This is a genomic window from Streptomyces sp. H39-C1 (assembly GCF_027158125.1).
Classification (GTDB): domain Bacteria; phylum Actinomycetota; class Actinomycetes; order Streptomycetales; family Streptomycetaceae; genus Actinacidiphila; species Actinacidiphila fildesensis.
This window is the reverse complement of sequence record NZ_JAPVLS010000070.1, coordinates 1-55,072: the sequence shown is the minus strand read 5'-3', so window position 1 is coordinate 55,072 and position 55,072 is coordinate 1. Positions and strand designations below refer to the sequence as shown.

The window sequence follows — 55,072 nt, the reverse complement described above, 5'->3', positions numbered from 1 at the left end:
GGCTCGTTCATGCCCAGGCTGGTGAGCATCTTGAGCACCTCGACGGGCATGTCCAGCGCGCCGAAGGTGGTGACGGCGGGAAGCGCCGGGGTGATGGTGACGGGCAGGGCGAACTCGCCCTGCAGCGCGGCCGGCCGGCGGCCGGAACCGCCGGAGCGGTTGGGGGACTGCGAGCGGGAACGGCCGGTGAAACCGGCGGTGTTGTTGCCCGAGCCGGCGGAGCGGCTGCTGTAGCTGCCGCCACTGCCCGAGCCGCCGGTGCGGCTGCTGCGGGAGTAGGGGCTGTTCGAGCGCGTGGTGCGGTTCATGCGGAACCTTCCTCGAGGCGGCGCGTGTCGAGGAAGTCCCGGCGGCCGGCAGCCGCGCAAGGAATCGCAAGAAACGAACCGAAGCAAATGACGAATGCGGAGTCCGGCGGAAATATCCGCGCGGTGAACTCCGATGAAAACGGCGCCTACTGAGAAGTGGCGGCCGGAATACCGGACCGATGAGGTCCGTGTGGTGAATGGTGCCCGGGAGGTCCTACGGAGTCCGGGCAACGGCCAGGGCCCGCACCGTGAGGTGCGGGCCCTGGCTCAGCTCTTGTCAGCGTCAGGCGGGAACGATGTTCTCGGCCTGCGGGCCCTTCTGGCCCTGCGTGACGTCGAAGGAGACCTTCTGGCCTTCCTGGAGCTCACGGAAGCCCTGGGCGGCGATGTTCGAGTAGTGGGCGAAGACGTCAGCGCCGCCGCCGTCCTGCTCGATGAAGCCGAAGCCCTTTTCCGCGTTGAACCACTTCACGGTGCCAGTAGCCATGTCAAATCTCCTCTGATAGGGGGCACAGCCGGAACACGCACTTCACGTGTTCCGCGTCGCCGCAATGAGCCCATCCGGAGATGACCGGAAAAACAAAATGCACCTGAGGGATGTAACCGTCAGGTGCACACAAAGTTTCATGGGTACCACAACTGCAACTGAGATCTACGATAGCACGTGGCCCGCATCCATGGCGGATGCGGGCCTTCCGGCGGCGACCCGGGTGCGCGGCGCCCTTGTGGCACACCGCCGGAATGGGGTGTGAGACCCGCGTCACGTCCGCCGTGTGCCGCTCAGGAACAGGGCCGCGAGGACCGCTCCGGCCAGCGCGAGGGCCGCGTTCACCAGGACCGCGTTCCCGATGCCGTCCAGCACCGCGCCCGTGCCGGACGAGACGGTGATCCCGGCGGTGGCGATGGCGCTCATGACCGGGGCGCCCATGGTGATGCCGACCTGCTGGGTCATGGTGGCCAGCCCGGTCGCCATGCCCTGCTCGGCGTCGGGGTTGCCGGAGGTGGCGGTGACCATGAAGCCGACGATCACCAGCATGTTGCCGATCCCGCCGAGGAAGGTGCCCGCCAGCAGCAGCGCCATCCAGCCGCGGTCGTCGCCCAGCGCGACCAGCGCCACCGTCGCCACGGCCTGGACGACACCACCGGTCACGAGGGTGGCCCTGGTGCCGATCCGGCCGATCACCCGGGCCGCGACCAGACCGCCGGCGACGGTGCCCAGGCCCAGCACACCGAAGGAGAGACCCGCCGCCAGCGGGGAGAAGCCGAGCACTTTCTGCAGATAGAGGGTCATGAGGAAGACCAGCGAGGTCTCGGTGACGAAGGCGATGAGGCCCGCGACGTTGCCCCAGATCACGGTGCGGCGCCGCAGCATCGCCACCGGCACCAGAGGAGCGGACGCGCCCTTCTCGACGAGGTAGAACACGCCGAGCAGTACGGCGCCGGTCGCCAGGGAGACCAGAGCCACCGGGTCACCCCACCCCTTCTCCCCCGCGGTGGTCAGCCCGAGGACCAGGGCGAGCAGGCCGAGGGTGACCGCGATCGCGCCGGGTACGTCCAGCCGCGGGCGGACCGCCGGGCGGGTCTCCTTGATCACCAGCGGGGCCACGATCAGCACCGCGACGGCGACCGGCACGTTGACGAAGAACGCCCAGCGCCAGGAGAGCAGGTCGGTCAGTACACCGCCGAGGACCGCGCCGGCGGTGAAGCCGGCCGACATCAGGGCGCCGTTGAGACCGAGCGCCTTGTCGCGGAGCGGGCCCTCGGGAAAGGAAGAGGTCAGCAGCGACAGCCCGGCCGGGGTGACGGCCGCGGTCGCCAGCCCCTGGGCGACCCGGGCGGCCAGCAGCATGCCAGGGCTGACCGCCAGCCCGCCGACCAGCGAGGAGACCCCCAGCACCGCCAGCCCGGCGAGGAACAGCCGGCGGCGGCCGACGATGTCGGCGATCCGGCCGAACAACAGCGTGAACCCCGCGGCGGCCAGCGCGAACGACGTACCGATCCACTGCAGGTCCGTCAGCGGGAACCCGAGCCCCTGGCCGACCACCGGCAGCGCCACATTGAGAATCGAGAAGTCCACGGCCAGCATGAACTGCGCGACCAGCAGCACCACCAGGACCAGCCGCAGCCGGCCCGTCATCCGGTCGGGCACGGACTCCCGTACGGACCCGCCGGCCGGCGCCTCCACGCCGGCCGGCACCCCTTCGACAATCGCCATCGTCCCGTTCCCTCCGGATACCGGGCCCGCCGCACCGATCGTGCCGCGGGCTCCCGGAAGGAATACTTCGCCGCCCGGCGCGGCCGACCCAGCCCCCTGTACCGCGTACGCACGCGGCACGTACCAGCGCGGTTCCTACCACTGGCAGGGTCTGGACCGGCCGCCCCGGAGGCACGGCGAAGGGCCGGAACGGATCAGGAGACGGGCACCAGCTGCCACTGCTGGTTGCTGCCGCCGTTGGCCGGCCACTGGACGACCGGCGCCTGGTCGGCGGTGGACGCACCGCTGACGTCGGCGAGCTGGCCGCTGTCGCGGCCCTCCAGCGTGTAGTAGCCGCCACCGCTGGGGACGATCAGCCATTGCTGGTGGGCGCCCCCGTTGGACGTCCACAGGTCGAGTTGCGTCCCGGCGACCTTGGCGGCGCCCGGTACGTCGAGCGCTTTGCCGCTGGCCACTCCGGTGACGGTGTAGTAGCCGCCCGCGGCCGGAGTGATCTTCCACTGCTGGTTGCCGCCGCCGTTGCGGGTCCACTGGATGATGGGCGTGCCGTCGGCAGTGCCCTGCTCGGCCGCGTCGAGCGCCTTGCCACTGTTGCGGTTGACCAGCGTGTACGTACCCGACACGGCGGCCGGGGAGCCGGGCGTCACGCTGAGGTTGTCGAACTGGGCGGCCACGTACCCGGCGGTGCCGATACCGACCTGACCCGCCCCGTAGGAGTCGTCGGTGACGGAGCCGGCCTTCGTGCCGTCGATGGTCGCGGCGATGGTGCGGCCGGCGAAGGTGAGCGCGAGCCGGTGCCAGCTGCCGGTGCCGGGCGCGGCGACGGTGCCGGAGGCGAGGGTGGTGACCGCTCCGGTGGCGCTGTTGCGCAGGATGGACCAGGCCCCGGTGTTGGTGAGTTTGAGGTAGTAGGCGTTGATGCTGCCCGGGGAGAAGCCCTTCTGGGTGCCGACCCGGCCCATCAGCTGGACCGCGCCCGCCTGTTCGAGCATCGCGTCGGCCGACACGGTGTAGTCGGACCAGCTCAGGTCGCCGAGGGTCGCGTACGGGTCACTGCCGCTGTCCCAGGTGATGGGGGTCGTCGTGGCCATCTGCCGTACGCAGGTGCCCGTGCGGCCCGCGCCGCAGGCCGCGCCCTCGAAGGAGCCGTTCATGTCGGCCAGGTACCGGGCCTCGCCGCCGTGCCGGGTGGACTGGAAGTCGTCGGAGTAGGGCAGTGCGAGCAGCCCGCGGGTGGGTGAGGCGGCTGTTCCGGCGCCCTGTCCTGCAGTGGTGGTCACCGAGTACACCCGGCCCGGCTGCAGGGTCAGCTGGTAGGCGCCGTTGACGGGTGTGAGGTCGGCGGTGTGCACGAGGTAGTCGCTCTGCCGGCCGGAGGCGAAGTCGCTGGACCAGACGTGCACCGTGCCGCCGGGCAGTCCTCCGGCGGTCTTGAGGCTGACGGTCTGCGCGGCCGTGGCGTCGAGGGTCTCTATGACGGTGCTCCAGGCGGTCTTTCCCGGTGACTTGTAGCTGACATAGCTGCCGTTGGCCCGGTCGCCGCCCAGGTAGCCACTGCCGGAATCCAGGTACTGCCACCCCGGCTGGGTGAACTGGGTGGTGTGCGCGGTGGCCCAGGTGCTCTTTCCGACGCTGTACGTACCCGACCAGGGCTGGGTGGCGGTCAGCATGCCGTCGGTGTTGTACGGGAGGTTCTGGTAGAGCGCGGCGGCCAGCGGCCAGTTGATGAACGCGGAGAACTTGGCGTCCAGATAACCCCTGTTGATGGCACGGGCGATGGGCGCGCCACCGGTGTTGTAGTCCTCCGAACCGTTCTCGCTCGCCCACAGCTGCTTTCCGGTCGCCAGGGCGTCTGAGGTGGTGGAGCAGGACGTCATGGCGGACATGTAGCCGCAGGGGTAGTGCGCGCCGACGATGTCCACGGAGGCGGCGAAGGCCGCGTCGCCGCGGATGTCCCCGGCGACCGACCAGTCGGAGTCCGCGCCGACGATCTTCGTCGATCCGTATCCCTTCGCGGCGAGGGTCGCGTGCAGATTCTCGTACCAGGCCTTGTTGTAGCCGCGCTCGTTCCAGCCGCCCAGGTAGTCGATCCGGAGTCCGTGCTGGGTGGCGCAGCCCATCCAGGCGATCAGGTAGTCGATCATGTCCTGGGACCAGAAGTTGCCGTTGCCGATCCAGCCGGGCGCGCCCCAGGCGAGGCCGTACAGCTTCACCGCGGGGTTGCGGGCCTTGGCCTGTTCCATCAGCCACCACTCGTACCCGGTACCGCAGTCGACGGTGCCGCGGGTGTGCTCATGGCTGGGCTCGGCGCCGTCGGTGGAGTTGGTGTCGCCGCCGATCTCGACCTTGAAGATCTGCAGCGCCGCGCCGTAGCCGGGCTTGAACAGGTAGTCCAGGATCTGGCCGCGCTGCGGCTCCGGATAGTCCGCCAGCAGCCGCGAGTTGCCTCCGCCGCCGCTGATCGCTCCGACTCCGTCGAAGATCCGGCCGGCGGAGTTCCCGTCGACGGCGATCGCGGTGTTCACCGCCGCGTGGGCGGGCGGGGCCTGCAGGACGGCGAAGGCCGCCATGACGAGCACGAGCAGTACGGTCAGGGGCGTTCGCAGGGTTTGTAAGGTGCGCGGGTGCGCTACGGCGCGCTGTTGCGGTACGGCGTGCGGGCTTCGCATACGCGGGGCTCCTTCTTCGCGGCCGGACAGAGACGGCCGTTGGGGTTTGTGGAGAAGGGTTGCGAAAAGCGAACAGAAGACAACTCAGTCCACCGCCATCGGACGGTAAGACCGTGACCGTGTCCCGTCAACAGTTCGGACAACAGCGGATGCGTCCCCCGAACGGGGGTATACGGCCCGGAGAGACGCCAGTACCGCACACCCGGCGGTTAACCTGGCGCCTTCCTGATGTACAGCGCCACCGACACCGACAGGGAGGACGAAGATCATGCCCGGCACCACCAGCGGCCCGAGCCAGTCCACCGACAGTCCGCAGCAGAAGCCCTCGCCCGTGCCCGTCCAGCGCTCCGACTCCGCCCAGTCGGCGCACCGCCGCTTCATGCAGCGCTCGAAGTGGTAGGACGCGGCGCTCCGCGCTGACCCGCGCCCCGCACCCTCGGCCGCGCCCCTGGCCGCGCCCCGGCGAACGGTCAGATGTGATCAGGCAATGACCAATCGCGACCCTTCCTGAAAACGGAAGGGCAACTTCCTTACGCCATCGTTCACTTCCGCCGGCGCATGTCGCGTCCGGAAGCAGACTCGCTAGCTTTGCCACGACTCCGGTCCGCGGAAACAGCGGTACGGGTCGCAGAAAGCGAGGGGCGATGCCTGTCTGGGATGAGGTCCATCCCGCCACGATCTCCGTGCAACGCATGCGAGCCGGCGACCACTGCTTCGTCAGCTACGGCGACGACGAGTCGAACTGGGATGTGCTGACCACCTTCGCCTGGACGGGGCTGGCCCGCGGCGAGAAGGTGATGGTCTTCGCCGCTCCCCAGGTGAGCGATGACGAGGTGTGGTCCCGGCTGGAGGCCGACAGCCCTTCGATGGCCCGGGTCAGAGCCCGCGGCCAGCTGGTGCTCACCAGCATGCGGTCGCTGATCCGCCCCGACGTCGGCTTCACCCCCGAGCGGCAATGGCAGCGGATCCGCGAGGAGACCGCCCTCTCGGGCCGGCAGGGGTACACCGGGCTGCGCACCTTCATCGACATGCACTGGGTGCCGGACCTGGACGCCGACATCGACGTGATGATGCATCGCGAGTCCCACGCCGGGCACCTGTTCACCGACGGCTCCTACAGCGAGATCTGCGCGTACGACCGCCGCTGGTTCGACGAGGACGTCCTGGCGCGGATGTGCCGGGCACACCCCGTCAATCTGCTCACCCGGCTCGGCGAACTGCGAGCGGTGCACGGGGACGGCTCGCTGCGGCTGATCGGCGAGGCGGACCTCGCCACCGGCGAGCAGTTCGGTGCCGCCGTCGGCGAGGCGCTCACGCGCACCGCGGACGCCCGCAAACTCGTCGTGGATCTGACGCAGTTGAGCTTCCTCAGCGTCCGGTGCGCCGACGACCTCCTCCGGCTGGTTCGCGCCGCCGACGGCCACGACCGCGTCGAGGTCCGCTGCGAGAGCGGCCAGCTCCGCGTACTGCGCGCGCTGGGCGAGCACGGCTCGGCCCGGCTGGTGCTGACCGGGATGGGGCGCCGATGCTGACCGACCCGGCCGGCGGCCGTGCCGGCGAACCGGCGGAGTGCCTGCTGAAGGTGGCGTTCACCGGGGAGGACCTGCCACGGCTGCGGGTCCTCATCGAGCAGCGCGCGTCCCTGGCGGGGCTGTCGGAACCGCGCCGCGGCGAGTTCGTCCTCGCCATGGACGCGCTCGCCTCGAACGTGGTGGAGCACGCCGGCGGGGACGGCGCCCTGGCGCTGACCAGGGTCGGCGACGAACTGGAGTGCCGCATCAGCGATTCCGGTCCCGGCTTCTCCGAGGACGTCATCCCCGAGCTGGCGCCCGGGATCAACGGCGGCCCGGCCGGCCGCGGGCTGTGGCTCACCCGCCTGCTCGCCGACCGGCTGGTGATCGCCGCGGCCTCCCCCGGCGCTGTCGTGACCTTCGCGATGCGACTGGCCTGAGCAAGAACCGGCTGTCGCATCGCGGCACGGCCGGCGGTGGCTACAGGGCCGCTGCGGCCGGCTCCAGCGCCAGCTCGCGGACCACGCCCATGTCGCTGAACGGAAGCAGCTCGTCACCGATGATCTGGAACGGCTCGCTGCCCTTGCCCGCGACGAGCACGACGTCGTCGGGACCGGCGACGGACAGCGCGTAGCGGATCGCGTCCCGGCGGTCGGTGATCCGCTGGAACGGGATCCCGGTGTGGACCAGGCCGGGGGCGATCTGGTCAAGGATCCCCTCGGGGTCCTCGTAGCGCGGGTTGTCCGAGGTGAGGACGCACAGGTCGGAGAGCTCGCCGGCGATGGTGCCCATGGCGACGCGCTTGGTGATGTCCCGGTCGCCGCCGCAGCCGAAGACGGTGATGACCCGGCCGGCCGCGAAGCTGCGGATGGTGGTGAGGACCTTCTCCAGCGAGTCCGGGGAGTGCGCGTAGTCCACGATCACGCAGGAGCCCTGCGGGGTGGTGTAGCGCTCGAAGCGGCCGGGGGTGGGCGGCATCCGGTCGAGAGCGCTGACGAGGCCCTGCAGGTCGTGGCCGAGCAGATGGCACGCCGCCAGGGTGGCCAGCGCGTTCGCCACCGAGAAGCGGCCGGGGACCGGGATCGCGGCCGGGTACTTGCGGCCGGCGTGGTGCAGCGTGAAGCGGCTGCCCGCCGCGTCCACGACCAGGTCGGTGGCACGGTAGTCCGCCGGGGCGTCCAGGGCGTACGTGGTCACCGTGTCCGGCATCAGCGCGATGATCTCGGCGCTGACCGGGTCGTCGGCGTTGACCACCGCACGCCGGCACAGCCCCTGGAACAGCCGCATCTTGGCGTTCTTGTAGTGCTCCATCGTGCCGTGGTCGTCCAGGTGGTCCTGGGTCAGGTTGGTGAAGACGCCGACGTCGATGAACACGCCCTCGACCCGGCGCTGCAGCAGCCCCATCGAGGTCGCCTCCAGCACCACGCTGGGCGTCCGGCGGTCACGCATGTGGCCGAGCAGGTACTGCAGGTCCGGTGCCTCCGGGGTGGTCAGCACCGACCTCGGCATCGGGATCGACTCGTCGCCGATCCGGCTGCCCGAGGTGCCGATGACGCCGACCTTCACGCCCTCGGCGATCCGCAGGACCGCCTCGACCATGTACGAGACCGAGGTCTTGCCGTTGGTGCCGGTGATCGCCACGACGTCCATCGCGCGGCCGGGCTCACCGTAGTAGCGCGACGCGACGACCGCGGCCAGCGCGCGGATGTCGGTCACCCGGACCACGCAGACCGCCGCGGGCAGGCCCGCGAGGTGCGGGGCGTCGCCCTCGGCCAGTACCGCGACCGCGCCCAGCTCCAGCGCCCGCCCGATCAGCTCGGGGCCGCCGTCCTCGTGGCCCGGTACGGCGATGTACAGCGAGCCGGCCGTCACCCGGTGGGCGTCGAAGCTCATTCCCGCGGTGATCGGCGTCGCCGGGTCGCCCTGGAGTACGTGGTGGTCGTGACCGTCGAGCAGTGCACTGAGTTTCACAACTATCCCCTCGGAAGCGGCCGGTGGTGCACTGCGGGTGGCCCGGCCTGTCGGCAGGGGTGAGGGCAAACCGGATACCGCGATGATGACCATGACCCGGCGTCCCGGCACCGGTCGTCCGGTACCCGGCTGCCGGGGATCGTGCTGTCGGCCGGGTGCGGACCCGCTCCGGCGCAGTGCGGTGCACATGCGACGCGGAAGCCGGGGCACCGGCGGTGGTACGCGTGAAGGCGAGCGGTCCCCACAGGGGGCGATCTGCGTGCGGACCGAAGGGCCGGATCGGCCGAGGACCGCTACCTGTCACTGCGCAACAACTGCGGCGTGCGTCCGGACCGGCTCAGGACCCGTTCCGGGGTCGGCCGAGTTCCGGGCGGCAGCACTCTCTGGTCTGGCCGCAGACGGTTGGATACAGGTGGTGCATACAGGTGGCCGGGCGGAGCAGGGGCCTGCCCGACACCTCTTCAGTGTACGTCCGACCCTGCCACCTGCGGCCATGGTGCCAAATGCTGACATTTCGCCATGTCGAAACTCCCTGGCCGCGTTGCGGCGGGACCGTCCTCCACCGGCCCTCAGCGGCCGACCGCGGTCAGGTCCACACACCAGTCGTTGCACCGGATCGGGTTCCCGGGCGGGTACTCGAAGTCGCAGACGGAGACCAGGGTGAAACCGGCCTTGCGGCAGATCGCGTTCGAGGCGGGGTGGTCGACGGACGGGTACGCGTGCAGGGACCCGTGCGTGTGCCGGGCCGCGGCGTCGGCGATGGCCGCGGTCGCGGCCGCCACCGCGATCCCCCGGCCCTGGTACCCCGGCAGCACACCCCAGCCGGTCTCGTACACCGTCTCGCCCTGCCAGACCCGGTCCCAGTACCCGATGGTGCCGACCGTCACGCCCTCCGGGAGCAGGACGACGCTGAACATCCGTCCCGTTCTGGCGCCTTCGATGTCCAGGTAGCGCTGATGGCGTACGAGCAGCTTCTCCTCAGGTTCCGGGCCGCCCAGGTGCTCCGTCATCTCCGGGGAGTTCGTCAGCCGCAGCAGCTCCAGATCCCGCTCCGCCCAGGTCTCGAGCCGCACCTGCGCCGTGCCGGCCGCGTCGCGCCGTTCGGACATCGCGCCGTTTCCTCTCCTCGGATCCTGGGCCGTCACACGCCCGCCCGGTGCTCCTGCGGCCGGATGCCGCGGACCCGCTTGAAGGCGGTGCTCAGGGCGAACGCGCTTCCGTAGCCTACTTTTCTGGCCACCGAGCCGACCGTGGCATCGGGCTCCCGCAGCAGGTCGGCGGCGAGCGACAGCCGCCATGCGGTGAGGTACGCCATCGGCGGCTCGCCGACGAGTTCGGTGAACCGCCGGGCGAGCGCGGCACGCGACACCCCGGTCTTCGCCGCGAGCGTGGCCACCGACCAAGGGTGCGCCGGGTGGTCGTGGAGCAGCCGCAGCGCCTGGCCCACCACCGGATCGGCCAACGCCACGTACCAGGTGGGCGCTTCGGCCTCCGGCCGGGCGAACCACGCTCTGACGAGGGCGATCAGCAACAGGTCCAGCAGCCGGTCGAGGAAGACCTCCTGGCCCGGCTCGTCGCGGACGATCTCCTCGCCGAGCAGCGCGACGAGCGGGCAGTCCCAGGAGTCGGCGGGCATCACGAGGAGCGTGGGCAGCGCTTCCAGCAGCCGCCGGCTGATCTCGCCGTCCATCGCATAGGTGCCGGTGAACATCATCGTCGCGCCGTCCGGGCGGTTGCCCCAGGTACGAACCCCCAAGTCCATGGTCTCGCACAGCTCGTCGCCCTCCGTGGAGGTGGAGAGCTGCCCGGGGTGGATCACGATCCGCGGCGGTGTGTCCGGAGTATCGGCGACGGTGTACGGGGCAGGGCCGCGGACAACGGCGATGTCGCCGGGGCGCAGACACACCGCGGCACCGTGCTCGGGCAGCACCCACGCCTCGCCGCGCACCAGGGAGATCAGGGTCAGCGGAGCGCGGTCCTCGATCCGCAGCGACCACGGCGGGTCGAGGACCGACCGCATCAGGAATGCGCCACGGGCCCGGGGCCCGTCCAGGAGACCGGCGAGTGCGTCCATGTCTTTCAGCCTAGACGTCCGGGTGGACGCACGCGTATGGAGTTGAGGCTCTGCATCATGGCCGGTCCTGGCTGTTACGGCTTGACTGTCCTCATGACCGATCAGCCGCACGGCGGCCCGGCGGTCCGCTGAGGGAGGTTTCGACGATGGACGAGTTCCGCACGGTCGCACTGGTGGGCGCCACGATCACCACCGGGTTGATCGCGGGCCTGTACTACGGCTTCGCCTGCGCCGTCATGCCCGGTCTGCGCAGGGCCGACGACCGGACGTTCGTCGACGCCATGCAGTGGATCAACGTCCGTATCCTCAACGGCTGGTTCGCCCTCGGCTTCGGCGGGTCACTGGTGCTCACCCTGCTGGCCGGGGCGCTGCACCTGCCCGGGGACGCCCCGGACGGTCCGCTGCCCTGGATCGGCGCCGCTGCCGTCCTGTACGTGCTGACGCTGGTCTCCACGTTCGCGGTCAACATCCCGCTCAACGACGAGCTCGCCGCGGCCGGCGACCCGGGGTCGGCAGGCACCTCCGCTCTCGCCGCGGTCCGTGAGCGCTTCGAGACGCGGTGGGTCCGCTGGAACCTCTTCCGCGCGGTGGCCGCCACGGGCGCGCTCGGCTGTCTGATCTGGGCGCTGGTGCTCTACGGGCGGGCCACGCCGTAGGTCCTGTCGCACCGACGGGCCCGGCGGAAGGCTCTCCACCGGGCCCTCCCCCAGCTACCGCTGGGAGGTGCCCCAGTCGTTCCCGTCAGGGAATCCAGTAGTTGCCGGAGACGACGATCATCGACTGGAGCTGCACACTGCCGCCGTAGTAGAGCGAGGCGTCAATGGGCGTGCCGGCCAGCTTGTTCCACAGGGCGTCGAGCCAGGCCTGGGAACCGGGGTCGGTCAGGGCGGCGACCGCGAACGGTGCGGTGAAGGCCATGTCGTGGCCGCTGTCGAACGTCGATCCGTTCAGGTGGTAGCCGGTCACGATGCTGGCGGGGTTGCCGCCGGTCCTGGTCTTGATCCAGGCGTTGAGCTTGCGGGCCGAGGCGAGGGACGCCGGGTCACCGCTGGTGACGGCGTCGGTCGCCACCCGCCAGGGGTCACGGCAGGCGTTCCATCCGAAGTCCCCGTCGTTGGGGCTTTCGAGCACCTCTCCCGCGGCGGGCTTGGGGGTGGTGTTGGTGTTGACGACGAAGTCGGCGAGCAGTCCGGTACTGGGCGCGTAGCTCGCCTGCTGCTGGGTGATCAGGTTCTGGTGGGCGGTGCGGATGGTGTCCCAGGCGCTGTCGCCGGTCGCGGTCCTGAAGGCGCGGAAGTGGTCGATCAGCCAGTCGGAGGACCGGGTGATCCAGTGGTGGGACTCCCCGGAGCCGCTCCAGTCGCCGAGCAGCATCAGGTGAGTGGTGGAGTTGACCTCACTGGCCTTGATGGCGTTGATGTGCTGGACCGCGAGGTTCTTGTAGTTGTAGGTGCCGGTGCTTCCCCACTGCCGGTCGGCGAGCAGCAGGCCGTACGCGACGTCGAGATCGCCGTCGGTCGCGGAGTCCGAGCCGTCGACGCTCTTGCAGGAGCTGTCCTGTTCGGCGGCGAGCAGGTTGGGGTTGTTCACCGACGGGTGCGCGAGCATGAACTTCACCAGGCCGTCGAAGACGGTCTTGGCATTGGTGTCGGCGCCCGCCATCAGCGCGGTGACGACCATGCCGTAGCCCTGGCCCTCGGCGACGTACGGGTGGTCAGCGTCGGGCGAGATGACCTCGTACCAGCCGTTGCCGCAGTTGTGCTTGACGAAGGCGGCCTTCCACTGGTTGTAGGTGGTGACGACCGCCTGGTCGATGGTGCTCTGCGCGCCCGAGGGCTTGAGGGTGCCCGCGGTGTACGGGAACTGGTGGCTGCCGAACGGCACGGTGGGTCCACCGCCGCCGCCTCCGCCCTGGGGGTTCGCGTCGAGGTAGTCGAGGTTGGGCCCGCCGTTGGCGGTGGTCGCGGTGGCGCGGATCTTGTTGCTGCCGGCCAGCAGCGTCGCTGTGAGGGTCTTGGTCTGCCAGGTGTCCCAGGAGCCGGTGCCCGCGAAGGAGACCCCGGACGCGACGGTCGTGCCGTTCACCGCGATGTCCATGGGGCGGTTGACCGTGGTGCCGTTGGCGAAGCCGAGGACGAGGGTGCCGCTGCCCGCGGCGGCCGCGGTCACGGTGAACTCCACGGAGGAGCCGGCGATGTTGGTGTAGTCGACGAAGCCGGTGCCGGAGAACCCGGTGTGGTTGGTGGCGACGGAGGACTGCGACAGTGTCGCGTTCTCGGCCTCGTAGCGGGTGGTGGCCGCCTGGGCTTGCGGTACCTCGGCGGCCAGCGGCAACAGCAGGCCGAGCGATGCGGTCAGGGTCAGACCGAGGAGTCTTCGGGGGATGGGGATGCGCACGTGGGGACCTTCCCTCAGGACAGCGGGACGGGACGCGGGACACGGTTAGGAAAGTTTCCTAACCAAGAATGCATGGGAGCGCCACGCGGGCCTTCTGTCAAGGGGCCCCGGGAGAACCGTTAGCCGATCGCGGCGAACGGCCCTCCCGGGGCGATCCCGCTACCCCACGTCCAGATGGTCGAGATTGGGCGCGCCGGTCGCCGTGGTCGCGGTCACCCGGACGGTGTTGGCCCCGGCGTGCAGCGCCGCCGTCAGCGTCGAGTCGGCCCAGGTGTTCCAGTCGCCGGTGCCGTTGAACGCCCTTGCGGACATCACGGTCGTGCCGTTGACCGCGATGTCCATCGGACGGTTGACCGTGGTGCCGTTGGCGTACCGGACGGCCAGCGGTACGTTTCCGGCGGCCGCCGCGTCGACCGTCCATTCCACGTACGCGCCGGACGCGTTGCCGGTGTTGACGAAGCCGGTCCCGGTGTACCCGGTGTGGTCGGAGTCGACGGAGCTGCCCGCGGAGAAGGCGGCGGCCTCCGCCTCGTAGCGGGCCGGGGACGGACCGGTGCTCCCGGTCGCGTACCCGGACCCGATCCAGGTCTCGTCGATGCGCAGCCGCTTGTAGCGCGCGGTGTCGGTGGAGGCGGCGTAGGTGCTGGTCACTTGGAGGCGGACATGACGGGTGGTGACCGCCGGGATGTCGATGGTCGCGACCCCGCGGGCGCTGGGCAGGGTGCCGGACTTCACCGGGCTCCCCCACGTGCTGCCGTCGCTGCTGACGTACACGTTGTAGCCCTTGATGCGTGCCGACTGCTCGGTGGCGGAGCGGGCGTAACTGACCGAGTCCTCCCGCTGGTTGATGCCGACGTACCGCACCGGCTTCGACGATCCGAGGTCGAAGTCGAGCCGCACGGGCAGCGTCTGATTGCTGTCCCAGTACGTCAGATAACTGCCGTCGGCCGCCGCCGGGGCGCCGTGGCCGCTCGCCGAGGCACTGGCGCTCATCGTGTACGAGGAGGCCGGATAGATCCCCGTACGGCCGTCGGCGGTCACCTTGAAGACCGTGTCGTACGGATCCCAGCCGCCCAGCCCGGTCAGGGTGAGACTGCCGCCGGACTGGCTGAAGGCGATGGGCGCGCCGGTGCGCAGATCGGTGACGGCGGAGATCCGGTACCCGTTGTCGCGCAGGCGCAGCGTGCTCGTCGACGGCGGGGTGACGACATGGATGTACTGCCGGTCGGGGTCGGACGTGCTGATGGTCGTGACGCCGCGGGCGCCGTCGTTCCAGGCTCCGGGTTGCAGGCCGCCGTACAGATAGCCGCCGCCCTCGGTGCCGTGCAGCGATTCCCAGATCGGGTTCAGATAGCTGTTGGCGAAGGTGTTGAAGGCCTCCTGGTTCGACGGGAACCTGCCGTTGACCTGGGCGGTCTCGGCCATCAGCGCCTTCACGGACGATCCGGCGTTGGTGATGAGCCGGCCGAGGGTGAGGGCCCGGTCGACGGCGGGGTTGGAGCCGTCGTACCACCAGGCCCCGGTGGAAGGCAGTTTGAAGTCGGCCTCGGTCAGCCGGGGGCCGGCGGTGTAGAGCGCCTGCGGGTAGTCGTACGCCGGGGACATGCCGGTCTTCTGCTCGTTGCTGATCATGTCCATGATGGGGGTGTCTTCGTTGTTGTTGCTGATCGTGTAGTTGGGGCGCTTCTGGTAGATCTGGGCGTAGAGGTTGTGGCTCTCCCAGTACGCGTTGTCGTTGTCGATCCAGAACCCGCCCAGGGTGGGATAGCGGTTCATGACCTCGAAGAAGTTGTCGTAGGAGAACTCCCCGAAGCCATCACGGGTGGTGAGGTCGACGGTCTTGCCCTTGTACGACGAGTAGGCACCCGAGTTGAGCCACTCATGGCCGCCCTCGGCATGCCACTGCGGGTCGTCGGTCATATAGAGGATGACCTTCAGGCCCTTCGCGCTCGCGGCGGTGATCAGTTCGCCGAGGAAGTCGCGGTGGGTACTGCAGCTGCCGGGGATCGCCGACGGCCACGGCCGTGCGTAGCCGAGCCGGCTGTGGAACGTGGCGAGCACCAGGTACTGCGCATGCAGCTTCTGGGCCTCGTTGACCCAGTACGCCGGGGTCCAGCCGCCGTTGGTGACATCGGACTCCCACTGGGCGCAGTCGGTGTGCGCCGGGGCGGTGCGTTCGCCCCAGTGCAGGAACAACCCGCTGGTGGAGCCGCGCAGGAAGTCCTGCCGCGGGTTCTGCAGATCGGCGCGCGCCGCGGTGCCGGGCAGCAGCAGGGCACCGAGGATCAGCGCGACCACGGCCAGCAGCCGCACGAACGTCCTCCGGTCCGCCCTCCTGTCCATCGCGTTCATACCGGACCGTCCAGGTAGTCGAGGTTGGGGCAGCCCGCCGCGGTCGTCGCGGTGGCGCGGATGGTGTTGGCTCCCGCGCGGAGCGGGACGTTGACGACGGCGGTGTGCCAGGTGTTCCAGCTGCCGGTGCCGCCGAAGGCCGTGCCGGCCGGGACCGCGGCGCCGTTGACGGTGATGTCCATCGGGCGGTCGGCCGTGGTGCCGTTGGCGTAGCCGAGGGTGATGTCCGCGGTGCCGGCCTGCGCGGCGTTCACCGTCCACTGGACGTAGGCGCCGGCCGCGTTCGCGGAGTTCACGAACACGGTCCCGCTGTAGCCGGTGTGATCGGTGTCGACCGTGCCACCCGCGGAGTACGAGCCGTCCTCCGCCTCGTACCGCGCGGCGGACGGCGGCGCGCAACCGGCGGTCGAGCCGGTGGCGTTGACGCGCAGCGCCCCGCCGGTGGTGTTGGCACTGTTGGCGACGCAGTAGCCGGTGACGCCCTGGAAGCCGAGGTCGTACGGGCTGTTGGTGCCGCGCTGGGCGGTGAAGTGGTCGAACTTCACCGTGCTGCCGGTGTTGGCCAGGACGGCGGGCCGGCCGTCGTTGGCGGCGAAGCGCACCGAGCTGTCGGTGAAGGTGATGTTGTTGGCGTTGTGCAGGTACCAGCCGTAGGCGGGGCGGGTGCCGATGCTGTTCGGGTTGTAGTCGGTGGGGTTGTTGGACGGGACGGTGACCGCCGTGGTGCCGCTGCCGCCCGGGACGGTGATGTTGACGTTCCGGAACGTCACACCGTCGATGTGGTTGCCGCCGGACTCGCCCCACAGGGTCGGGCTGAACGCGGGCGAGGCGCCGGTCGCGGTGATGTTGTCGTAGGTGATGTCACTGATGTGACCGACGCCCGGGCTGTTGCCGCAGCGTTTTCTCGTGCCGATCTTCTGCATGATGGGTGAGCGCACACCGGTCATGGTGATGTCGCGGTAGTGGACGTCGGAGATGTCGGCGCCGTCCATGGAGACCATGCCGAGGCCCGACTTGTCGGCGCCGGTGATCGTGATCGCCTGGAACTGGTAGTCGGTGAAGTCCCCGCAGGTCTCGGAGCCGAACATCAGGGCGTTGCAGCAGCGCGCCGACAGATGTGAGTCATGCACGACGACATGGCCGTTGGGGAGTTTCGCGCCGAGCGCGTAGTCGCTCTTGAAGACGAGCGCGTCGTCGTTGGCGGCGATGTCGGCATGCGTGATGACGGCGTTGGTGGTGCTGATGATGTTCCAGCCGTCCCGGTCGCTCGCGGTGTCGATCGTCAGACGGTCCGAGGTCACGTTGGAACAGCCGTTGATGAGCGCGGCGAAGTGGCCGCCGCGCCGCAGGGTGATCCCGCTGAGCGTCAGGCCGTTGCAGCGCGTCAGCGAGATGATCTTGTCCGCCTCGCCGGCCTTCGGGTTGCCGGTGATGAGGTTGCCGCCGCCGTCGATCGTCCCGGATCCGGTGAACCCGATGTTGGTGAGCCGGTCGCCCCAGATCATGGCGTCGTGGAAATGGCTGTGCCCGTAGTCCTGGTACGCGTCGTACGGGTTGGACTCCGCCGCGTCGTAGGTGTCGGCGCTGGAACCGGTGAGCGTGGCGCCCGAGTCCAGCTGGAGGGTCACATTGCTCTTCAGGCGGATCGAGTTGGCGGACTTGTAACTGCCGGACGGGAAGCGGACGGTGCCTCCGCCGGCGGCATTGGCGGCGGTGATCGCCTTGTTGACGGCGGCCGTGTCGTTCGTCGAGCCGTTGCCCGTCGCACCGTAGTCCCGGACGTTGAACTCGGCGGCCGCCGGGGCCGCCGCGCCGGGTGCGGAACCGGGTGCGGAGCCGGCCGTGCTTCCCATGGCGGGTGCCTGCGCCAGTCCGAGAAAGACGAACAGGGCGAGACCCACGAGAACTGCGATTCGCTTCATCACGTCACTCCCCGGCCTTCGGCGAGCTGCTGCCGGTGGTCCCCCGGAGCTGCTCGTTCATGATCAGGAAGGCGCCGAGGCCGTGGAAGTCGTTCGTGGCCCGGGTGCGCCCGATGTAGTAGGCGTAGGTGCCGACGTTGGTCCCGATGGAGATGTCGGAGAGGTTGGTCCGGCCGTCGGTGCCGAGCGCGACCTTGGCCAGCACACCCTGGTAGCCGCGCCGCGCCACCGCCGCGTAGTGCGGGTCGATGTAGCCCTGCTCCGCCGCGCGCGACAGGGTGAAGGTGAACATGCTGGAGCAGGACGTCTCGGTCCAGTCGTCCGAGTGGGTGCCCTTGTCGGCGACCTGGAACCAGCGCCCGGTGGCCGGGTCCTGGTAGTGCTCGATACCGGCCGCCAGGTTGCGCAGGATGGCCAGCAGCCGGTCCCGGCGCGGCTGGTTCGCCGGGATGTTGTCGAGGACGTCGATGGCCGCCATGCCGTACCAGCCGACCGCCCGGCACCAGTACTCCGGGGCCAGCCCGGTGGACGGGTTCGCCCAGCTCGCGGTCCTCGACTCGTCGTAGGCGTGCTTGAGCAGGCCGTTCGGCTGCTGGAGATGGGTGCCGTAGACCACCAGCTGCTTGGTCGTCTCGTCGTCGGCGTACGCGGTGTCGTTGAACTCCCGCCCGTACTCGACGAGGAACGGGTTGACCATGAACGTGCCGTCGGCCCAGAGCTGGTGGGCGCGGCTGTCCGAGGTGGAGTGCCAGAATCCGCCGTCGGAGGTCCTGGGGTACGTGGCCAGCCGATTGCGGATCTTGGTGGCGGCCGTCCCGTACTTCGCCTGGCCGGTCTCGTGGCGCATGATCACCAGCAGCCGGCCGGCGAGCATGCTGTCCAGGTTGTTGAAGCTCTGGCCGATGGCGCCCTTGCTGTCGACGAACCGGTCCACCCAGCTCTTGATGTACGCCAGGTCCTTGGGGTTGTGGGTGCGCTGGTAGACGAGGTACTGGCCGTAGAGGTAGAGGCCTACGGGGTACGACCAGCCGCCGATCTGGCTGGGAGTGAAGCGCGCCATCGTCGAGTCGGTCATCGCGACCGACCAGTCGGTACCGGCGGCGGCGACGCCGGGAGCGGACACCGGAACCGGGGCTGGAACCGTGACCGAGGCTTTCTCGGGTACAGCCGCCGCCGGTGGACCGTTCAGCGCGACAAGCGCGGCGCAGGCCGCGAGCGCGGCCGTCAGAGCACGTAATCCGTTCATGATCCCCTCACCCTGAATCCCCTGCATCGGGGGCTGATCGGGTAGCAAAGGTTGGACCTTTAAACGGAATCTAGCAGCGCTGAAACATCTGTCAATAACCCTAACAATTATCGTCGAACCAACAACTGGCTGGATCTATGGCTCCCAGAGTGACCCCTGGGACGAACCAGAGCCTCGATGATTCGGACATGCCAGACATCAGATATCGGATGTATTACCAAGAACCATAAGTCGCCAGAAATGCGGCGTGCAGGGACGATGAGTTCTGCGGCGGCGGATCGTCTACCTCACAGACAGCCGCGCCCGAACCCCGCGCCGGGCAGGCACCGCGAGAACAGCTGGAAGGAACCCCTCATGCTCTCCACCGACTACGTCCCGGGCGCGCCGAACTGGCTCGACCTCGCGAGCCGCGACATTCCGGCGTCCGCCGCGTTCTACAACGCGGTCTTCGGCTGGGACTTCCAGTCCGCCGGCCCCGACGCGGGCGGCTACGGAATGTTCGTCCTCGACGGGAAGACCGTCGCCGGTGTCGGACCGATCATGGTCGAGGGCGTGGAACCGCGCTGGACGCCGTACTTCATGACGCCCGACGCGGACGCCACCGCCAAGACCGTGGAGCAGGCGGGCGGCACCGTGCCGTTCCCGGCGATGGACGTCTTCACGATGGGCCGTATGGCCGTCTTCACCGACCCGGCCGGCGCCGGGTTCAACGTCTGGCAGCCCGCCGACAACAAGGGTCTGGACCTGGTGACCGCCGACAACGCGCTGTGTTGGGTCGAACTCCACACCACCGACGCGGCCGCCGCGAAGGCCTTCTACCACCAGGTCCTCGGCTGGGACTTCAACGACGCCCCGATGCCCGGCATGACCTACACGCTCATCCGCCCGGCGGGCACCGACGCCGAGGCGGAGCACGGCGGCCTCATGGAACTGCCCCCGGGCGGCACCGGGCCCGGCAGCACCCCGAACTGGCACCCGTACTTCGGGACGGCCGACTGCGACGCCACCTTCGCCACGGCCGTCGCGCACGGAGCCACCGCCATCATGCCGCCGGACGACGCGCCCGGGGTCGGCCGGCTGGCCATGCTCCTGGACCCGGCGGGCGCCCAGTTCGCCCTGCTCACCGGGGCGGCGCCGGACGCCGGCTGACCGCACGCACCGACGGCCGTCCCACGGCTCGAACGCTCACCGGCACCCGCTCCCACGGGGGGAGGGGGTTCCGGTGAGCGCGTTCACGGGCCACGCCGACCCCGTCGGCCGTAGGTCCCGTCAGCCGATCGGCAGGCCGGTGTAGTTCTCGGCGAAGTCGGTGGCGGCGGCCGTGGACCCGGTGATCCGGCCGAGCTGGGCGGTCTGCAGCCGGGTGGCGAACGGCGACTGCCCGGGCTCGTTGTGCAGCGTGGTCGTCAAGAAGTACGAGAAGTGCTCCGCGCGCCACACCCGGCGCAGACACGTCCGGGAGTAGGCGTCGAGCAGCTCCGCCGATCCGGTGTCCCGCAGCTCCGCCAGCGCCCGCGCCAGGACGATGACATCGGCGGCGGCCAGGTTCAGGCCCTTCGCACCCGCCGGGGGCACGATGTGCGCGGCGTCCCCGGCCAGCAGCACCCGCCCGTACCGCATCGGCTCGGTGACCGAACTGCGCATCGGCAGCACGGACTTGGCGGTGATCGGCCCCCGGTCCAGCTTCCAGTCGCCGTCGATCGCGAAACGGGCGTCGAGCTCGTCCCAGATCCGCCCGTCCGGCCAGTCGGCGGGATCCTCGCCGTTGGGCACCTGCAGATACAGCCGGCTCACCAAAGGCGAACGCATGCTGTGCAGCGCGAACCCGCGCGGGGAGTGCGCGTAGATCAGCTCGTCGCACGACGGCGCCACATCGGCCAGGATCCCCAGCCACGAGTACGGGTACACCCGCTCGAAGGTCTGCCGCACGCCTTCGGGGATCGCGTCGCGGGCGACGCCGTGGAAGCCGTCGCAGCCCACCACGTAGTCGCACTCCAGGGTCCGCTCGCGGCCCTCGTGCGTGAACCGTATGACGGGCGTGTCGGTGTCCGCGCCCTCGACGGCAGTGGCCCGCGCCTCGAACAACAGCGGCCCGCCACCGTCCAGTTGCAGGGCTATGAGGTCCTTGACCACCTCGGTCTGGGCGTAGACCATCACCCGGCGCCCGCCGGTGAGGGACGGAAAGTCGATACGGTGCGCCCGTCGGTCGAACCGCAGCTCGACACCGTCATGGACCAGCCCCTGCCGGTCCATCCGCTCCCCCGCCCCGCACGCGCGCAGCGCGTCCACGGTGGCCTGCTCCAGGATTCCCGCGCGCTGCCGCTGCTCGACGTAGGCACGGTCGCGGGACTCCAGGACGACGCTGTCGACGCCCGCCAGATGCAGCAGCCGCGCCAGCAGCAGTCCGGCGGGACCGCCGCCGATGATCCCGACCGTGGTGCGCATCAGCGCTCCAGGACCAGGGCGAGCCCTTGCCCCACCCCGATGCACAGCGCGGCGAGCCCGGTACCGCTGCCCGCGGCCTTCAGCTGGTGCGCGACGGCACCGGCGATACGGGCGCCGGACGCGCCGAGCGGGTGGCCGATGGCGATGGCGCCACCGCGCGGGTTGACGACCGCCGGATCGAGGCCGGGCCACTCCGCGAAACAGCCGAGGGCCTGGGCGGCGAACGCCTCGTTGAGTTCGAAGGTGCGCAGGTCGCCGAAGCCCCGGCCGGCCCGCGTCAGCGCGCGGTTGACGGCTTCCACCGGGCCGAGCCCGAAGTACTGCGGTTCGATGCCGGACACGGCGCTCGCCCGGATGCGGGCCAGCGGTTCACGGCCGGTGGCCGCCAGACCCTCCTCGTCGGTGATCAGCAGGGCGGCGGCGCCGTCGTTGAGCGGCGAGGCGTTGCCCGCGGTGACGGTGCCGCCCTCACGGAAGACCGTCTTGAGCTTGGCCAGCGACTCCACCGAGGTGTTGTCGCGGATCGTCTCGTCGCGTACGAGGGTGGTGCCCTCGACGGCGACGACCTCGTCGTCGTAGAGACCGTCCTTCCAGGCGCGCGCCGCCTTCTCATGGCTCGCGACGGCGAAGGCGTCCTGCTGCTCACGGGTGATGCCGTGCTTGTCGGCGATCAGTTCCGCGCCCTCGCCGAGCGGAATCGTCCACGCCGGTTCATGGCGCCGGTTGACCATGCGCCAGCCGATGGTCGTGGAGTACATCTCCTGATGGCCGGCCGGGAAGGCGCGGTCGGGCTTGGGCAGCACCCAGGGGGCGCGGCTCATCGACTCGACGCCGCCGGCGACGGCGATCGACACGTCCCCGAGGGCGACCGCCCGGTACGCCTGGACCACCGCCTCCAGCCCGGACGCGCACAGCCGGTTGACGGTCACGCCCGGCACCGAGACCGGCAGGCCCGCGAGCAGCACGGCCATCCGCGCGACATCGCGGTTCTCCTCGCCCGCGCCGTTGGCGTTGCCGAAGAAGACATCGCCGATCCTGGCCGGGTCCAGTTCCGGTGTGCGGTCCACCAGGGCCCTGAGGACGTGTGCGGCCAGGTCGTCGGGGCGGACGCCGGACAGCGCGCCACCGTACTTCCCGACGGGGGTGCGGACGGCGTCGACGATGTAGACGTCACGGGTGTTCGGCACGTTCGGCACGCTGGCCATATGGGTCACCGGTCCCTTCCTGCGGCCTTCGGGGCGCGGCGCGGAGAGTTCTTCGCCGGCGTCGGGTGCAGGATACCGAGCCGGGTGATCACCGTGACCGGGGGCCGGGGTGGCACCGGTCGCCCGCGGTGGCACTGATGCCACCGCGGGAGTGGTACCAGCGGGATCGATCTTCGTCCCGGTACGCCGGAACATCGGGAGTGCGACCGCAACACCCTCCAGGAGGAACGCTGTTCAGGTTCGGCATGTCACGGTGGAGGATCTCCGCGGTGTCCGGCGCGGTGGTGGCGGCCATGGCGGCCATGGCGGCCGCGGCGCTGCCCACGGCGGCGGTGACCACGGCCAGTATCTGAACGGCAACGCGTGCGTCGACGGCATCGTCACCGGCTACCTGCTCACCGGAGCCGCTCCGGCCCACGACACCAGCTGCGCGGCGAACCCGCTGCCGGTGCCGGACCCGGCGAGAACGGGCCCCTACGCACTCAGCTGAGTGGCCGCAGCACCTCGGCGACCTGCTGGATCCCGGTCCTGTGGGTTTTGACGCGGTCCACCAGATCGCCGAGGGCGACCGTGTCCGGCAGCGTCTTCCAGCCCGCCGCGGCGCAGTACGAACGGGTCATGGCCATGGCGTAGAACTCGTTCATCGGCGATTCGAGCGGCGGGCACACGGTCAGGGTGTGCAGCAGCGCGGCGGCCCGCCAGGCCGTGTCGTGGCCGGGGCTGTCGGGCGCCATGACGAGGTCGGACGCATGACGCGCTATGGCGGCCTCGATACCCGAAGGGTCCCAGACCGTGGGGTCGGACGGCAGGTGATGGGCCAGGACGTTCCAGGCCCAGGTCAGGTCGATCTTCACGACTTGGGGCCGAACCTCTCCTGGACGTACGCCCAGTTCTCCTCGTTGTTGAAGTCCGCCGCCGCGGCCAGGAACCGGTCACGGTTCTCGTCCAGCTCGCGCCTGGCGGCCTCGGTGATCAGAGCGGTGACCGTGGTGCCCTGCTCAGCGGCGCGGACCTTGAGTCGCTCGAGGAATTCCTCGTCAAGGCGGATCGTCACATGCTTCGACATTGCACCAGCGTACAGCGATAGCGCTGTACGCGGCGAGAGGATCGTCACGCGCGACGCGGCGAGGCCAGCAGGAAGCGCCCGCCCGCGCCGTCCGGATGCTCGGTGACCTGCCAGCCGGCGCGCTCCAGCGCGGCCGCGCAGGCGGCCGTTCCGACCGCGGCGGGCTCGGCGCCGCCGCCGGTCCACTCCACGCTCACGGCCTCGGGCTGTTGCGCGGGGCCGACCCGATATCCGCCCTCGCCTGCCACCGCCGGGGAGCAGCCGGCCGCCTCCAGCGCCAGGGCGGCGCCCGAGACGAGGTGGGCGCGTTCCCACGGGCAGGGCTGGTCGGTGATCCCTCGGTTGGTGACGCGGCGCAGCTCCAGGAGCCCTTCCCAGGCGACGGCGACCTCCCGGGCCCGGCGCGGATCGTCGGCCGTCGCCGGCTCGTCGCCGGTGCGCGCGGCGAAGGTCTCCACCTCGGGCGGCGGGTCGGCGGTGGGCTCGGGCGGGGGCGTGAGCAGTTCGGTGCGCAATGCGAGTCCGGCCGGGGTCAGATAGCAGCGGTGGGGCGCGCGTGGGTGCTTCACGGCGAGCCCTTGGCCGCAGAGCGCGTCGAGCAGCGCCTGCGAGCCGCGGAGCAGCCCGGTGTTCGGGTCGGCGGCGGTGATCAGGCGGCGCTGGGCCACGGTCGGCTGCTTGGTCATGTCCACCCCCGTCCGGTGTCGGTCGTGCGGCGGGGCGTGGTCTGCCGCCCCCTGTGGGACGACAGTACCGACCGGTCGGCCGGGAGCCAGTCCCGGCCGACAGTCCGAGGGGCGGAGCACACTGGAGTCATGTGCCGAAGCATCAAGACTCTCCGACCCCCGATGACCCCCGACGTCGATGACGACGACATCAGGGCGGCGGCGTTGCAGTACGTCCGTAAGGTCTCCGGATTCCGCGCCCCGGCCGCTCACAACCGCGAGGTCTTCGACCACGCGGTGGACGCGGTGGCCGAGGCCACCCGGCAGCTCCTCGCCGAGCTGACCGTGCGCGGCGCCCCGACGACGTAAACCCGCCCGCCGCCGCGGCCGCATTGCGGACAGCACCTGACCGCGATGACTCCTAACGTCAGACCCACAGGTTCCGACGAAGGGTCGTGCGATGAGCTACGTCACCAGCAATCCACCGGACGGTACGCCGACGTGGATCGATCTCGTCGTCCCCGACCGCGAGCGCGCGATGGAGTTCTACCGCGCGCTGTTCGGCTGGGAGTACGCCGTGGGGTCGGCGGAGAGCGGTCATTGCACGATGTGTCTGCTGCGCGGAAAGCCGGTCGCGGCGCTCGTGCAGGACCCGGAGCGGGAACCGGCCGGGGCGTCCCCGCGCTGGACCATGTACATCGCCACCGACGACTGCGACGCGACGGCCAAGCGCGTGACCGAGGCCGGCGGCACCCTGATCACGGCCCCTGGCGATGTCATGGACCAGGGCCGCATGGCTCTTGCCGAGGACCCGGTCGGCTCGCGGTTCGGTCTCTGGCAGGGCCGGGCGCACGTCGGCTGCGAGATCGTGAACGAGCCCGGGTCCCTGGTCCGCAACGACCTGGTCACCCCGGATCCCGGCCCGGCCCGTGCCTTCTACACAGCGGTGTTCGGCTACACGCTCGACTCCAACAAGGATCTCCCGGACGTCGACTTCACCTTCCTGCGCCGTCCGGACGGCTACGAGATCGGCGGCATCTTCGGCCTGCCGGACGCTCCGTCGTCCGCCTGGGCCACCACCTTCGAGGTCGACGGCACCGACGCCGCGGTGGAGCGGGCCACGGCGGCCGGCGGCACGGCCGGTGTCCCCGAGGACATGACCTACGGCAGGATCGCGACCGTCACCGATCCGTTCGGCACGGAGTTCTCCGTCATCACCAGAGCGTGAATCCGCCGTCCGCCCGCGGTACGGGCGGACGGACGGCGGACAGCGGAGCACCGGCGGGCAGGACGTCAGCCGATGGTGAGCCCGTGCCCGAAGGGGAAGAGCGGGTCGCCGGAGTCGTTGGGCATGTCCTCGTGGCCCGCTTCGACCTGGGCCATGGACCGGGGCAGTTCGAAGGGCAGCCGCCCCTCGGGCGCGGCCCTGCCGAAGAGCACGTCCAGCACCGCGGCGTCGGAGGCCCCGAAGGTGCCCACCAGGGCCGCCGCCTGCTCGGCAATGCCCGGGATCACCGCCGGCCGGTCGAGGAAGATGTCGACGACCGTGGGCACCGCTGAGACGACATCGAGGATCGGACGGAGTTCGTCCTCGGTGAAGTCCAGCCGGCCGGCGCGGAAGAAGGATTCGAAGCCTTCGGTGCGCCGGTCGAACGGGGTGGCGATCCGCAGCACCGCGACGTCCGCCTCCTGCGGCGTGGCGACCACGGTGCCGTAGCGCGCGGCGACCTCGGGGTCGACGCCCTCGGTGTACAGCCGCAGTCCGGCGGCGAGGGGCAGCAGCGGCGCGGCGGATGCGGCCGGGCGGTCGGTGAGGACGGTGACCGAGCGGCTCTGCGCCGCGGTGCCCGCGTCGCTGAACTCCTGGCTGCCGCAGATCCGGGCGGCCTCGTCGGGATCCACGAACGGATCGTCGAACAGGCCCAGGACGAACTTCTCCCGCAGCAGCCGGCCCACCGACTCGTCGATGCGCTCCTCACTGATCCTGCCGCCGCGCACCAGCTCGACCACGAGTTCGGGGCAGGCCTCGCCGCCGAGCTGGTCGGCGCCGGCGTCCAGGATGCGCTCGACGCGGGTCAGCCGGTCCAGGTGCTCCGCGCCCCAGGCCCGGGCGGGGAAGGGCGCGCCGAAGATCTCGGAGTCGGTGACCAGCCCCCAGTCGGTGCAGACGATGCCGTCGAAGCCGTAGGTGCCGCGCAACAGCCCGGTGATGACGCCCTTGTTGAAGCCGAAGCCGATCTCCTCGTACTCGGTGCCGACGGGCATCGCGTAGTACGGCATGATCTGCGAGGTCCCCGCCTCGAACGCGGCCTCGAAGGGGATCAGGTGGTGCTTGAAGTTGTCACCGGGGTAGACCTGCTCACGGCCGTAGGCGAAGTGCGCGTCCTCGCCGTTGAGCTGGGGCCCGGCGCCGGGGAAGTGCTTGGTCATCGCCGCGACGCTGGTGGTGCCGAGGGTCTCGCCCTGCAGCCCGCGGATGTAGGCGGCGACCATGCGGGCGGCCAGGCCCGCGTCGGATCCGAAGGTGCCGACGACGCGCGCCCAGCGCGGTTCGGTCGCCAGGTCGGCCATGGGGTGCAGGGCGAGCCGGATGCCGACGGCGAGGTACTCACGGCGGACGATGTCCCCGTGCTGCCGCACGAGTTCCTCGTCACCGATGGCGGCCAGGCCCGGCGGCTCCGGCCACAGCGAGAAGCCTTCGGTGTGCACGCTGGCGGCCGGGTTGTCCATGAACCCATTGCGCGGGTCGGTGGAGATCGTCACCGGGATACCGAGCCGGGTGGTCGCGGCGAGCGCCTGCAGGCGGTTGTTCCACTCGGCCATCCGGCGCGGGGCGGCGGCGCCGAACAGGTTGAAGTGGTTCATCAGCTTGCCGGTCACCATGCGGGAGGTGGAGGCGCGCATCGGGTCGTCGTCTGCGGCGCCGGTCTCGGGCTCGACGAGGGTGCCGTCGGCGTTGATCCCGACCATCGTCTGGAAGAGCAGACCCGCCTTCTCCTCCAGCGTCATGCGCCCGACGAGGTCGGCCGCCCGTTCGCCGGCCGGCAGCCGGGGGTCCTCGTACGGTTCCATGACGCCGTTACCGTTCAGGTCCCGGAAGGGTGTGCCATCGGGTGCCTGGAGCAGGGGTGCGCGGGTCGGTGGGCGGGTCGTCGGGTGCTGGGACACAGGGGTTCGTTCCGTTCTGTCGGCTCTGTGGGCTCACCGCCGCGCACGGGCGCCGCCACCGTGAAAAAGGTCGGTCGGGTCGGCGGTGGTGCGCAGTGCTTTCGGCCCGCGCTGGGCGGTGGTGCGGTGCGAGGGCCACCGGCACCGGCACTTCCCCTCCGGAGTGCCGGGGCCGGTGTCCTCGTCCGGCCGCTGAGGTCAGGTCAGCGGCCGGTCCTGACGAAGCGTTCGAGCCGCCCGGCCTCGCGGCCCTCGAACGTCCGGTCAGGAGTGATGGGGGTGACGGTGACGTTCCCCTGCTGCAGCAGCCGGTAGTCGGCGTCGCGCTTGGTCTCGGGACGGCACTTGGGGTTGTCGGCGGCGCAGAGGGCGCCGCCCACGGTGAACGTGTCGCCGTTCGCGGCGGTCTGTGCGTAGCTGGGCTGGATCAGTTTCTGGCTGCCCACCGACGACCGGACGGTGCTCCGGGGCTGCTGCCCTTCGGCGAGGTACGGGTAGTTGACGTTGACGACGAAGTCGGTGGTCAGCAGCCCGCGATGGCGGAGGGAGCCGATGAAGGCGGCACCGAAGTCGGCCGTCTGCCGGTAGGTGCGGTCGGCGACCTCCAGGGAGGTGGTGACCGTCGGGTCGTAGGAGCTGTTGAGGGCGACGGCGGGCGTGCCCTCCTCGATCGCGGCGAGAGCCGCGCTGACCGTGCCGGAATCGTTCACCACCGAGGCGACGTTGGGCCCGAAGTTGCTGCCCGTGACCACGAGGTCGGGGGCTGTCGTCCAGCCCGCCTTGGCGGCGAGGCCGCCGTTCAGCGCGAGCCGGACGGTGTCGACCGGGGTGGCGCTGACGCTCGCGGCGTCGCAGGCGGCGGCGCCCTTGCACACTCCGAAGACGGCGCCGGCGGCGGGCGCACCAGCGCAGTCCTGGCCGTAGCCGGCGGGCAGAACGGTACGCCGCTGCACGGTGAGCGAGCCGCTGCCGGCCGCGCCCGTACCGGCGCCGCTCTGGTTGGCCCAGGGCGCCATGACGACGACGTCGGCTCCGGCGGAGCACAGCGCGCGCCGCACCTCGTAGAGGCCCTTGCCGTCGGAGGCGTTGGGGCGGGCCATCTGCATGGAGTCGTCGTTGCTCATCAGGATCCGCATCCCGGCGAGCGGCTCGCTGTCATGGTGGTTGCCGGTTCCGGCGTTCGCGCTGCCGCTCAGCGGCAGGACGAGCGTTCCGGCGGCGAGCAGCGTCGTGACGGTGCCGCGGTGGTCACGGATTCTCATCGCACACCCCGCACGCGCAGCACGAGGACGGCTCCCGCGAGGGAGACGGCGGCGGCCACCGGGAACAGCGCCTCGTACCCGGCGGCGCTGACGATCCAGCCGGCGACGGTCGGGGCGAGGATCTGCGGGCCCGCGTTGGCGATGTTGATCAGACCCATGTCCTTGCCCGCGTCCGCGGTGGCCGGCAGGACCTTGGTGATCAGGGCCATGTCGACGGCCATGTAGACGCCGAAGGCGACTCCGCCCGCGACGTTGTAGGCGACCATGCCGCCCTCGGTCGGCGAGATCATCGGAAGGGTCAGCGCCAGCGCAGCCCCGATGCCGGAGGCCAGGACGAACGGCTTCATCCTGCCGACACGGTCGACGAGCGGGCCGATCAGGATCACGGCGGCGATCGTGCAGACCGCGTTGACGATCATCAGGAACCCGACGGTCGGGAGCAGGTCCTGCGGTGGGATCTTGATGTAGTCGGCCAGCAGATACATGTTGTAGGTCAGGACGACGAAGTAGCCGAGCATGACCCCCAGCCGGGACAGGAAGGCCCAGATGAAGTCGGGGTGTTCCTTCGGGTTGACCCAGAAGTTGGACAGGAACGCCCGCGGGTCGAACTTCTGCCGCGGCAGGTCCCGGGCGGACGTGTCGGGCGACACGACGGTGAAGATCAGCGCGGCCACGACGACACAGGCCGCGATCAGGTAGTAGCCCTTCTCCCCCGCGAACCGGCCGCCGAAGCCGCCGATGACACCGTCGAGTCCGAACTTGCTGCCCGGCACACCACCGATGACCAGCGCCGCGACGATGGTGCCGAGCGGCACACCGAGTCCGACGAGGGCGGAGAACGTGCCGTACTTGGACTGCGGGACCCGGTCCGGCATACAGGCGGTGAGCGCCGCCTGGTAGCCGTTCATGATGAACTGCACGACGCCCCAGCTCAGTCCGAGCATGGCGATCGAGTTCGCGTGCGCCTGGCCGATCAGTGCCAGCGCGCCCATCCCGGCGCAGAGCAGGATCCACGGGGCGCGGCGGCCGAAGCGCGATCGGGTGCGGTCCGAGAGCTGGCCGAATATCGGGTTGCCGACGGTCGCCAGGATGGCGCCCGTGGTGCTCGCCGTGGACAGCGCCCCCGTGTCGTTCGTGCCGGTGATCTGCGCGACCTGGATCGGCAGCAGAAAGCTGCCCACGCCCAGCCACAGCAGGTACAGGGCGATGTTCGCGAGCGGGAGCGTGACGTACAGCGGGCCCAGGCGGTAGCGGTTGACGGGGCGCATGACCTCGTCCGGACCTCCGGGCGCGAGGACCGAAGACCCTTCTTCGGGAAGCAGTGTGCTCATCGGTGGACCCTTCAACGGAAGAGACGGCGGAACGGGGGCAGAGCGAGGGGAACGCGCGCCAGTAGTCGAACCGACCGGCTCCGGAGGCCGCGGCGGGGCGTTGTCGGTGAGCGTAGATGACACGTGTCAGCAATGTAAGAGGTCGGTTCACGAAGCAATGGATCCGTGATGCACGACTGTGTGTTCAAGAAGTGAACACATCATTGCGACAGCGCCCGTTCCCGGCCCTGCTGTCCCCGGTCCTGTCCGGGTCCCTTCCAGGGTTCGGGCTACCCGATCGGAGCCGCATCCACCGGCGGCGCGGCGGCCAGCCGCCGCAGGGTCCGGCCGCAGTGTCGGGCGTAGAGGCGCTGGCAGAGCGGTACGAGCGGCCCGGCCAGGCGGGTGTACCAGCGGCCCGGGCGGCTGAACGCGGTGACGGTGAACCGTACGGAGTCGTCGGGCAGGAGCTCCACGACGAAGGACTCCTCACCGCACTCCGGATGCCCGGTCAGCGTTCCGTAGGCGAAGCCGATCCGCTGGGCCTCGTCAGCGGTCCACACCACGCGGCAGGGGGCGGCGATCCGGAACAGCCCGACGCCGATCGCGCATTCCACCGCGATCCCGGGCTCCGCGCGCGGCGCTCCGGCCCGGATCCGGACACCGGCCGCGCGGTGCATCTGCCAGGTGGTGACGGCGGCGCCCGCCCTCTCGAAGACCTCCCGGCCCCGTCCGATCACGACTTCGTGGTGCAGGTGGTGGTATCCGTCGGGCAGTTCCCCGTGCCGGGTGGCGCCGAACTCGGGATAGCTCGGGACCGGATCCCGGCGGGGACCGGCGTTCGCGACGGGCTTCCGCCCGGGGTTCGGCGTCATGCGGGGGTACCCGCCGTCAGGACGCCCTTCTCGGCACCGTCGCGGACCGGTTCCGGCCCTTCGTCCGGCTCCGGTCGTCCGCCAGGTTCCAGTCGTCCACCGGGTTCCAGCCGTCCATCGGGTTCCAGCCGTACGTCCGGCTGAGCGGCCGTCCGCTCGACCGGCCGTTCAACTCGCTGTTCATCCCGCCGTTCGTATGGCTGTTCATCCGACGGCCGCAGTCGGCGCCAGGCGAGCACCGAGCACAGCGCGAAGCCGAGGGCGTTGCCGAGGCCGTGGGTCGCCGCCATCCAGGCCGGCGTGGGGTGCGGAATGCCGGTGGCCTCCCCCAGGGCCCAGCTCAGGGCGAGCAGCATCGTCGCCAGGAGAACGGCCGCCGATGTGCCGAGCAGACCGCGGGTGAGCCCATCGGGGGCGCCGGTGCGGATCTCGCGCCAGGTGAGCAGGCCCACCAGCCACATTCCGGCGGTGAGGACGACGGCTCCGGCGAGCTCGGCCCAGTCGTCGATGAAGTAGCCGGCCAGGACGAGCAGCGTTCCCACCGGCACGCTCAACGCGGCGAGCCGGCCCGCGACCCGGCCTGGGGTGGCGCGGCAGACCAGCCCGGCCATGAGCGCGGCGGTGAAGCCGGCGAAGTGGAAGTGCGGCACCGTGAGCTCGAGGATCTTCAGATCGAAGCCGAGGAGCCGGTGGCCCGACCGCTCGGCGACCAGCGCCAGTCCCGCCACCGACGGGGTGACGAGCGCGGTCAGGACCGCGATCTCGCGGGGCGCGAGCGACCGGGTGCGGGCCAGCCGCAACGGAGCGGTGGCGGCGAGGACCACGGTGGCGGCGGCGTAGACGGCGGCGAGCCCGGTCGCCGGACCGCCGCGCGGCAGCCACAGCGCCACGCTCCCCGGCACGGCGCCGACCAGCCAGAACACACGGACCGCGGCGATACCCGGCCCGTGGATCAGCGTGAGTCCGCACGGGACCACGACGAGCATGCCCAGCATGACGATCAGGTTCACCAGAGCCGTCACGGCGCCCCACCCCTACGTTGAACGCGTTCAATTCTCCCGTACGACGCCGACTGTACGCCGAGAACTGAACGCGTTCAACATGAAATGGACGACGCAGCCGAACACCGCTCCGACGGCGTACCAGAACAGGTCGGGCGCGTTGAAGGTGGACCCGAGGACCAGGCGCGCGAGTGTGCTGCGCGCGGACAGTTCGCCGGGTACCGGGCTGAGCTGAGCGAACTCGACGGCCCAGCTGACGCCGAGGGCGACCGCGACCGCCACCAGGGGCTTCACCCGAGGCGCGGCGAGGACGACCAGCGCGTGGAGCAGCACGGTGTACAGCGCGTCCCCGGCGTACTTGCCGACCGCTTCCGTCGCACCTGTGGCGCCCGCCCTGACGCCCAGCGCCACCGCGACCGTCAGCACGGCGGCGCCGACGGCGAACAGCCGTGTCGACAATGGTCCGCCGCGCCTCAAGGAGTCGTTCATGCCGGAGACCCTATGCGGCGCGGAGGCGACGGGCGCCGGACGGCCGCCCCGCAGGCCGGCGCCCGGCCGGGGCGGCGCCGGACCGGATCCCCCAGGGTCGCCCCGAGTCGGAGTTGGCCAGTTGGGCGGCGATGAGTGACTTCGGGTGGTCCCGGCCGCGTTCGATGCTCTTCTTGACGGCAGTGGCGTCGAGCGGGGTGCCGTCGCTGAACGTCGTCCCCTTGCGCAGCGTGAAGGTGACCGAGGTGCCGTCGGCGTTGTACTCCCAGGACTCGGCGAGGGCGGGAACCGGGTCGCCCTTCTCGTTCTCCTTGGTGAGGCCCGCGTAGACGAGCGACAGGACGTGCACGTCCCAGCCCGCCGAGGACATCACCGGGTCCCATGAAGTGGGCAGCGCCCAGCCTCACTTGAGGGTTCCTCCGGTGCCGCCGGCGGTGGCCGGGGGGCGTCCGAGCCGCAGGCGGCCAGGGTGAGGACGGCGCCGGCGCCGAGGGCGAGCCCGAGGAACGAGCGTCTGCCGAGGCCCGCGGGGAGCGTGGCGGGTAGGTCGGCGTCCGCGGTGGTGGAGGGGGTGCGGAAGAACTGCATGGGCGTGCGCCACCCTTTTCGGCCGTGCGGAACATGCGCGGGCGGGGGCATGGGGGCAGCGCCGTACGGCGCCTCGTCGGGTACCGAGGGCGCGGAAGGATTCGGAGTGAGGGTGTGCGGAACGTGCGGGCGTGCGGTGTCGGCGGGGGAACGGCGCGCGGGTGCACGTGCAGCGGTACGGCGACGAGGAGGGGCCTGGAGCAGGCGGCAGCGGCACCGCCGTCAACAGGGGGAACGGGGACGCCACAGGACTCGCACGGACGGCCGTCCGGCGACCGGTAGGCGGCCGGCCCGCGGTCGGCTCCGAGCGCATCTGGATGGGCCAGACGCACGTCGCGCCGGCCACCGCGTCCTCCGACCACCATCACGGCGCGTCCGAGACCGCGATCCATGTCGTCAGCGGCCACCCCGAGTTCGTCTTCCTCGACGAGTCGAACGGTGTCAGGGAAGAGGTCAGGCTGCGCACCTCGCCCGGCGACTACATCTTCGTGCCGCCCTTCGTCCCGCACCGCGAGGAGAACCCGAGCGACGACGAGGAGGCCGTCGTCGTGATCGCGCGCAGCACCCAGGAGGCGGTCGTCGTCAACCTCCCGGGGCTGTACGTCCTGGGCGACCCCGGCACCGAAGCGCCTTGAGCCGCGGCGCACCCGGCCGCCGGATCAGACCGGGAGCATCTGCTGGGGCAGGAACTTCGCCTCGGTGAGGTACTTGCGGGCACCGAGGATCGCCGAGGACATCGGATCGGCCGCCGGGATGACGGGCATGCCGACCACTTCGGCGAGCAGTTCGCGCAGGCCGCCCATGAGCGAGCCGCCGCCGGTCAGCACCAGCCCCTGCCGGGCGATGTCGTCGGCGACGCTGGCCGGGCTCTGTTCGAGTACCGCGCCGACCGTCTCGGCGATCATCCGTACGTAGGGCGCGACGACCTCGGTCAGCTCGGCCATGGTCACCTGCACCGTACGGGGCCGGCCGGTGTCGCCGTCGAGGCCGGTCACCGACAGCGCGGCCGGGCCCCGTGCGCCGGGCGTACCGCTCAGGCCGGTCTTGATGTCCTGCGCCCGGCGGACGCCCAGTGCCAGCCCGTGCCGGCTCTCCAGGTGGGCGGCGATCACCTCGTCGAAGGTGTCCCCGGCCGCGGCGGTGGACGAGGACGCGACCATGCTGCCGAAGGCGAACCCGGCCACGTCGGTGGTGCCCGCTCCGACATCGACGACCATGCACCCGTCGCCGTCCCACACCGGCAGCCCGGCGCCGAGCGCGGCGGCCATCGGCTTGGGCAGCATCCGCACCTGGCGGGCGCCGGCCGCGTGCAGCGCGTCCTGCAGGGCCCGGCGCTCCACCGAAGTGGCCAGGACCGGGACGGTGACCATCACCCGGGGCGGCGCCCACGCCGTCCACTGCCGTCTGCGTCCCAGCACGTGCCACAGCAGCCGTGACGCCGCCTCGAACTCGGTGATCGCCCCGTGGCGCAGCGGGGAGGTGGCGACGATGCCGGGCGGGGTGCGGCCGAGCATCTTCCGGGCGTCCTCGCCGATCGCCAGCACCTTGTTGGTCCCGGTACGCACGGCCACCACCGAGGCGCCCTCGCTCACCGGGCCGTTCCGGCTGTGCACCCGGGTGGTCGCCGTTCCCAGGTCCACCACGAGGTCGAGGGCGCTGGACGCCCCGTGCGGGACGGGCGAGTCGGTCTGCTGCCGGCTGGTGAAGACGTTCAGCAGCTGAGGGAGCGTCATGGTGACTCCTCGGAGGGATACCTGGGCCGGGCCTGACCTGTCGTCATGAAGGCATGCCCGCCTTCACGCGCGCGGTGGTGCCCGCTGCGCGTTGTCCCTCGAAAGAGTGAATTCCCTCGCCCCGGCGGCCGACGGGTGTGCCGGGGCGGCCCGGCGCCGGGTACCGGCGGTCCCGCCGGCGTCAGATGCTGACGCCGTGTGCCCGCAGGTAGGTGAGGGGGTTGATGTCCGAGCCGTACTCGGGCCCGGTGCGGATCTCGAAGTGCAGATGCGGTCCGGTGGCGTTGCCGGTGGAGCCGGAACGCCCGATCTGCTGACCGCGGTTGACGGGCTGCCCGGACCGTACGGACAGTTGCGACAGATGCCCGTACTGGCTGTACCTGCCGTCGGTGTGGCGGATGACGACCTGGTAGCCGTACGCGCCGCCCCAGCCCGCGGAGACGACCGTCCCGTTGCCGACGGCCTTCACCGAGGTGCCCGTGGAGACCGGGAAGTCGACGCCGGTGTGGTACCCGCTCGACCAGCTGGCGCCGGACGCGTGGTACGGGGTGCTCGGGCTGACCCCGCTGACCGGTGCCATGAAGGTCGATCCGGACTGCGCCGGCTTCTGGGCCGGTTTCTGCGCCGCCTTGTGGGTCGCCGCCGGCTTGGCGGGGGCCTTGGCGGGCGCCGCCTTCTCGTGCTGCTGCGGCTTCACGGCGGGCGCCTGGGTCCTGGCCACGGGACGCTCGGTACCGGTGAGGCTGAGATGCTGGCCGGGGAAGATCAGGTCGGGATCGCCGCCGACGATCTGCCGGTTGGCCGAGTACAGCTGGGGCCAACCGCCCTTGGTGTGATGGTCCGCCGCGATACCGGACAGCGTGTCGCCGCTGACGACGACATACGCGTCGGCCGTGGTCCTGCCGGGTGTCGAGGGCGAGGAGGGCTTGGCGGCCGGTGCCGACTTGGCGGGCGCGGCCTTCGTGGAGACCTTCACCGGTGTCTTCACGGGAGTGGTCTTCTTCGGGTGCGCCGGGGCCTGTTGCGGAGCCGCGCTGTCGCGGGTGAGCCCGGCCCGGGGGCCGCACACCGGCCATGCTCCCGGTCCCTGGCCGCGCAGTACCTTCTCCGCGACGGCGATCTGCTCGGACTTCGACGCGAGGTCGGCGCGGGAGGCGTACGCGGTGCCGCCGTAGGCCTTCCAGGTGCTCGACGCGAACTGCAGCCCGCCGTAGTACCCGTTACCGGTGTTGATGTTCCAGTCCCCGGTGCTCTCGCACTGAGCGACCTTGTCCCAGGTGTTGAGCGGCGCTGCCGCCGCGCCGCTGACGCTGATCAGCGGCAGGGCGAGACCCGCTCCGCCGGCGGTGACGGTCAGGGAGGCCTGCGAGACCCGGCTGGGCCGGTAGCGGCGGTGACGACCACGTAAGGGCATAGACCTCGTCCTCTTCCACGACCGGGGGCCGGACTGGCGCCCCACAGGGTAGACGCAACGATTTGGCCACCACAAGGGGCGCACGTGGAGCGGCTGTTGGGGCGGGCCGCACCCGATGGCTTCCGGTGCGGCCCGCCCCGCCGGCGATCAGTTGGCGATGTTGTAGCTGTCGCCGTAGACCTTCCAGCTCAGCGGCGGGTTGAGGTCGAAGTTGCCCTTCTGGAGGAAGACGCGCTGCTCGGTGTCGACACGGCTGGTGTCGCTGTGCGCCTCCTCGGTCTTCATCGCGGCCTTGCGGGCGTCGAGGAAGGCATTGAGGTACGTTGTCTCGTTTCCGCCCTGGGCGGGGGTCTTGGCCTTCTTCATGGCGGTCTTGCGGATTCCGCCGAAGCTGGTGCTGTCGGTGCCCGGTCCGTGCATCACGATCGCGTCGTAGTAGGCGAACTGGCCGAGCGCGCGCAGGCCGTCGGACTTGGCCTGGTTGACAGCCGGGTTGAAGTAGACCCGGTCGCGCTCGTCGTTCTGCGCGGTCTGGAACGCGGCGTCCTTGGCGGCGGTCTTCCAGGCGCTCTCGAACGCGGAGCCGAGGCCCGAGTGCGATTCGGTGCCGTTGACCTTGCGCAGCGCGGGGAGGTACTTGGCAAGGGCGTTGCCGGGCTTGCGGTCCGTGTACAGCTGGACGAGGTCCAGCATGTCACCGGTGCCCGAACAGAAGCCGATGATGCCGGCGGTGTAGCCGCGGCCGTCACCGATGTCCTCGATGTACTTGTACTGCGACTTCCAGTCCAGCGAGGAGTTCTCTGCGCTGGAGACCAGCTGCATCGCGATGTCCTTCTTGTGGGCGTCGTCGAGACCGACGCCCGCCGCAGCCTTGACACCGGCGCTGTGCGCGGCCACCGGCGTCGCGGCGTTGCCGTTGGCCGCGATCACCAGGGGGGTGGCGCCTGCTGCCAGCAGTCCGGTAGCTATGAGAAGGGTCAGGCGCTTACGGGATCGTCCTGCGCGGTGGTCGTTCACGTGCTCTCCGCTTCCGGCCGGGGGGCGGCCACTTCGGGGCTCAGGAGGTTGCCCACGCCTTAGTTAGGAAACTTTCCTAACCGGGCGGGTGTATTCAAGCACCGCAACGAAGGAACGCCAAGAGGCAGTTCAATGATCAGTTCCGGATCCGTTCGGGTTCGGCCCGAAATCGGCTCCGGATCGGCCCCGAATACGATCGGGGCCGACTCCGGTTCAGCCCCGGCGCAGTTCCTCGAACCAGCTCAGGATCTGCGGGTAGGCCACGAACGGCGACGACATGTGCCCCGCCTCGCCCGCGTGGAGGAGGGGCGCGTGCACCCCGTTCGCCCGCAGTTGCGCCTGGCAGTGCTCGCTGTTGGCGATCGCCACGTCCCGGTCGGTTTCGGTGGCGAAGATCCGTACCGGCACCCGCGGCGTCCAGTCCGAGCAGGTGGAGTCCCCGACGCGCAGCGCCTCGGCGAACGCGCCCGTGGGGTGCTGCAGTGTGTCGATGAAGGCCGGGGTGAACAGCTTGCGCGGGTCGCCCGGCAGCGCGCCGAGGATCTCCTCGTCATTGTGGCTGCCGTCGAAGAGCTGCTCCACGGTCCGGTCGTAAGGCGGCAGGAACGCCTCGGAGGTCGAACCGTAGAGCGGGTACAGGCGGTTCCAGGACGTCGTGAAGTAGCCGAGGTAGTAGGCGGCGATGGCCGGGTCGAGCCGGCCGTCGAACGCGGCCGGAAGCTCCGCGCCGCGCGCGTCGAACGGGCCGCTGACCGGCGCGAGCGCCTGCAGCCTGAAGTACGGGTCGGCTCCGCCCTGCAGCGCCCGGCCGAGCCCCATCGAGGCCACCCCGCCCTGGGAGAATCCGGTGACCAGCACCTGCCGCTGCAGCGTCCGGCCGTGGCCGGCCGCGAACGTACGGGCCGCGCGCAGCATGTCCAGCGAGGCGCTGGTCTCCGTGCCGATGTCCATGTACGGGTGATGTCCGGGGCCGGTGCCCAGCCCGAGGTAGTCGGGGGCCACGGCGGCGAACCCGGCGCCCGCGAACATCACCGCGACCGCGCGGTCCGCGGTGTCCGGGTCCGTGGAGGCCACGCCCTTCTTCTCGGCGCGCGTGCCGTGCTCATAGGAGACGGTCCGCAGCTCGCGGGGCCCGCCGACCGGCAGGGAGACCAGGCCGCTGGCGGTGGTCGGCCGGCCGTCGGTGCCGATCGTGCGGTACGTGATGCGGTACGAGGCGGTCGCGTACCGCGCGCCGGGCACGTCGAATCCCTGGCTCTCGACGTAGGCGTCCGTCTTCGTACGGTTCAGCAGGGCGACGGGCACGGCGGAGAGCAACGTGCCGCGGCCGTCCGCGTGGTGAGCGGCCGATCCCGCGGCGGCGGGGCGGCCGTCGGCCGCGAGTGCGGCGGCCGGCACACCGGCGACGAGGGCGAGGACGAGCGCGGTGGCCGCGGCCCGGGCGATGTGGGTGCTGCGGGCGGTACGAGCGGATCGGGACATGGGCTTCCCCTGCGGTGAAGGTGCGGTGAGCACTGGGTTTCTGCTCCCCTCAGCCTTCCGTCCCGCGCTACGCCGCTCCATGGCCCCACACACCCGACGGGGGTGGGGCCGGCAACACCCCTGCTCCGGGGGGAATCCGGCGTGCCGGTTACCTGACCGCCACGCTCTGCCGCGCCGGAAGGATCCGCCCTTCCATCATCGCGCCCATTCCCCGCGCCACACACCCGTCCGGATGCTCCGCGATCTGCACCCGTAGCCCGGTGGCGGACCGGAGCAGGGAGTCCAGGCCCGGCATCCGGGAGATGGAGCCGCCGAGCGTGAGTCCGCTGTCCGCGATGTCGACCACCAGGTCCGGCGGGCAGCGCCGCAGGACCATGCTGACCCCGTCGAGGATCGGCCGCAGCGGGCCACGCATCGCGTCCCGCGCCGCGTGGGCGTCGGCCGTCACCGAGCGGGCCAGGCCGCTGACGATGTCCCGGCCGTTCAGCTCGACGTCCGCCTCGGCCGCGGGCGCGGTCCCGCCGATCGCCTCGCGCAGCGACTTCACGGTCTGGAAGGACGGCGCCAGTTCGTGGTGGCCGCGGAAGTACTCCACGACGGCCCGGTCGATGGTGTCGCTTCCCACCGGCACGGTCTCGGCGGCCACCACCGTGCCCATCGAGAGCACCGCCACCTGCGTACTGTCGGCGTTCGCCAGCACGATCATGGCCGCTTCCGGGTACTCCACGGGCAGTCCGCAGCCGACGGCCGCCGCGAGCAGCGAGTCCACCAGCTCGACACGGCGCAGTCCGAGGCCCGCCAGCGTCTCGAGCGCGGTGCGCCGCGCGACCGGCGGGGCGTCGTACGGAAGGCTCAGGGCTGCCCTGAGCACCGGGGTGCGCAGCCTGGCCCGGCGCAGTCTGGACCCCGCCACATGCCGGAGCAGACGCCGCGCCATCTCGACGTCGACCACCATTCCGCCCGCCACCGGCTTGATGACGAGGAGGTGCTCCGGCGCGCGGCCGGTCAGCTGTTCCGCGGTGGTGCCGATCGCGACCACCTCGCCGCGCTCGGTGTCGAACGCGACGACGCTGGGCTCGTCGGCGATCAGGCCGTGGCCCCTGAGGTAGACCCGGGTCCTGTCGGCTCCCAGGTCCACGGCGACGGTGCACCGTCGCAAGCGCTCCAGAACCGGTGCCAGGGTCATCACGCGCTCCCGACCCCGGGGAGTTCCCCGGAAGATATGGACGTGGCCGGCCCGTACGACCGGGTGGTCATGCGAGTTCCTGGCTCGCCGCCCGCACAGCGCTCTCCGGCCGGACCTCCGCCACCTCTTCTTCGACGGCGGGTTCGGTGGCCTCGGCAGATTCGATCATCATGCCCAGACCCAGCACGGTGGAGAGCGCGGGGTCCTTCGTGATGTGCACCGGCATGCCGGTCGCGGTCCCCAGCATGGTGTCGAGACCGGGCAGGACGGCGCTGCCGCCGGTGAGGATGATGCCGCGGTCGGCGATGTCGACCACCAGGTCCGGCGGGCAGCGCCGCAGCACCCGGCCGATACCGCTCACCAGCGCGGACAGCGGATCGCGCATCGCCTCCCGCACCCCGCCGGTCTCCAGGTTCAGGGAGCGGGCGAGTCCGCTGGACACGTCCTTGCCGTGCACCTCGGTGTTCGACTGCGGCTCCGCCACCGCCTCGGACAGCACCTGGTGCAGCGGCAGCAGCCCTTGGTGCGGGAGTATCAGATCGTGGTGGATCCGCAGGTGTTCGAGCACCGCGTCGTCCATGGCGTTCCCCCCGACCGGGAGGACCTCGCCCGCGATGATCCCGCCGAAGGAGAGCACCGCGACCTGGGTCTCGGACGCACCGCAGATCACGATCATGCTGCCTTCGGGCTGTCCGACCGGGATCGCGGAACCCACCGCGGCGGCGAGCGGGGCGTGGACCAGTTCCACCTGCCGGGCGCCCAGGTCCGTCAGCGTCTCGGACAGGATCCGGCGTGCCTGCGGTCCTGCGCCGTACGGGACGGCCGCCGCTATCCGCGGTTTGGACTGACGGAGCCAGGCCCTGCGCGCCTTGTCGCCGAGGAGGTGGCGCAGCATCAGGATGCCCATGTCCACATCGACGACGGTTCCGCCGGAGAACGGACGGACCACGCGCACGTATTCGGCGGTACGGCCGGCCATGCGCTCGGCCAGGCCGCCTATCGCGACAAGGCGCCCGTTACGGATGTCGACGGCCACCAGGCTCGGTTCGTCGACGATCAGTCCGGCGCGCTTGGCATAGACGCGGGTCCGTGCAGCCCCCAGATCGATCGCCAAGGTACAGCGGCGCAGATCGTGCAAGCTGTCGGTCACGGTGGTGCCTCTCGAACGGTGGATCCGGCCGCTCGTGCGGCGGCCTTCCCTTCACCATGAGGGCGGCCCCCGGTGATCGCCCGCTGGAATGCGCCGACTGGGGACACGTCAGGTCGGGGCGTGTCAGGACCGTTCGTCGCGAGCGGACGGCGGCCGGAGGCGCGTCCGGCTGTCCGCACCGGGCAAGCACGCCGACGCCGTCCCCGACGACTCGCCCCGCGCAGACGCCGCGCGTTTCACACGTTCGAGTGAAGACCCCGTACGGAGGATTGCCGCCCGCGGCGACCGGCGAGCGGATGGCTCCCGGTCCGTCAGGTCCGCAGGTAGGAGGCGCCGTTGACGTCCAGGACGGTCCCGGAGGCCCACAGGGCGGCGGGCGACGCGAGCCACAGGGCGGCGGCCGCGATCTCGGCGGGCGCGGCGACCCGGCCGAACGGGCTCTGCGCGCGGATCGCCTCGCCGCCGGCGCCGGCCAGCCGGTGGGCGACCCGGTCGGTCTCGATGAAGCCGGGCGCGACGGACGCCACCGCGATGCCGTGCGGTGCCAGTGCGACGGCCAGGGACTGGCCCAGTGCGTGGACCGCCGCCTTCGTCGCGCCGTAGGCGGGATGGTCCGGCTCACCGCGGAAGGCACCGCGCGAGCCGATGTTGACGATGCGGCCGCCGGTGCCCGCGGCGATCATCCGGTTCGCGGCGAGATGACTGAGGTTGGCCGTGCCGAGCAGGTTGACGGCGACATGCCGCTGCCAGGTGTCGGTCCACTCCTCGTAGCCGGTGGTCGCGGGCGGGTGCGGGGTGTTGACGGCCGCGTTGTTCACCAGGACGTCGATGCCGCCGAGAGCGTCGGCCGCATCGGCCGCCAGCCGGGCCGTGGCCGCCGGGTCCGCGAGATCGGCGCCCAGCAGGACATGGCCGGTGCCCGGCAGCTCCGCCAGGGTCTCCTCGGCCTCCTCACGGCGCGAGCCGTAGTGCACTGCCACCCGGTCGCCGTTGGCCGCGAATGCCTGGGCAAGCGCCCTGCCCAGGCCGCGCGAGGCACCGCTGACCAGTACTCGGCGGCCGGTGGCGGGGAACGGTGGGACATCGGTGGCATCGGGTACCGGGCCGGGCTGGTGCATCGCGCGCTGCTTCCTGGAGGGGTGATCGAACCCCCCAGCGTAGGAGAGCCTCGGCGCCCTACCGGCCCGGCCCCGTATCTGTCGCCCCGGTGGTCAGCCGGCGTTGGCGGCGTGGGTCAGGGTCTCCCAGGCCACGAAGAGGTTGTTCGAGCCCGCGGGACGCTGCTGCTCGGTGAGCCGCTGGGTGTTGGCCATCGCGATGCCGAGCCGGTTGTGCAGCGCGTTGAAGCCGACCTCGGTGACCGGGCCGAGGCCCAGGTTGAGGTGTCCGCCGCACAGCGAGGACGGTACGGCCGCGCCGAGCTGGTACTTGGCCTGGAAGCCCAGCGCCTGGCGCAGTCGCTCACCGACCTCGGGATAGAGGTCCTGGCCCTGGATGCGGGTGGTCTCCGCGATGTGCGAGATCGCCGAGATGCCGTAACCGGTGTGGGTGAAGTCGCGGCAGGTCTCCTGGGTCAGGCCCGCGGTGAACGTGCGCTGGCCCTGCCAGTAGCTGATGATCTCCGCGCTGGTGTCGATGCTGCCGCCGGGCGGTGCCTTGGGGAGGGCGCCGTCGGAGGGCAGGTAGATGTAGGCGGGCACCCGGCCGCGGAACTTGGCTATGGCCTTGTCGTAGCTGGCGCGGTCCTCCAGGAAGACCGAGATGCCGACGGCCGCCTCCATCATGCTCAGTTCCCAGTTCCCGTTGCTCTGGGAGCCGTTGATGACCTTCGGAAGGTAGACGTTGCGCAGCATGGTCGCGAAGCGGGTGACACCGGCCGAGGACCAGCCGGCCCCGGTGTAGCGGATGATCTCGGCGGCGCGGGGCCAGGTCGAGCCGGCCCAGCCGGTCTGCAGCGGTGCGTTGCTGTTGGTGTGGTTGGTGATGACCGCGGACCAGGCGTCCATGAGCTGGACGGCCTTGTCGGCGTAGCGGTGGTCCTGGCCGATGTACCAGGCCAGCGCGTCGGTGTACGCGGCGATGGCGTCCTCGCGCTCATCCGTACAGCCGTAGTTGGGGTTGGAGTACGAGCCGCATTCGACGACGGAGCGCGGCTTCGGGGTGCGCGACAGGGATGCGTACGGGCTCGCGAGCATCTTGTCGTAGGCGGCCTTCCAGGGCTGGGCACCCGCCCGGACCTGGGCACGGACGAAGTCGAGCTGACCGCGGCTCACCAGCACACCGGGATGGGCGAACGTGGCGGGGGCGCCGGCGACCGCAGGGCTCTTCGGTGCGGCGGCGACGGTTCGGCTCTGCGGTGCGGCGGATGCCGTCCTGGCGGCGAGGGCAGGGCCCGCGACCAGGCCTGCCGAGAGCAGGCCCGCGACGGCGGCGAAGGCGATGACCAGGGTTCTCCGCCTGCGTGGGGGGCGCGGAGTGGTTCCGGTGCGCATGGGGGGTGCCTTCCGGTGGGGGGTGGCGTCAACTCCCCGAGATTCACACCTGTGAACTATGTGCATTGGTATGAACCATCGTGGTGAGAGGCGAAGTTAGAAGAAACCCGTGAACACGTCAAGGATTCGCGTCGACCCGGCCTTCGATTGGCCGGGTTTCGGGCGAAGGATTCCCTTTGACCCGCGGAACGGCGTTCAGAAGATGGAATCGGGGCTCCCGAGGCCCGCCCGGCACCCCGCGAGTGGTGCTCTGCGAGTCGCGCTCCGCCCGTAAGCCTGTTCCCCTGGTAGGACGGATCCGCCCGCTCCCGCGGCGGGCATGTGGAGAGGGCGAGCATGCACACCAGTGAACTGACCCCCGCGATCCTCGAAGGTCTGCGCCGGCCGCGGCCCTATCCGGCGGTCTCGCTGCTGATGCCCACCCACCGGCACCGGCCGGACAACGCCCAGGACCCCATCCGGCTGCGCAACCTGCTCGAGGAAGCGCGCAAGCGCCTCACGGACGACCCGCAGGTCTCGCGCGCGGACCGGCTCGACCTGGAGGGGCAGCTGGACCTGGTGGCTCAGGACGTCGACTTCCTGCACGCGGAGGACGGGCTGCTGGTCCTGCTCGCCCCCGGGGAACGGCACATCTGGCAACTGTCCTCCCCCGTGGAGATCCAGGAACGCCTCGTCTTCGCCAACACCTTCCTCACCCGCAACCTCGTCGCCGCGCGGCTGTACGCCCGCCCGTACTGGGTGCTCGTGGTGTCCGAGGAGGCGACGCTGCTCTGGGAGGGATCCGGCGAACGGCTGGTGCCCGTCGAGCGCCACGGCTTCCCGCTGAAGCCCGGGATCCCGGACCCGGAGGACGCCGTCCCCGGGCCGAACATCGGCTCCGTCCCCGGCCACCAGCGCGAAGAGCGGATGCGCCAGTACCTGCGGTCCGTCGACGCCGCCCTGGACAAGGCACTGAACCAGGAGCGCCGGCCGGTCTTCCTGGTCGGTACGGCCAGCACCGTCACCCTCCTGGCGGAGCTGTCCCAGCACCCGCAGGATCTGGTGGGCCGCCTCGACCGCGCCGGGCTCGACAAGGCGCCCGCGCACGAGCTCTCGGAACGGCTGCGGCCGGTGTTCGAGGAGTACACGGCCAAGCGGAACGCCGATGGGCTGGAGGAGCTCGACTCCGCGCGCGGCCGGCGCCGCTTCGCCGGCGGCCTCGACGAGGCCTGGCGGGCGGTCACCGAGGGCCGCGGATCGCTGCTGCTGGTCGAGGAGCACTTCCAGGCCGCGGCCCGCATCCAGGACGGCCACCTGGTGCCGGTCGAGGGCGGCACGGCGGCCGACGGCGTCGAGGAGGACGTCGTCGACCAGCTCATCGAGGCCGCCCTGGACAAGGAGACCGAGGTCCGCTTCGTCCCGGACGACTCGCTCAGCGACGACGGCCGGGTCGCCCTCGTCCTGCGCTACTGACCGTCCGGTGCCCGCACGGGTGACCGCGCGGCACTGGTGGGCCGATCGCCCGCCCGCCGCCGGAGGGGCCGCGATGGCGACCGCGATCATCTCGGTCGGCCTGCGGCTGACCGGGTACGACGCGGCCTCCGCGGTCTTCCTCGTGGTGGCGGTCGCGGCGTGGCTGCTGCTCGCGGTGCTCTTCGCCGACCGGCTGCTGCTGGACCGCGGCACCTGGAAGGCACAGGCCGGGACCCCGGCCGCGCTCACCTCGATCGCCGCGACGACTGTGCTGGGCACCCGGCTGTCGCTCCAGGGCCGCCAGGGCGTGGCGGCGGCCCTGCTGATCGTGGCCGCCGGGCTGTGGCCGGTGCTGCTGCCGTCCGTCGTCCGGCACTGGAAGCCCGGGTTGCCGGGGGCGGGCTTCCTCGTCTGCGTCGCCACCGAGGGCCTGGCCGTACTGGCCGGGAGCCTCGCTCTCGCCGAGCGGCAGACCTGGCTGATGTGGGCGGCGCTGGTGTGTTTCGTGCTGGGCCTGCTGCTCTACGCCGCCGTGCTGCCGCGCTTCGACGTCCGCCAGCTGCGGACCGGCAGCGGCGATCAGTGGGTGGCCGGCGGCGCGCTCGCCGGCTCCGAACTCGTCACCGCGGCGGCCGTGAACGGACCCCTGCGCTGGGCCCCTTCGGCGCACGGAACACTGCGCGTGGTCACCCTCGTGCTGCTGGTGCTGGACCTGTGCTGGTTCGCCGTGCTGCTGGTGTGCGAGGTGCGGTGGCCGCGCCCGCACTACGACGTCCGCCGCTGGTCGACGGTCTTCCCGTTCGGGATGACGGCGGTGGCCTGCCTCGCCGTCGCCGCGGCGGCGGACGTCCCGGCGGCGGAGACCGCCGGGCGCGCGCTGCTGTGGCCGACCCTCGCGCTGTGGGTCCTCGCCCTCGCGGGTGCGGTCCGCTCGGCGCGGGCCGGCCAGGGGCCGCCTCCCTAGAACTCCGGGTCGGGCTCCCCCGCCGGATCCTCTGCGTCCTCCGGCTCCGGCAGGTCGCCGAACCCCTCCGGCTCGTCCGCCGCTTCCGGCTCGCGCTCGGTGCCGGAGAGCGTGTCCAGGATCTGCTGCCCGTACTTCGCCAGCTTGTTCTCGCCGACGCCGCTGATCGTGCCGAGCGCCGCCAGGTCCGCGGGAGCGGCCGTGGCGATCTCGCGCAGGGTCGCGTCGTGGAAGATCACATACGCGGGGACGCCCTGCTCCTTCGCGCTGGCGGCACGCCAGGCGCGCAGCTTCTCGAACACCGGCAACAGTGCCTCGGGCAGGTCGACGGGAGCGGCCCGGCGGGACTTGGCCGACTTCTCCGCACGGGCGGCCTTCTCCGGCTCGCGCCGCAGCAGCACCTCGCGCTTGCGGCCCAGCACCTCGGCGCTCGCGTCGGTGAGCACCAGCGTGCCGTAGTCGCCCTCGACGGCGAGCAGCCCCTGGGCCAGTAGCTGGCGGACGACACCGCGCCAGCCGGACACCCCGAGCTCGGTGCCGATGCCGAACACCGACAGTGTGTCGTGGTCGAACTGGATGACCTTGGCCGTCTTCTTGCCGAGCAGGATGTCGATGATCTGGCCGGCGCCGAACTTCTGGTGGCGCTCGCGCTCCAGCCGCAGCACGGTCGAGAGCAGCTTCTGCGCGGGGATGGTGCCGTCCCACGACTCCGGCGGGGTCAGACAGGTGTCGCAGTTCCCGCACGCGGTGCTCTGCTGGCCGAAGTAGGCCAGCAGCCGCACCCGGCGGCACTCCACGGTCTCGCACAGCGCCAGCATGGCTTCGAGGTGCGTGCCCAGCCGACGGCGGTGGGCCTCGTCGCCCTCGGACGTCTCGATCATCTTGCGCTGCTGCACGACGTCCTGGAGGCCGTACGCGAGCCAGGCCGTGGACGGCAGGCCGTCACGCCCGGCCCTGCCGGTCTCCTGGTAGTAGCCCTCGACGGACTTGGGCAGGTCCAGGTGGGCGACGAAGCGCACGTCCGGTTTGTCGATGCCCATGCCGAACGCGATGGTCGCGACGACCACCACCCCGTCCTCGCGCAGGAACCGCGACTGGTTCGCCGCCCGGACCCGCGAGTCGAGACCGGCGTGGTACGGCACCGCGTCGATGCCCTTGCCCACCAGGAACTCGGCGGTCTTCTCCACCGAGGCACGCGAGAGGCAGTAGACGACGCCCGCGTCACCGGGGTGCTCGGTGCGCAGCAGTTCCAGCAGCTGCTTCTTCGGGTCGTCCTTCGGGGCGATCCGGTACTGGATGTTCGGGCGGTCGAAGCTCGCCACGAAGTGCCGGGCGTCCTTGAGGTTCAGCCGGGACGCGATCTCGCCGTGGGTGGCCTCGGTGGCCGTCGCGGTCAGCGCGATGCGGGGCACCTTGGGCCAGCGCTCGTGCAGCGCCGACAGCATGAGGTAGTCGGGCCGGAAGTCGTGGCCCCACTGGGCGACGCAGTGCGCCTCGTCGATCGCGAACAGCGAGATCGTGCCGCGGTCCAGCAGCCGCAGCGTCGCCTCGGAGCGCAGCCGCTCGGGCGCCAGGTAGAGCAGGTCCAGCTCGCCGGAGAGGAAGGCCGCCTCGACCGACCGGCGCTCGTCCATGTCCTGCGTGGAGTTCAGGAATCCGGCCCGCACACCGAGCGCGGTGAGCGCGTCGACCTGGTCCTGCATAAGGGCGATCAGCGGCGAGATGACCACACCGACGCCGTCCCTGACCAGGGCGGGGATCTGGTAGCAGAGCGATTTGCCGCCGCCGGTCGGCATGAGGACGAGGGCGTCACCGCCCGCGACCACATGATCGATGATCTCCTGTTGCGCCCCTCTGAACGACCCGTAGCCGAACACACGGTGCAGGACGCGCAGCGCGTCGCTCGTCTCGGACGTCTCGTCGAGGGCAGCAGCAGTCATCCGGGCAGTCTACGAGGAGCACGGTGCCCGCCATGACACGATTCCCCGTCCCGGCCGGGTCCGGCCGGGACGGGGACCGTTCGGTGTCAGCGCAGCCGCGCCGCCGCCGGGAGCCCGTCGAACGCCGGGCGCGGGACGGCCGGCGCGCGCAGCCCGCGGGCCTGCGGGGTCACCGCCGCGGTGGAGGTGCGCAGAGCGCCGTAGCCGCCGACGAGCGGCAGGTTCACACCCGAACGGGCCAGGTCGACGGTGATCTTCGGGGTGGTGTCGGCGGGCAGGATCAGCCCGCCGTCGGTACCCGCGACGATGACGGCGAGGCGGTGGCCGGCCGGGATCACATGGTCGGTGGCGGCCAGCTTCAGAGTGATCGTGTACGGCTTGCCCGGGGTCAGCGGCACTCCGTGGTCGAGGGACGCGTAGTGGCCGAGGTCGGCCCAGCCCCGGCTGAACACGGTGTGGTCGACGGTGGTGGTGTCCGCCGCCGTGTCGAGGAAGCACGAGCTGTCACCGGCCGTGCTGTCACCGAAGCAGGAACGGGTGGCCAGGGTCTTGATGCCCTCGCCCGCCCCCAGATAGTTCCGGATGGTCGCCGGGCCGAGGTCGACCAGCACCGCCGACAGGTGCGCGCTGGTGGTGGAGGACGTCGCGGTGACGGTGACCGTGCCGTTGCCGGACAGCCGCAGGTCCTTGGTGAGGACCCCGGTGGTGAACGCCGTCCTGGCGGGGTTGGCGGCGTCGGGCTGGGCGGCCCAGTCCTCCTCCCACAGCGCCGGGTCGTCGGTGAACGACGCGGTGCTGCCGTGGGCGGCGGGCTTCGTGCCGAGGGTGCCGACGCCGGGCGTGGTGCCGGCGCGCAGGTTCAGCCGGGTGCCGGTGGTCGCGGCCGGCGGCCAGACACGGTCGGTGGTCCAGTGGTCGGGGGTGCGCTCGATGTCGGCCATCGGCTCGCGCTCGATGCCGTTGCGCACGCCCAGCAGGTAGTGGTCGAACCAGCGCTGCAGGGTCGGCACCCAGGTGGTGCGGCGGGTGTCGAACGGGTCGACGTGTCCGGTCTGCGACAGCCAGACCTTGCGCTCGACGCCGTTGGCGGCGATGGCGTCCCACCACTGACCGAAGTTCTTCGTGCGGACGTTGAGGTCCTGCATGCCCTGGACGGCGAAGACGCTGGCGCGCACGTTGTCCGCGTCCTTGACGTAGTCGCGCTCGGTCCAGAACGGGGTCCAGTCACCGGTGCGCGGCGAACCGGCGATGATCTTCTGCTGCTGGGCGGCGCAGTGGGCCTGGGCGTCCGGGCTCTCGACGGCGTCCGACAGCCACTCGGGGCCGTCCTGGAGCGGCGCGCCCTGGTGGAAGTAGTAGTCGTACCAGGAGCTGATCGCGCTGATCGGCACGATGGTCCTCAGACCGGCGACCCCCGTGGCGGCGACGCCGTTGGCGATGGTGCCGTCCCAGCTCTTGCCGATCATCCCGACGGCGCCGGTGGTCCAGCTCGCCTTGACGGACTGGCCGCCGGCACGGGCGCTGTAGCCCTTGGCGCGGCCGTTCAGCCAGTCGACGACGGCCTTGGCGGACTGGATGTCGGACCGGCCGCCGACGTCGACACAGCCGTCGGAGCGGTTGGTGCCCGCCAGGTCGACCAGGACGGCGGCGTAGCCGCGCGGTACGAAGTAGTTGTCGTAGAAGAGCGGCGCCTGGACGATGTGGCCGTTGGCGTCGTACGTCTTCAGCTGACCCTCGTTGCCGCGTCCGCAGCAGGAGTAGTAGGGGCTGGCATCCATGATCACCGGGATCTTCCGGCCGGCCTTGGCGGGTTCACTGGGCCGGACGATGTCGACGGCGACGCGGTCGGCCTTGCCGTCCGCGTCGCCGTCGAGTCCGGTGTCCACCCATACCGATTCGCGGATGGCGTCGGCATAGGAGTAGTCGGGTTGGCTCAGTCCTTGCCGTACCGTCCCCGCGTCCCGGGTGTTCGCGTGTGCGGCGGTCGGTGCGGTGAGTACGGCGGCCAGGGCGGCGAGTACTGCCACCACGGCGGATATCCAATGGGTGCGGGTTCCCCGCGCATGTATGAGCACGGGCGGACCGTAGCGGTTGTACCCGCCATGACAGAAGGGGGATACGAGACAACTTCTGGTTCAGCCGGGGCGGTTGTGCCCGGCCCGGTCGTGCGGCACCGGACAGCCGCCCGGCCCGAAGGTGCCCAGTTCCGCGATGTCGAAGCCGTTCCGGTATCCCTTGATCTCCGGGTTCTGGCGGGCGTAGTGCGGAGTGCGGCGCGGCGGCAGCAGCCGGACCGCGCGGGCCCGCAGCCGCAGCGCTCCGCGCACCGCGGCCCGGCCCGCCGGGGACGGCGCCGGGTAGCGGAAGGCGCGCAGCAGCGAGTCGTCGAGCAGCGCGCGGGCACCGGCACGGGCCAGCGGGGCGAGCGGGGCCGGGTACCAGGACGCCATCAGGTCCAGGGTCGCGTCGGAAACCTTGCGGCCGCCCTCGTCCCAGCCGAAGTGCGCCACCTCGTAGGCGTCGAGGAGCGACTCGAACTCCTCGAAGGTCCGCGGGAGTTCCGTGATGCCCAGGTGTGCGCCGAGGGTGCGGTAGTACGCGGCCGTGGCGCGCAGCTCGTGCGGCGACAGCCGCCGCCAGCCGTACACGTCGAGCCAGCGCTTCGGCATGACGACGAACGTGCACAGCACGTACCGCAGATCGTCGTTGCTGATGTCGTAGCGCCCGTGCATTTGGTTGATGCGGCGGATCGCGGTGCGGCCGCTCCCGCTCGCGAAGCCGTGCTCGACGACGGCGTCGAGCAGCAGCGCGGTGTCGTCGTAGCGCTTCTGCGAACGGTCCGTCAGCTCCGCGGTCTCCGCGAGCAGCCGCCCGATGCTGGGGACGGCGTAGGTGCGGTAGAGGGCGAGCTCAAGGGCCCGTGCGAAGTCCCAGGGGAATTCGAGGGTCGCGCTGATCCGGTAGATCCGCAGGAAGTCCCGCTCAGGATCGAGCCGGCGGATCTCGCGTAAGTGGTCGTAGCGTCCCACGGCATACCCCCTGGTTCCCGGCACCGGCGGTAACCCACTCTACGGCCGGCGCGCCCGCGCCGGCCGTAGAAAGTGACGACGGGTCAGCGGCCGCCCTTTCCCTGGTCCAGGCCCGCGCGGCGCAGCGCGTCGGCCATGGCGCCGCCGGGCGCCGGAGCCGCGGAACCGCCGCCGCGCCGGTCACCGCGGTCGTCGCGGGCGCCCCGGCCGCCGCCCTGGCCGCCCCGGGCCTGGCCTCCCCGGGCCTGACGGGGCGGGCCGCCCCGGCGCTCGCCGCCACCGCCGCCGCCGCCCTGACGCTGGTCGTCCCGCGGACCGCGCGGCGTGGCCTCGTCCTCCAGCCGCAGCGTCAGCGAGATGCGCTTGCGGGGGATGTCGACCTCGAGGACCTTCACCCGCACGATGTCACCGGGCTTGACGACCTCGCGCGGGTCCGAGACGAACTTCTGGGACATCGCCGAGACGTGCACCAGGCCGTCCTGGTGAACGCCGACGTCGACGAAGGCACCGAAGGCGGCGACGTTGGTGACCACGCCCTCCAGCAGCATGCCGGGCTGCAGGTCCTTCATCTCCTCGACGCCGTCCTTGAAGGTGGCGGTCTTGAAGGCGGGTCGCGGGTCGCGGCCGGGCTTCTCCAGCTCGGCGAGGATGTCGGTGACGGTCGGCAGCCCGAAGGAGTCGTCGACGAAGTCCTGCGGCTTCAGGGCCCGGAGCACGGTGCCGTTGCCGATCAGCGACGGGATGTCCGTCTTGGCCGTGGCGCTGATCCTGCGCACCACCGGGTACGCCTCGGGGTGCACGCTGGAGGAGTCCAACGGGTCGTCGCCGCCGGGGATCCGCAGGAAGCCCGCGCACTGCTCGTACGCCTTCGGGCCGAGCCGGGCGACGTCCTTGAGCGCCTTGCGGGACCGGAAGGGCCCGTTGGCGTCACGGTGGGCGACGATGTTGCCCGCCAGGCCCTCGGTGATGCCCGAGACCCGGCGCAGCAGCGGCGCGGAGGCGGTGTTGACGTCGACGCCGACACCGTTCACACAGTCCTCGACGACCGCGTCCAGCGAGCGCGACAGCTTCAGCTCGGACAGGTCGTGCTGGTACTGGCCGACACCGATCGACTTGGGATCGATCTTGACGAGTTCGGCCAGCGGGTCCTGCAGGCGCCGGGCGATGGAGACTGCGCCGCGGATGGAGACGTCCAGCTCCGGGAGTTCCGCGGAGGCGTAGGCGGACGCGGAGTAGACCGAGGCGCCGGCCTCGGAGACCACGGCCTTGGTCAGCTTCAGGTCCGGGTGCAGCCGGATCAGGTCGGCGGCGAGCTTGTCGGTCTCGCGTGACGCCGTGCCGTTGCCGATCGCGATCAGGTCCACGGAGTGCTCGCGGGCGAGCTGGGCGAGGGTGGCGACCGACTCGTCCCACTTGTTGCGCGGCACATGCGGGTAGATCGTCTCGAAGGCGGTGACCTTGCCGGTGGCGTCGACGACGGCGACCTTCACACCGGTGCGGAACCCGGGGTCGAGGCCCATGGTGGCGCGGGTGCCGGCAGGTGCGGCGAGCAGCAGGTCGCGCAGGTTGGAGGCGAAGACCCGGACCGCCTCGTCCTCGGCGCCCTGGCGCAGCTGTCCGCGCAGGTCGATGCCGAGCCGGACCAGGAAGCGGGTGCGCCAGGCCCAGCGCACGGTGTCCGCCAGCCAGCGGTCGGCCGGCCGTCCCCGGTCGGCGATGCCGAAGTGGTGCGAGATGCTGCGCTCGTAGCTGCTGGGGCCCTCGCTGGGCTCCTCGGGCTCCAGGGTGAGGTCGAGGACGTCCTCCTTCTCGCCTCGCAGCATGGCCAGCACGCGGTGCGAGGGGAGCTTGGCGAACGGCTCGGTGAAGTCGAAGTAGTCGGAGAACTTGGCGCCGGCCTCCTCCCGTCCCTCGCGCACCTTCGCCACTAGGCGGCCCCTGGACCACATCCGGGTGCGCAGTTCGCCGACCAGGTCGGCGTCCTCGGAGAACCGCTCGGTGAGGATGGAGCGGGCCCCTTCCAGCGCGGCGGCCGCGTCCTCGACGCCCTTTTCCGCGTCGGCGTAACCGGCGGCCACCGTCTGCGGGTCGAGCCCCGGGTCGGCCAGCAGCGCGTCCGCCAGCGGCTCCAGACCGGCCTCACGGGCGATCTGCGCCTTGGTGCGCCGCTTGGACTTGAAGGGCAGGTAGATGTCCTCCAGCCGCGCCTTGGAGTCGGCGGCCAGGATCTGCGCCTTCAGCGCGTCGTCCAGCTTGCCCTGCGACTCCACGGACTCCAGGATCGCGGCCCGCCGCTCGTCCAGCTCCCGCAGGTAGCGCAGCCGCTCCTCCAGGGTGCGCAGCTGCGCGTCGTCGAGGGTGCCGGTGGCTTCCTTGCGGTAGCGGGCGATGAACGGCACGGTGGCGCCGCCGTCGAGCAGATCGACGGCCGCCTGCACCTGTGCCTGCCGTACCCCGAGTTCCTCGGCGATCCTGCGCTCGACCGACGGCCCGACCGACCCTGCAACAGACATCGTCACGATGCTGAACCTGCTCTCTCCGCTGGACTTCTGCGTGCATTATGCCCGCGCGGGCCGGGACGGCGCGGACGGCCCGCAGCCGTACCGCGCCCCCGGCGGAGTCAGACCAGCGTCTTCTCGAACCAGTGGTCGGCGTACTGGCTGTCGTTGTAGGCGGGGATCTCGCGGTATCCGTGCTTGGCGTACAGCGCGCGGGCCTCCACCAGGTCCTTGCGGGTGTCGAGCCGCAGCACGGCCACGCCCAGGATGTCGCGCGCGGCGAGTTCCGCGGCGGCGATCAGCCGGCTCGCGACGCCCTGGCCCCGGGCTTCGGAGCGAACGAACATCCGGGTCAGTTCACCGGTGTCCCGGTCCAGCACCCGCACGCCCAGGCATCCCATCGGCACGCCGTCACGGCGTACGACCAGAAAGTGACCGGTGGGAACGACCAAGTCGTCGCTGAGCTCGTCCAGCAGGACCTGGTCCACCTCCGCGTCGGTCGCCGGCCGGTCGTAGTACCGGGCGACCAGTTCGACGTAGTACTGCCGCAGCAGCGCGGATGCCTCGGGATGCCCCGGCGCCAGGGGGACGGTCTCCCACCGGGCAGCGTGGTCTGTTGTTGCCGTCACGCAGCCCATACTTGCAGGACCGTGCGGGGGTTAGCCCCCGAATATCCGGGGGCTTGGCACCCCAGCGGTTGGGGTGATGCCGTCATGGCTGCTCCGGGCCGCTGATCCGTAGGTTCGACATACGGATTCCGCACGCCAGCATCGAGGAGCACCCATGCCCCCCGTCAGCATTCTCGCAGCCCCTGTCACCGACGCCGCCGACGGCGCCGACTGTCCGGCGGGCAGCGACTTCGCCCCCTTGCTGCGGGTCGTCAAGGAGCACGGGCTCTTCAAACGCAGGCCCGGGTACTACGCCGCCGCGATCGCCCTGAACCTGGTCGCGCTGGGCGCGATATGGAGCGGGGTGCTGCTGCTCGGCGGCTCCTGGCTGGTGCTGCTCCTCGCCCTGCCGGCCGCGGTCTTCGGTGCCCGTACGGCCTTCTTCGGCCATGACGCCGGACATCAGCAGATCGCCCGCAGCCGGGACCGCAACCGGCTCATCGGCCTGGTGCACGCGAATCTGCTGCTCGGTATGAGCTACGGCTGGTGGAACGACAAGCACAACCGGCACCACGCCAACCCCAACCACATCGAGAAGGACCCGGACGTCGAGGTGGGCGCACTGGTCTGGACGCGGGCCCAGGCCGTCGAACGGCAGGGCTTCGCACGCTTCCTCACCCGGCACCAGGCACGGCTGTTCTTCCCGATGCTGCTGCTGGAGGGCATCGCGCTGAAGGTGTCCAGCTTCCAGAGCCTCAAGAGCCGCCCCGCACGCGAGCGCGGCGTCGAGGGCGCCCTGCTGTCCACCCATCTCCTCGGCTACATCTCCCTGTTGCTGATCGCGATGCCGGTCGGCCAGGCCATCGCCTTCGCGCTGCTGCACCACGCGCTGTTCGGTCTGCACCTGGGCTCCGCCTTCGCCCCGAACCACAAGGGCATGGAGATGCCGGAGCCGGGGTCGCGCTGGGGCCATCTGCGCCGTCAGGTCCTCACCTCGCGCAACGTACGCGGCGGGCTGGTCACCGACTGGTTCCTCGGCGGGCTCAACTACCAGATAGAGCACCACCTCTTCCCGAACATGCCCCGCCCGCATCTGCGCCTCACCCAGCCGCTGGTCCGCGAGCACTGCGACCGGCTGGACGTCCGCTACACCGAGACCGGGCTGCTCGACTCGTACGCCCAGGCGCTCAGCCACATGCACGAGGTCGGCGCCCCGCTGCGCGAAGCGGCCCCCACCTCTTAGAGTGCGGTACGTGACCTGATGTCCGGTTGATGCTTGGGGTTGGGTGAGGAGTCCTGGTCGGCGGGGCGGACTGGTACTCAGGTGCGGGGCTGAGCGAACAGGCCGGGTTCGGGTTCGGTGAGAAT

Annotated in this window: 46 protein-coding genes and 2 pseudogenes; 12 read left to right on the top strand and 36 right to left on the bottom strand. The window is 71.0% G+C overall.

The features are described 5' to 3' along the window. The 4 genes and pseudogenes from O3W51_RS34830 to O3W51_RS34815 all read right to left on the bottom strand — a co-directional run. Positions 1-308, bottom strand: a pseudogene (locus tag O3W51_RS34830) (DEAD/DEAH box helicase); the annotation flags it as partial. Between the two features lie 283 nt (positions 309-591). Further along, complete coding sequence (locus O3W51_RS34825) at positions 592-795, bottom strand: cold-shock protein (RefSeq protein ID WP_034275260.1); 204 nt, start codon at positions 793-795, stop codon at positions 592-594. Between the two features lie 273 nt (positions 796-1,068). Continuing rightward, complete coding sequence (locus O3W51_RS34820) at positions 1,069-2,523, bottom strand: MFS transporter (RefSeq protein ID WP_138355247.1); 1,455 nt, start codon at positions 2,521-2,523, stop codon at positions 1,069-1,071. Between the two features lie 194 nt (positions 2,524-2,717). Beyond that, complete coding sequence (locus tag O3W51_RS34815; protein ID WP_138355246.1) at positions 2,718-5,192, bottom strand: RICIN domain-containing protein; 2,475 nt, start codon at positions 5,190-5,192, stop codon at positions 2,718-2,720. Positions 5,193-5,460: 268 nt separating this feature from the next. Here O3W51_RS34815 and O3W51_RS34810 point away from each other — a divergent pair, with 268 nt between their 5' ends. The 3 genes from O3W51_RS34810 (at position 5,461) to O3W51_RS34800 (ending at position 7,143) form a co-directional block, all read left to right on the top strand. Then, on the top strand, positions 5,461-5,592 hold the full coding sequence (locus O3W51_RS34810; protein WP_269288301.1) for a hypothetical protein: 132 nt from the start codon (positions 5,461-5,463) through the stop codon (positions 5,590-5,592). A gap of 292 nt (positions 5,593-5,884) precedes the next feature. Then, positions 5,885-6,724 (top strand): MEDS domain-containing protein, encoded by an 840-nt coding sequence (locus tag O3W51_RS34805; RefSeq protein ID WP_232485124.1) that lies wholly within the window; start codon positions 5,885-5,887, stop codon positions 6,722-6,724. Further along, a complete protein-coding gene (locus O3W51_RS34800; protein ID WP_138355244.1) occupies positions 6,718-7,143 on the top strand; it encodes an ATP-binding protein in 426 nt (141 codons plus the stop codon). Before O3W51_RS34805 ends, O3W51_RS34800 begins: the two co-directional genes overlap by 7 nt. Before the next feature lie 40 nt (positions 7,144-7,183). On the opposite strand, the gene O3W51_RS34795 is transcribed toward O3W51_RS34800, so the two are convergent. From O3W51_RS34795 to O3W51_RS34785, 3 genes are all read right to left on the bottom strand, one after another. Beyond that, positions 7,184-8,674 carry a UDP-N-acetylmuramoyl-L-alanyl-D-glutamate--2,6-diaminopimelate ligase gene (locus O3W51_RS34795; RefSeq protein ID WP_138355243.1) on the bottom strand — a complete coding sequence of 497 codons (1,491 nt, stop codon included), beginning with the start codon at positions 8,672-8,674 and terminating at the stop codon, positions 7,184-7,186. A gap of 569 nt (positions 8,675-9,243) precedes the next feature. After that, positions 9,244-9,783, bottom strand: a complete 540-nt coding sequence (locus O3W51_RS34790) for a GNAT family N-acetyltransferase (RefSeq protein WP_269288300.1) — start codon at positions 9,781-9,783, stop codon at positions 9,244-9,246. Positions 9,784-9,815: 32 nt separating this feature from the next. After that, entirely contained in the window at positions 9,816-10,748 is a 933-nt protein-coding gene (locus O3W51_RS34785; protein WP_269288299.1) for an AraC family transcriptional regulator, read from the bottom strand. Between the two features lie 146 nt (positions 10,749-10,894). Between O3W51_RS34785 and O3W51_RS34780 the strand changes: the two genes are divergently transcribed. Then, on the top strand, positions 10,895-11,404 hold the full coding sequence (locus O3W51_RS34780; RefSeq protein WP_269288298.1) for an anthrone oxygenase family protein: 510 nt from the start codon (positions 10,895-10,897) through the stop codon (positions 11,402-11,404). 85 nt (positions 11,405-11,489) lie between these two features. Here the strand turns inward: O3W51_RS34780 and O3W51_RS34775 are convergent, their stop codons facing one another. The 4 genes from O3W51_RS34775 to O3W51_RS34760 all read right to left on the bottom strand — a co-directional run bounded on the left by O3W51_RS34775 (position 11,490) and on the right by O3W51_RS34760 (position 18,665). Continuing rightward, positions 11,490-13,145, bottom strand: a complete 1,656-nt coding sequence (locus O3W51_RS34775; RefSeq protein ID WP_269288297.1) for a glycosyl hydrolase family 8 — start codon at positions 13,143-13,145, stop codon at positions 11,490-11,492. Positions 13,146-13,304: 159 nt separating this feature from the next. Further along, positions 13,305-15,497, bottom strand: coding sequence for a discoidin domain-containing protein (locus O3W51_RS34770; RefSeq protein WP_381588728.1), 2,193 nt, complete (start codon positions 15,495-15,497; stop codon positions 13,305-13,307). Beyond that, entirely contained in the window at positions 15,494-17,419 is a 1,926-nt protein-coding gene (locus O3W51_RS34765; RefSeq protein WP_269288296.1) for a glycosyl hydrolase family 28 protein, read from the bottom strand. The genes O3W51_RS34770 and O3W51_RS34765 overlap by 4 nt, the downstream gene beginning before the upstream one ends. Positions 17,420-17,423: 4 nt before the next feature. Continuing rightward, the gene (locus O3W51_RS34760) at positions 17,424-18,665 is read right to left on the bottom strand and encodes a glycoside hydrolase family 88/105 protein (protein ID WP_138355238.1); all 1,242 of its coding nucleotides are present in this window, start codon (positions 18,663-18,665) and stop codon (positions 17,424-17,426) included. A gap of 354 nt (positions 18,666-19,019) precedes the next feature. Between O3W51_RS34760 and O3W51_RS34755 the strand changes: the two genes are divergently transcribed. Then, positions 19,020-19,814, top strand: a complete 795-nt coding sequence (locus O3W51_RS34755) for a VOC family protein (RefSeq protein WP_138355237.1) — start codon at positions 19,020-19,022, stop codon at positions 19,812-19,814. 120 nt (positions 19,815-19,934) lie between these two features. On the opposite strand, the gene O3W51_RS34750 is transcribed toward O3W51_RS34755, so the two are convergent. Beyond that, the gene (locus tag O3W51_RS34750; RefSeq protein ID WP_269288295.1) at positions 19,935-21,110 is read right to left on the bottom strand and encodes a 4-hydroxybenzoate 3-monooxygenase; all 1,176 of its coding nucleotides are present in this window, start codon (positions 21,108-21,110) and stop codon (positions 19,935-19,937) included. Beyond that, entirely contained in the window at positions 21,110-22,315 is a 1,206-nt protein-coding gene (locus O3W51_RS34745; protein WP_269288302.1) for a thiolase family protein, read from the bottom strand. Before O3W51_RS34745 ends, O3W51_RS34750 begins: the two co-directional genes overlap by 1 nt. Positions 22,316-22,568: 253 nt before the next feature. On the opposite strand from O3W51_RS34745, the gene O3W51_RS34740 reads away from it, so the two are divergent. After that, positions 22,569-22,805, top strand: a complete 237-nt coding sequence (locus tag O3W51_RS34740) for an alpha/beta hydrolase (RefSeq protein ID WP_331284111.1) — start codon at positions 22,569-22,571, stop codon at positions 22,803-22,805. On the opposite strand, the gene O3W51_RS34735 is transcribed toward O3W51_RS34740, so the two are convergent. From O3W51_RS34735 to O3W51_RS34725, 3 genes are read right to left on the bottom strand one after another with little or no spacing between them, the layout of a single operon-like run. Further along, positions 22,798-23,169 (bottom strand): hypothetical protein, encoded by a 372-nt coding sequence (locus O3W51_RS34735; protein ID WP_138355235.1) that lies wholly within the window; start codon positions 23,167-23,169, stop codon positions 22,798-22,800. The two genes, O3W51_RS34740 and O3W51_RS34735, sit on opposite strands and share 8 nt — an antisense overlap. After that, a complete protein-coding gene (locus O3W51_RS34730) occupies positions 23,166-23,381 on the bottom strand; it encodes a ribbon-helix-helix protein, CopG family (protein ID WP_138355234.1) in 216 nt (71 codons plus the stop codon). Before O3W51_RS34730 ends, O3W51_RS34735 begins: the two co-directional genes overlap by 4 nt. 44 nt (positions 23,382-23,425) lie before the next feature. Further along, positions 23,426-24,067, bottom strand: coding sequence for a hypothetical protein (locus O3W51_RS34725; RefSeq protein WP_138355233.1), 642 nt, complete (start codon positions 24,065-24,067; stop codon positions 23,426-23,428). A 129-nt stretch (positions 24,068-24,196) separates the two neighbouring features. Here O3W51_RS34725 and O3W51_RS34720 point away from each other — a divergent pair, with 129 nt between their 5' ends. Continuing rightward, on the top strand, positions 24,197-24,415 hold the full coding sequence (locus O3W51_RS34720; RefSeq protein ID WP_138355232.1) for a DUF2277 domain-containing protein: 219 nt from the start codon (positions 24,197-24,199) through the stop codon (positions 24,413-24,415). A 91-nt stretch (positions 24,416-24,506) separates the two neighbouring features. Further along, positions 24,507-25,274 carry a VOC family protein gene (locus tag O3W51_RS34715; protein ID WP_138355231.1) on the top strand — a complete coding sequence of 256 codons (768 nt, stop codon included), beginning with the start codon at positions 24,507-24,509 and terminating at the stop codon, positions 25,272-25,274. A gap of 65 nt (positions 25,275-25,339) precedes the next feature. On the opposite strand, the gene O3W51_RS34710 is transcribed toward O3W51_RS34715, so the two are convergent. The 7 genes and pseudogenes from O3W51_RS34710 to O3W51_RS34680 all read right to left on the bottom strand — a co-directional run bounded on the left by O3W51_RS34710 (position 25,340) and on the right by O3W51_RS34680 (position 32,521). Then, positions 25,340-27,118, bottom strand: a complete 1,779-nt coding sequence (locus O3W51_RS34710; RefSeq protein WP_138355279.1) for a glycoside hydrolase family 3 protein — start codon at positions 27,116-27,118, stop codon at positions 25,340-25,342. 299 nt (positions 27,119-27,417) lie between these two features. Continuing rightward, positions 27,418-28,476 (bottom strand): 5'/3'-nucleotidase SurE, encoded by a 1,059-nt coding sequence (locus O3W51_RS34705; protein ID WP_198357503.1) that lies wholly within the window; start codon positions 28,474-28,476, stop codon positions 27,418-27,420. Beyond that, complete coding sequence (locus O3W51_RS34700; RefSeq protein ID WP_138355229.1) at positions 28,473-29,807, bottom strand: MFS transporter; 1,335 nt, start codon at positions 29,805-29,807, stop codon at positions 28,473-28,475. The genes O3W51_RS34705 and O3W51_RS34700 overlap by 4 nt, the downstream gene beginning before the upstream one ends. 269 nt (positions 29,808-30,076) lie before the next feature. Then, complete coding sequence (locus O3W51_RS34695; RefSeq protein ID WP_269288294.1) at positions 30,077-30,661, bottom strand: DUF1990 family protein; 585 nt, start codon at positions 30,659-30,661, stop codon at positions 30,077-30,079. Positions 30,662-30,876: 215 nt separating this feature from the next. Further along, a pseudogene (locus O3W51_RS34690) lies at positions 30,877-31,683 on the bottom strand (YndJ family protein); the annotation flags it as partial. 27 nt (positions 31,684-31,710) lie between these two features. Continuing rightward, on the bottom strand, positions 31,711-32,151 hold the full coding sequence (locus O3W51_RS34685; RefSeq protein WP_138355226.1) for a ribosomal maturation YjgA family protein: 441 nt from the start codon (positions 32,149-32,151) through the stop codon (positions 31,711-31,713). A 10-nt stretch (positions 32,152-32,161) separates the two neighbouring features. After that, positions 32,162-32,521 (bottom strand): ABC transporter substrate-binding protein, encoded by a 360-nt coding sequence (locus O3W51_RS34680; protein ID WP_232485097.1) that lies wholly within the window; start codon positions 32,519-32,521, stop codon positions 32,162-32,164. Between the two features lie 379 nt (positions 32,522-32,900). Between O3W51_RS34680 and O3W51_RS34675 the strand changes: the two genes are divergently transcribed. Then, positions 32,901-33,374 (top strand): cupin domain-containing protein, encoded by a 474-nt coding sequence (locus O3W51_RS34675; protein WP_187145142.1) that lies wholly within the window; start codon positions 32,901-32,903, stop codon positions 33,372-33,374. Between the two features lie 24 nt (positions 33,375-33,398). Here the strand turns inward: O3W51_RS34675 and O3W51_RS34670 are convergent, their stop codons facing one another. The 8 genes from O3W51_RS34670 to O3W51_RS34635 all read right to left on the bottom strand — a co-directional run bounded on the left by O3W51_RS34670 (position 33,399) and on the right by O3W51_RS34635 (position 43,213). Continuing rightward, positions 33,399-34,472: a rod shape-determining protein gene (locus O3W51_RS34670; RefSeq protein WP_138355225.1), complete on the bottom strand. Its 1,074-nt coding sequence runs from the start codon at positions 34,470-34,472 to the stop codon at positions 33,399-33,401. Positions 34,473-34,653: 181 nt separating this feature from the next. Further along, positions 34,654-35,886 carry a transglycosylase family protein gene (locus tag O3W51_RS34665; RefSeq protein ID WP_138355224.1) on the bottom strand — a complete coding sequence of 411 codons (1,233 nt, stop codon included), beginning with the start codon at positions 35,884-35,886 and terminating at the stop codon, positions 34,654-34,656. A gap of 147 nt (positions 35,887-36,033) precedes the next feature. Further along, the gene (locus O3W51_RS34660; RefSeq protein WP_138355223.1) at positions 36,034-36,903 is read right to left on the bottom strand and encodes a chitosanase; all 870 of its coding nucleotides are present in this window, start codon (positions 36,901-36,903) and stop codon (positions 36,034-36,036) included. 213 nt (positions 36,904-37,116) lie between these two features. Beyond that, positions 37,117-38,385 (bottom strand): lipase family protein, encoded by a 1,269-nt coding sequence (locus O3W51_RS34655; RefSeq protein ID WP_232485096.1) that lies wholly within the window; start codon positions 38,383-38,385, stop codon positions 37,117-37,119. A gap of 148 nt (positions 38,386-38,533) precedes the next feature. Further along, positions 38,534-39,571 carry a rod shape-determining protein gene (locus tag O3W51_RS34650; protein WP_138355221.1) on the bottom strand — a complete coding sequence of 346 codons (1,038 nt, stop codon included), beginning with the start codon at positions 39,569-39,571 and terminating at the stop codon, positions 38,534-38,536. A 67-nt stretch (positions 39,572-39,638) separates the two neighbouring features. Continuing rightward, positions 39,639-40,721, bottom strand: coding sequence for a rod shape-determining protein (locus O3W51_RS34645; RefSeq protein ID WP_138355220.1), 1,083 nt, complete (start codon positions 40,719-40,721; stop codon positions 39,639-39,641). 311 nt (positions 40,722-41,032) lie between these two features. Then, positions 41,033-41,839, bottom strand: a complete 807-nt coding sequence (locus tag O3W51_RS34640; RefSeq protein ID WP_138355219.1) for an SDR family NAD(P)-dependent oxidoreductase — start codon at positions 41,837-41,839, stop codon at positions 41,033-41,035. Positions 41,840-41,932: 93 nt separating this feature from the next. Beyond that, positions 41,933-43,213, bottom strand: coding sequence for an alginate lyase family protein (locus O3W51_RS34635; protein ID WP_138355218.1), 1,281 nt, complete (start codon positions 43,211-43,213; stop codon positions 41,933-41,935). A 336-nt stretch (positions 43,214-43,549) separates the two neighbouring features. On the opposite strand from O3W51_RS34635, the gene O3W51_RS34630 reads away from it, so the two are divergent. Then, positions 43,550-44,665, top strand: coding sequence for a baeRF3 domain-containing protein (locus O3W51_RS34630; RefSeq protein ID WP_138355217.1), 1,116 nt, complete (start codon positions 43,550-43,552; stop codon positions 44,663-44,665). A 73-nt stretch (positions 44,666-44,738) separates the two neighbouring features. Continuing rightward, positions 44,739-45,629, top strand: coding sequence for a hypothetical protein (locus O3W51_RS34625; protein WP_443048373.1), 891 nt, complete (start codon positions 44,739-44,741; stop codon positions 45,627-45,629). Here the strand turns inward: O3W51_RS34625 and recQ are convergent. From recQ to O3W51_RS34600, 5 genes are all read right to left on the bottom strand, one after another. Continuing rightward, positions 45,626-47,569: a DNA helicase RecQ gene (recQ, locus tag O3W51_RS34620; RefSeq protein WP_138355215.1), complete on the bottom strand. Its 1,944-nt coding sequence runs from the start codon at positions 47,567-47,569 to the stop codon at positions 45,626-45,628. The two genes, O3W51_RS34625 and recQ, sit on opposite strands and share 4 nt — an antisense overlap. A gap of 86 nt (positions 47,570-47,655) precedes the next feature. Next, positions 47,656-49,644 carry a Xaa-Pro dipeptidyl-peptidase gene (locus O3W51_RS34615; protein ID WP_269288288.1) on the bottom strand — a complete coding sequence of 663 codons (1,989 nt, stop codon included), beginning with the start codon at positions 49,642-49,644 and terminating at the stop codon, positions 47,656-47,658. A 60-nt stretch (positions 49,645-49,704) separates the two neighbouring features. Further along, a complete protein-coding gene (locus O3W51_RS34610) occupies positions 49,705-50,598 on the bottom strand; it encodes an oxygenase MpaB family protein (protein WP_138355214.1) in 894 nt (297 codons plus the stop codon). 83 nt (positions 50,599-50,681) lie between these two features. After that, entirely contained in the window at positions 50,682-53,111 is a 2,430-nt protein-coding gene (locus tag O3W51_RS34605; protein ID WP_269288287.1) for a Tex family protein, read from the bottom strand. 107 nt (positions 53,112-53,218) lie between these two features. Beyond that, positions 53,219-53,734, bottom strand: coding sequence for a GNAT family N-acetyltransferase (locus O3W51_RS34600; RefSeq protein WP_138355213.1), 516 nt, complete (start codon positions 53,732-53,734; stop codon positions 53,219-53,221). A 145-nt stretch (positions 53,735-53,879) separates the two neighbouring features. Here O3W51_RS34600 and O3W51_RS34595 point away from each other — a divergent pair, with 145 nt between their 5' ends. Continuing rightward, positions 53,880-54,947 (top strand): fatty acid desaturase family protein, encoded by a 1,068-nt coding sequence (locus tag O3W51_RS34595; RefSeq protein ID WP_138355212.1) that lies wholly within the window; start codon positions 53,880-53,882, stop codon positions 54,945-54,947. Positions 54,948-55,072 lie beyond the last annotated feature (125 nt).

Bases quoted from the DNA above. Each gene is read 5' to 3' on its own strand.
- O3W51_RS34725 (WP_138355233.1), bottom strand. From the start codon at position 24,067: ATGACCAAGCAGCCGACCGTGGCCCAGCGCCGCCTGATCACCGCCGCC.
- O3W51_RS34700 (WP_138355229.1), bottom strand. From the start codon at position 29,807: ATGAGCACACTGCTTCCCGAAGAAGGGTCTTCGGTCCTCGCGCCCGGA.
- O3W51_RS34765 (WP_269288296.1), bottom strand. From the start codon at position 17,419: ATGAAGCGAATCGCAGTTCTCGTGGGTCTCGCCCTGTTCGTCTTTCTC.
- O3W51_RS34785 (WP_269288299.1), bottom strand. From the start codon at position 10,748: ATGGACGCACTCGCCGGTCTCCTGGACGGGCCCCGGGCCCGTGGCGCA.
- O3W51_RS34650 (WP_138355221.1), bottom strand. From the start codon at position 39,571: ATGACCCTGGCACCGGTTCTGGAGCGCTTGCGACGGTGCACCGTCGCC.
- O3W51_RS34720 (WP_138355232.1), top strand. From the start codon at position 24,197: ATGTGCCGAAGCATCAAGACTCTCCGACCCCCGATGACCCCCGACGTC.
- O3W51_RS34595 (WP_138355212.1), top strand. From the start codon at position 53,880: ATGCCCCCCGTCAGCATTCTCGCAGCCCCTGTCACCGACGCCGCCGAC.
- O3W51_RS34805 (WP_232485124.1), top strand. From the start codon at position 5,885: ATGCGAGCCGGCGACCACTGCTTCGTCAGCTACGGCGACGACGAGTCG.
- O3W51_RS34710 (WP_138355279.1), bottom strand. From the start codon at position 27,118: ATGGAACCGTACGAGGACCCCCGGCTGCCGGCCGGCGAACGGGCGGCC.
- recQ (WP_138355215.1), bottom strand. From the start codon at position 47,569: ATGACTGCTGCTGCCCTCGACGAGACGTCCGAGACGAGCGACGCGCTG.
- O3W51_RS34635 (WP_138355218.1), bottom strand. From the start codon at position 43,213: ATGCGCACCGGAACCACTCCGCGCCCCCCACGCAGGCGGAGAACCCTG.
- O3W51_RS34605 (WP_269288287.1), bottom strand. From the start codon at position 53,111: ATGTCTGTTGCAGGGTCGGTCGGGCCGTCGGTCGAGCGCAGGATCGCC.
- O3W51_RS34820 (WP_138355247.1), bottom strand. From the start codon at position 2,523: ATGGCGATTGTCGAAGGGGTGCCGGCCGGCGTGGAGGCGCCGGCCGGC.
- O3W51_RS34630 (WP_138355217.1), top strand. From the start codon at position 43,550: ATGCACACCAGTGAACTGACCCCCGCGATCCTCGAAGGTCTGCGCCGG.
- O3W51_RS34790 (WP_269288300.1), bottom strand. From the start codon at position 9,783: ATGTCCGAACGGCGCGACGCGGCCGGCACGGCGCAGGTGCGGCTCGAG.
- O3W51_RS34670 (WP_138355225.1), bottom strand. From the start codon at position 34,472: ATGACGCTCCCTCAGCTGCTGAACGTCTTCACCAGCCGGCAGCAGACC.
- O3W51_RS34680 (WP_232485097.1), bottom strand. From the start codon at position 32,521: ATGTCCTCGGCGGGCTGGGACGTGCACGTCCTGTCGCTCGTCTACGCG.
- O3W51_RS34695 (WP_269288294.1), bottom strand. From the start codon at position 30,661: ATGACGCCGAACCCCGGGCGGAAGCCCGTCGCGAACGCCGGTCCCCGC.
- O3W51_RS34800 (WP_138355244.1), top strand. From the start codon at position 6,718: ATGCTGACCGACCCGGCCGGCGGCCGTGCCGGCGAACCGGCGGAGTGC.
- O3W51_RS34750 (WP_269288295.1), bottom strand. From the start codon at position 21,110: ATGCGCACCACGGTCGGGATCATCGGCGGCGGTCCCGCCGGACTGCTG.
- O3W51_RS34815 (WP_138355246.1), bottom strand. From the start codon at position 5,192: ATGCGAAGCCCGCACGCCGTACCGCAACAGCGCGCCGTAGCGCACCCG.
- O3W51_RS34715 (WP_138355231.1), top strand. From the start codon at position 24,507: ATGAGCTACGTCACCAGCAATCCACCGGACGGTACGCCGACGTGGATC.
- O3W51_RS34770 (WP_381588728.1), bottom strand. From the start codon at position 15,497: ATGAACGCGATGGACAGGAGGGCGGACCGGAGGACGTTCGTGCGGCTG.
- O3W51_RS34810 (WP_269288301.1), top strand. From the start codon at position 5,461: ATGCCCGGCACCACCAGCGGCCCGAGCCAGTCCACCGACAGTCCGCAG.
- O3W51_RS34705 (WP_198357503.1), bottom strand. From the start codon at position 28,476: ATGAGAATCCGTGACCACCGCGGCACCGTCACGACGCTGCTCGCCGCC.
- O3W51_RS34825 (WP_034275260.1), bottom strand. From the start codon at position 795: ATGGCTACTGGCACCGTGAAGTGGTTCAACGCGGAAAAGGGCTTCGGC.
- O3W51_RS34625 (WP_443048373.1), top strand. From the start codon at position 44,739: ATGGCGACCGCGATCATCTCGGTCGGCCTGCGGCTGACCGGGTACGAC.
- O3W51_RS34745 (WP_269288302.1), bottom strand. From the start codon at position 22,315: ATGGCCAGCGTGCCGAACGTGCCGAACACCCGTGACGTCTACATCGTC.
- O3W51_RS34665 (WP_138355224.1), bottom strand. From the start codon at position 35,886: ATGCCCTTACGTGGTCGTCACCGCCGCTACCGGCCCAGCCGGGTCTCG.
- O3W51_RS34685 (WP_138355226.1), bottom strand. From the start codon at position 32,151: ATGAACGACTCCTTGAGGCGCGGCGGACCATTGTCGACACGGCTGTTC.
- O3W51_RS34600 (WP_138355213.1), bottom strand. From the start codon at position 53,734: ATGGGCTGCGTGACGGCAACAACAGACCACGCTGCCCGGTGGGAGACC.
- O3W51_RS34640 (WP_138355219.1), bottom strand. From the start codon at position 41,839: ATGCACCAGCCCGGCCCGGTACCCGATGCCACCGATGTCCCACCGTTC.
- O3W51_RS34730 (WP_138355234.1), bottom strand. From the start codon at position 23,381: ATGTCGAAGCATGTGACGATCCGCCTTGACGAGGAATTCCTCGAGCGA.
- O3W51_RS34755 (WP_138355237.1), top strand. From the start codon at position 19,020: ATGCTCTCCACCGACTACGTCCCGGGCGCGCCGAACTGGCTCGACCTC.
- O3W51_RS34655 (WP_232485096.1), bottom strand. From the start codon at position 38,385: ATGTCCCGATCCGCTCGTACCGCCCGCAGCACCCACATCGCCCGGGCC.
- O3W51_RS34780 (WP_269288298.1), top strand. From the start codon at position 10,895: ATGGACGAGTTCCGCACGGTCGCACTGGTGGGCGCCACGATCACCACC.
- O3W51_RS34760 (WP_138355238.1), bottom strand. From the start codon at position 18,665: ATGAACGGATTACGTGCTCTGACGGCCGCGCTCGCGGCCTGCGCCGCG.